A 56128-nucleotide genomic window follows, 5' to 3' on the forward strand; every position below is an offset into this window, starting at 1 on the left:
AAGCCCGCCCAGGCGGTGCCGGAACGGCGGGAGCGGACGGAGCGGCAAAGGCCGGAGCCGGCGAGGAACGCCCCGCCGCGCGCGGCCGCGAAAGCGAGCACCCCGGCTGCCGCCAAGGCGCCCGTCGCAGCCGCGCAGCAATCGAGCAGCGGCGCCGCGCCGACCGTTTCCCCCGCCAGGTGGCAGGCCCGCCTGCTCGCCCATCTGGAGCGGCGGAAGCGCTATCCGGGGGCGGCGCGCGCGCGGGGCTCGGAAGGCACGGCCTCGGTGCGCTTTTCCATCGACGCGAGCGGCAACGTGCTCGGCGCGAGCCTCGCCCGGTCCTCCGGCGTGCCCGAGCTCGACCAGGAGGTCGTGGCCATGGTCCGCCGCGCCTCCCCCGTGCCGGCGCCGCCCCCCGGCGTCTCGAGAACGATCACCGTGCCCGTCCGCTTCAGCCTGCGCTGAGGCGGGCGAGCCGGGCACGCCCGGCGCCGGAGCGGGTGACCGAAGGGTCCGCTCAGCCGGAATTCCGGACCGTCGCGGCAAGCGACGCGAGTTCGCCCGGCCCGAGCCGCTTCTCCCCGCATGCGTCGCGCCCGACCTCGACCCGGATCCGCCGGCCTCCGACGAGGGCCCAGAAGCGGCAGGCGCCCGTCTCCGCCATCGCGACGGCGGCCTCCGCCGACAGCGTCCAGCCGTCGCCTTCCGGGCCGCCTATGGCGGCGATCCGGAGCGCCGGGGGGCGGCCTTCGGCGACCACGCGGGTCACCTCGAAATCGCTGGGAATCGGCCGGGTTCTCTCGAGCATGGCATCCGCCTCGGCGGGTCCGGATGCGGACCCGCGGCAGCGCCCAGTCTAGCGGGAGCCCCGCTTCCGATCGCGGCAGCGCGTGCTCAGCGGAGCGGGGAGCCTGAGCAAAATCGCGCCGCCATCAAGGCCGTTCCCGAAACGGCGTTCGCCCTGCCTTACGGCGCTTCCGCCGGCGGCGAGCCGGACGGATGCGCAGGTTGCAGAGAAGAGCGGCGACGTCCCTCGCCGTGGTGCAGGTGGGTAGCGGGGTGTCATCGGGGCTTTCCGGTAGACGCATGCGCCGTCCGGCGCGCCCGATACATGGCGCTGGAAAGCGTCGGCCAGTTGAGCGATGATCCTTTCATCAGCCTGCCGGCCGTGGCGCGCCGATCGGCCCGGCCACGCCGGAGAGCACGGCGGCCGACGCCGCCAGCTCCGCCACACCGTGGGACAGCATCGACATGACCGACATTCGGGAGATGCTCGGCGAGTTGTGTGAGGCCTTCAATGCGCACGACCTCGACCGGATCATGACTGCCTTTGCCGACGAGTGCGTCCTGGAGATGCCGAAGGGGCCGCATGCCTGGGGTGCCCGCTTTGAAGGAAAGCACGCAGTTCGCCAGGGGCTCGCCTCGAGGTTCGAAGGACTTCCCGACGTCCATTACGCAGACCCAACGCACTTCGTGGATGAGGCGCAACAGACCGGCATTTCGAAATGGACGCTGACGGGCACGACCGGCGACGGAAGACGCCTGGAAGTCCGAGGGTGCGATTTCTACACGTTCCGGAACGGCAAGGTGACGCGAAAGGATTCGTACTGGAAGATTGTCGAGGGCGCTCACGATCGCGATCGGACAGCGCCCTCCTGACCGATCAAGGCGATGAAGGGCTTGCGGCCGGGCGCTCGGCGCGGGCGATTCTCATTCGTGCCTGTGTCTCGGCCCGGCCACGCCGACGGCACGGCGATCGACGGCGCCAGCTGCACCATGCCGTGAGACACGATCGGAGCCGCCCGCAGCCCCGCGGGCGGATGACGGGGGATCAGCGCCCGAACACGCCCTTGAGCACCTGCGCCAGCCTGTTCCTGCGCTGCTTGCGCTCGAGATCCTCGGCGCTGCGGACCCAGGCCACCTGGACGACGCGGCGTTCGCCGGAGAACGGCTTGTGCCCGTGCCAGGACTTGTCGGACCGCAGGAACGCGAAGACCGTTCCCATGGTCGGCGGAACCTCGATCACGTAATCGTCGAAGGATTTCGAATCGCGCAGCACCCGAAGCCTGCCGCTTTCGTCGGCCGACCACGCGTCGTTCATGTAGACGAGCATCGTCATCACCTTCGAGGGGCCGTCGGTGTGGATCGCTCCGTAGCGCGGCTGCGAGCGGCGCATGATCGTCGTGATCCGCGGAAAGGGATGCAGGTCGAGGTCGAACCGGCGCGACAGTTCCTCGGTGAGCTCGGGCCCCTCGAGCTCGTCGATGAAGCGCCTGAAGAGGCCCCCGACGTCCGCTTCGCCGACCGTGAGATAGCCCGGCTTGGTCAGGTTCGGAAAATCCTCGCGGAGCTCGGCGATCGCCTCCCGGCGGAGAAAGTCCGACCCGAGGAGGAAGTCGTACGGCTCGTGAGACAGGTCCGCCTCGCGAATGGCCGAGAGATCAACGGTCTGCATGCCCACCCCGCAGGATGCCGCTCGCGGCCGGCTGGGAACGTCGCCAACCGGCATCGGCATCCGCTTTTAGCCTCAACCCTTCACCTTGACGAGCCGAATTGCGACCGACGGCGATCGTGCCGCAAGCTCGCCCGAAGCCAGGAAAGTCGCCAGCCTGCTCGGCAAACGGGCGCGGAATCGGCAGCGATTTTCCGCGCTTCCGAACGTAGTGACCGACCGGCATGAACGACCCGGATGTGGACCATTTGCGTGGACCGCTCGGGCGCCCCTCCAGGAGGATCGCGAAGCTGTTGGGGCGGCAGGAGCCCAGTGCCCGCAGCGACAGGAGGAGCAGGCTGACGAATCCGCTCGTCAGTTTGCTCATCTCAGGGAAGAGCGGCGAGGACGAGCGCATGCTGCCGCGGCGCTCGCGATGGAGCGGAGCGTCCGCGGCGATCGAGCCGCCGCATCAGCCGCGCGGAACGCTCGCGATGAAGACGGCGTGGGCCTCGGCACCCGCCCCTATCGAGGCGCCCTCGATCTCCACCCTCCCGTCTACCCGGGCGATGCGCGTCCGGATGGTGGCCCGGTCGTTCGCGAGGATCGGCTTCAGGAAGGTCGCGGTGATCTCGCCGCCCGAGAGGAAGGCGGGGCCGGCCCATCGGGTCAGCAGTTCGGACAGCCAGCACACGTTCATCAGCCCCTGCACGATGACGCGCGGATAACCCATCTCGGCGGCGATGCGCGGGTTGGTGTGGATGTTCTCGAACTCGTCGGCGATGCCGGAGAAGACGGCTGCCTGCGCCCGGTCCGCCGACACCTCGAGATCGGCGAGCCCGGTGCCCTTCGCGGCGTCGGCGAAGGCGACGCCCTCGCGCCGTGCCTCGAACGGACCGTCGACCCGGCGTGGGGCCGCCGGCCCGTCGCTCTCGGCGATGCCGGCGGGCGGCGACATCTCGATCAGCTCCGTGTTGATCTGGCTGACGTAGAGCGTGCCGTCGGGCCCGCGGGCCTCGCTCTCGTGAATCAGGTAGCCGCGCCCGCGCTTCACGTACTTGGCGGTGTTCGTCCCCGTGACGACGAGCGGAATGCCGAACGGCACCGGCCGGTGGTAGCGGGCGACCTCGCGCTGATGGAATCCGCGCACGAGGCTGCGGTCATAGCGCGTCTGGTAGAACCACATCAGTTCCTTCAGCACCATCGCGCTCGGCACGATGCGCTCGCCGAACCGGTCGGTGGCGCCGAAGTACCAGGGATCCTGGCAGTCAATCGCGTAGCAGTACGCCTTGATCGCGGCATCCGTCGGATCATAGCGCGCCGGGTCGAACCTCTCCGGGATGGGGTAGGCCGAGAAGTCCGGCGGACGGATGTGGTCGCCGACCTTGAGGGCGGCGAGTTCGGGCAGGGCCGCGATATCCATCACGCCGTCCCCTCCCGGAGGGCGCCGGCCGGCGCGCCTTCGCCTGTCTTCAGCCACTCCCCCTCCTCCGGCGTGATGGTGACGTTCACGACGCCGAGCGAGTCGCGCAGCTCCGCGAGGCTGGCGGGGCCGATGATCGGGAACACCGGGAACGGCAGGGTGAAGAGGTAGGCCAGCGCAATGTGGGCCGGCGACACGCCCCGCGCGGCCGCGAGCGCGCGGACGCGGTCGCGCCGCTCGAAGTTGGTGTCGCTGTACCAGCTCGCGACCAGCGTGGGCTCGCCGAGCTTGTCGCGGCCGGCGCGGTCGGTGAAGAAGCCGCGGGCCTGGCTCGACCAGGCGAAGATCGGCGTCTGCGTGCGCTTCAGCCACGCCGTATCGTCCGGGCCGGAGGAGGAGATGCAGCCCGGCCACATCGGGGCCACCATCTCCGCCAGGCTGTAGTTGTTGGACAGGAGCTCGAAGCCGTGCTTGCCGGTGCGCTGCGCATAGGCGTTCGCCTCGTCGATGCGCGCCGTCGTCCAGTTCGAGCCGCCGAACTTGCCGATGCGGCCGGCGCGGCGCAGCGCGTCGAGCACGTCGACGAACTCGCCGACCGGCACGTCCGGATTGTCGCGGTGCATGAAGTAGAGGTCGAGGTGGTCCGTGCGCAGACGCTCCAGCGTTTCCTCGAGCTGCGGCGCGATGAACTCGGGCCGGCACAGCGGAGAATGGGCGCCCTTGCCGATGACCACGGCCTGGTCGCGCACCCCGCGGCTTTGGAGCCACTCGCCGAGGAGCTTGTCCATCAGCCCCTGACCGTAGATCCAGGCGCTGTCGAAAGTGGTGCCGCCAGCCTCGAAGAAGGAGTCGTAGACGATTGCGGCGTCGGGGAAGGTCTTGAGGAGCATGCCGCCGATGGCAAGGCGCGAGGCGGCCTTGCCGGGGGCGACGGTCTCGTCCGTCGGCATCGGCGCGCCCTCACGCCGCCGCAGCGGGTGGCCCGCGACGGTGACGCGGCGGGCGGAGGATTCGGCCGGATAGGCAAGGCCGATCTCGCGCCGCCAGGCATCCAGCGTTCGCATGTTGCCGAGCGTGTCGGCGTGGCTCGGCGCCGGCCACTCGATCTCGCCGGCAGCGACGCTGCGGGCGAAGAGGTCGGCCTCCAGCGCGTAGAGCCAATCCTCCGTCTCGATCGGCACCACGCGGCGCTGGTCCGGCCGCACGGCGACGACGATCTCGCTCCTGCCGCCCTGCCGGCCGGAGCAGAACCAGGGGCTCGTCACCTCGATGGCGCCCCTGGTGCCGTGGATGCGGGCGGCGGCGTCCTGCACCGTGGTGATGCTCGCCGCGCCGTGGGCGAGGATGCCGCCGGGGAAGCGCATCGCGATCGCCGCGCGCTCGTCCGCACCGGCGGTCCCGAGATGGCCGGTGCCCTTCACCTCAATCGGGTCGGCGAAGGGCTCGCCCCGCGCCACGCCCGCGACGAGGCGGCACATGGAGGTGACGTAGCAGCCGATGTCGAGGATCGCGCCGCCGCCGAGCTCGGGATCGAAGTGGCGCTTCCTGGCGTCGAAGGCGGTATTGTAGCCGAACACGGCGTCGATCATCGTGACCTCGCCGATCTCGCCGCTCCTGATGATGTCCACGATCGCCCGCGTCTGCGGATGGCCGCGGTACATGAACGCTTCCATCAGCAGGCCGGGCGAGCGGGCGGCGACGTCGAGGACGGCGCTCGCCTCCGCCGCGTTCATCGCGAGCGGCTTCTCGCACAGGACGTGCTTGCCGGCTTCCAGCGCCGCGATCGCCTGCTCGGCGTGGGCTGGATGAGGCGAGGCGATGTAGACGGCGTCCACCTCCCCGTCCGCGAACAGCGCGGCGTGGCCCTTGTGGATACGCGCGCCACCGAACGGGTTGTCGGTCAACGCGCTGGGGTCGCGCGTCGCGACGGCAACGAGGGTGCCGTGTCGCGCCCGCTCCAGTGCGGCGGCGAACTGCCGCGCAATGGCGCCGGTGCCGACGATGCCCCAACGCAAGGACGGTGCGGTGCCCGTTCTGGCCGCGGTGTCGCGGGCCTCGGTCTGCAGCATGGACGTTCTCTCCCGCGCCGGTCGTGGCCGGCGTCTCATCTGTGCGGCCCCGGCCCGCGCCGGGACCGGCGGTTCAGTGCTCCGGCGCGCGGCCGAGGAGGAGGCCGCGCGGGTCGACCACGCGGCGCAAGAGGTCGAGCTCTTCGGCCGTCGGCTCCGGCGTCGCCGGCGCGTCCTCGAGGTCCGGCAGCGCGAAGCCGGTGACGCCGGCGAGCTCGCCGCGCCGCTCCTCGCGGTGGATGGATCTGAGGCGGATGCGGCCGGCTTCCTTGTCGAAGTCGAAAATGCACTCGGGCGTCACCACCCACTCCGGGCCGCCCTCGGGAATTCCGAGCGCCGCGCGTCCCGCAAGGCCGCCGGGGTAGCCGACGCCCGAGACGTAGTCGACCTTCTCCACGAGGACGCGGGCGGTGTGATGCGGCAGCATCACGTATTCGCGGCGGAAGATCGTCATGTGCTCGGGCTGCAGGATCGGGCCGACGAGGCGCACCTTCGGCCGCGCGTGGTCGCCGATCACCACGGAATTCAGCGACCCCGTCACATCGAGCTGCACGCCGGAGGAGAAGCCGAAGTCGACGTGGCCGCGCTTGAAGGAGAACTGGCCCGGGTAGCGGACCGTCTGCGCCTCGCAGGGAAGGTCGAGGAGCGTCGAATCGAACTCCTGGTCGGGCAGCGCCGCCAGCGAGGCGAGGTCCGGATTGTGCGACCAGCCGGCGAGCAGGATCGTGAGGTTCGGCGCGTGCGTGAGCTTGGCGAACATCATCGCCGCGAGCGGGATCGAGGTGCCGTAGAGCATGGCCGCCGCACCGGTGACGAGGCCGGTGAAGCCCACCTCGTGATCGGCGAAGCTCTTGGCGAGCGCGATGGTGATGATCTCGGGGATGGTCGCGGCGCTCATATCGTGGCGATCTCCTGCAGGCGCATGACATGAGCCGCGCCGAGCTTTTCGAGATACGCCGCGTGATCGGCCGTCCCGCGCACCCATTCGTCGAGGTAGGCATCGAAGGCTTCGTCGCTGGCTGAGGCGGCGACGTAGGCCTGCATGTGCGCGTCGTCGATGACGAAGCGGCCGAGCGTCGGCGTTGGGTGCGCGCCGCAGGGAGCCTCGACGATGGCGGCGGTGCGGTAGGCGGGCAGCATGTTGAGCGTCGGGTTGCGGCGGACGAACTGGTTGGAGACGATCTTCTCCACCGTCACGATCACCATCTCCGCGCTCTGCGCCGTGTCGAGGTCGAGCTCCTGCGGCATCAGCCGGCGGCTCGGCCACAGCACGTTGCCGGCCTCGTCGGCGGCGCCGGCGTGGATCACCACCACCTCCGGGTCCGCCGGCGGCACGGCGTAGAGCTTGCGGCCGGTCAGCGGGCAGTCGAACGCCTTGATGTCCGGGTTGTGGGTGAGGATGTCCGTGCCGCCGAGATAGGCGGAGGGCCAGAAGGTCAAGTTCTCGCGGCTCGCCCGGAACCGATCGAACGACAGGACCTCGGGGTAGTCGACGATCTCGACCGTCCCCGCCTCGTTGCGCCGGCGAATGTTGCGGGCGAGGCCGTACTTCTCGAGGCCGACATATGAGGTCTCGACCTTCTTCAGCGCGCCGGCGCCGGCGAGCATGTCGACCTCGATGCCGCTGACCGTGCCGACGACGGTGAGGTCGCGCCGCCGCTGGCGCACGAGCTCGCGCACGAAGGCCATCGGCCGCTGGTAATTGGCGAAGCCGCCGATGGCGACCCGTGCGCCGTCCGGCACGAGGCTCGCCGCCTCGGCCATGGTGACGACCTTGCGGTCCGGGAACGGGATCGTCCGGCGCGGAGGGAGGAAGGAGGCGCTGGCCATCGGCGTCAGACCCTCAGGAGCTTCTTGTCGGGGTCGATGACGGTGCGCACCAGCTCCACCGTCTCGGCGGCCGGCGGCGGCGTCTCGGCCAGATCCGGCGCGACGGCGGGGGCGAAGCCCATCGCGGCGGTCACCTCGTCCAGGGTGACGCCGGGGTGCAGCGAGCGCACGCGCATCACGTTGTCCTCGCCGGCGAAGTCGAACACCGCCTTGTCGGTGACAACGCGCTGCGGCCCCGGCCCCGGCAGCGCGTACTGCTCGCGGCGGGTGCCGCCCCGGCGGTAGCCGAAGCTCGTCACGTAGTCGACGTCCGGCACAAAGCGGCGCGGGTCGAGGTCCATGACGATGATGGGCTTCCTCACGAAGGCGAGGTGCTCGGGCTGCGCGAGGCAGCCGACGAGGCGCGTCTTGAGCGAGCCGTCCGGCCTGTCGAGGCGGGTGATGTTGAGGTTGCCGTAGCGGTCCACCTGCGCGGCGGATTCGAACGAGATGTCGAACCGCGCCTTCCCCAGCATGTCGATCTTCTGCGAGGTCTCCTGCAGTTGCGCGGCGCAGGGCCAGGTCGTGAAGGCGTCCTGCAGCCACGCCTCCGGCATGCGCGACAGGTCCGGAGTGAGGAGGTTGCCCCAGTAGATGGAGGCGTCCGGCGCATGGCTCGCCTGCGCGATGCGGCTCGCGACGACGGGCAGGCCCACCGCCAGCGTGAAGGCGCGGCCCGCGGTGCCGACGCCGACGAAGATGAGGTCGCCGTCCTCGATCTCGCGCGCGATGGCAGCGGCCATCAGTTCGTTGGTGGTGTAGGCGCTCATCGGCCGACTCCGAGGCGGGCCTTCAGCGCCGCGAGGCCGCCGAAGGCGTCGAGGTAGGCCTCGTGCGAGCCGACGTGGACGTACTTGTCGAGGTAGTCCGCCGCTCCCGCGGCCGTCCTGCCGGCGGCGGCATAGGCGCGGATCGCCTCCTCATCCTCGTCGTGGACCGTGTCGCAGGCGAGCGGGTGGGCGCCGAAGGGCACCTCCACCACCGCTTCGACCCACTGGCTCGGGATGTAGGTGAGGTGCGGGTTCGCCTTCACCTCCTCATGCGGCACGATCCGCTCCACCGTGACGATGAGGCGGTTGGAGCCGCGGGCGATGATCTGGTCGACATCGTCCGCATCGCGCGCGAGCGGCCACTGGACATTGCCGTAGGCGTCGGCGGTGTAGCCGTGGATGACGGTGAAGTCCGGCTCGATGGCACGCATCGCGGTATAGCTCCTGCCGGTGAAGGGGCAGGTCATCTCCACCGTGATCTCGGGGTCCTGCTTCGCCATGTCGGTGCCGAGGAGCGCGCGGATCGGCATGAAGGAGTTGCCGTTGCAGGCGGCCTGGAAGCGGGCGACCTGCGCCGATTCGGAATAGTCGCGCACCTCGATCGCGCCCGCCTCGACGCCGCGGCGGAAGCTCGGCGCGAGGCCGTGCCAGAAGAGGCCCGCATAGACGCCCTCGTAACGCTTCAGAAGGCCGGCGGCAGCGAGCATATCGACAGCGAAGCCGCCGGCGAAGGAGTAGATGGTGAGGTCGCCGATCCGCTGCCGGATCAACTCGCGCGCGAAGGCGTTCACCTGGCGCCGCATGATGTTGCCGCCGAACGCGACCCTGGCGCCGGGCGGAATGCGGGCGGCGGCGTCCCGAAGCGAGACGACCTTTTCACGACTGGGCAAGGGCGTTCCTCTAGAGCTGCCGAGGTCCGGCCGCAGCGGACCAGCACCGATCTTGATTGCTGCATCCGACGATAAAAACGATTTTAGAGGCGGTCAAGCCGTCTGGGTGGTCGTTTGGCGGTATGGACTAGCGATTGCATACACGCGAAATTTCGCTCCCAGGAGCGACAGTTGGAGGGGCGATCTTGCCGAGGGCCAGCCGAGTGACCATCCGGGACGTCGCCTTCGAGGCCGGCCTTGCGGTTTCGACCGTGTCGAACGCGCTCGCGGGCAAGGACTGCGTGCGCGAGGAGACGCGGCGCAAGGTCGTCGACATCGCCGTCCGCCTCGGCTACCGCCCGTCTGCCCTCGCCCGCTCGCTGCGCAGCGGGCGCAGCCTCACCATGGGCGTGCTGGTGTCGGACGTGAGCAACCCCGCGCTCGTCGACTATGTCCGCGGCGTCGACGACGTCGCGGTGCGTGAGGGCTTCACGATCCTCCTCGGCAACACGGACGAGCGCATCGAGAAGCAGGTCGCCCAGATGAAGACGCTGATCGACCACGAGGTCGACGGCATGGTCCTGATCTCGCAGCATACCGAGGGCAAGGAGGTCCGCGAGCTCTTGAAGATCGTCCCTTACGTCTTCATCCAGCGCCGCAGCCCGCACTTCGTCGACGATTATGTCGGCGGCGACAACGCCGCCTCGACGCGGAAGGCCCTCACCTACCTCCACGAGCTCGGACATCGCCGCATCGGCATCATCACCGGTCCGACCGCGTCGAGCACGGCGATGGAGCGTCTCGCGGCGTACAGGGCCTGCGTCGACGATCTCGGGTTCGACCGCGACGAAGACCTCGTCGTCTACGGCGACTACGATCTCGACGCCGGGCGGCGGGGGATGCACCGGCTGTGGTCCCTCCCCGAGCCGCCAACGGCCATCCTCGCCAGCAACGACATCTGCGCGCTCGGCGTGCAGGACGCGGCGCTGGAGCTAGGCGTGTCGATCCCGGACCAGCTTTCGCTGTGCGGATGCGACGACATCTCGCTCGCGGGGCTTCGCCAGATCGACCTCACCACCACGCATATGCCGAAGCGACGCATCGGCACCGCCGCGGCGGAGCTGCTTCTCGGGAAGATCGAACAGGGGCCGAACCTGCCGCCGCAGGAGATCATCATCCCGGGCGATCTCGTGATCCGCTCCTCGTGCGCCGCGCCGCGGGCGAAGAGGCGCCGGCGGCGGGCGGCCGCCGCACCGGTCGCCGCCGAATAGGATCAGCGGTCGACGAGCGCCCGCGCGATGCGTGCAAACGCGAGCATGCCGGGGTCGTCCAGACCCACGGTCTTGTCGCCGAACATGCGGGCGCGGCCGATGCGGTTCGGCTTCTCGCGGAATCCGGCGAGGGCGTCCTCGGCAGCACTCGCGACGGCCGCGCCGAGGTCGCCGGGCGCATCCCCCGCGAGGCGGCCTGCGACGCAGTCGAGGCTGTCGACCACCGTCTTGTCGCCGGGCGCGGCGCCGCCACGCTTGACGACGGCATCGCGCGCGAGGACTGCCAGCGCCGCCCACTCGGTCGGATCCACCGCCTCCATCCCCTTCGTCTCGCGCGAGATGGCGAGGAGCGCGGTCGCGAGCAGCGTGCCGAGGCTGGAGCCGGTCGCCGTCGCCGCGGCCTTGGCGAGGCCGGCGAAGGCCGCGCCCATGTCGGCGGCAGCGGCCGTGTCCGCCTTCGCCATGCGGTCGACAACGCGGGCGAGCATGGTGCCCGTGTCGCCGTCACCGATGCGGGCATCGGCGGCATTCAGCTCCTTCTCGAGCGTCGCCATCGCCGCCTTCGCCCTGGCGACGAGGTCGGCAAGGTCGGTGGCGCGAAGGCTCATGCGGCGCCCCGCCAGAACGGGCAGGATGTCGGCGCGGCGAGGAGCTCCATGAAGGCGCCGTCGACGACGCAGAGCGAGACCGACACGCCCGCCATCTCCATCGACGTCGCGTAATGGCCGACGAGGGGCATCACGACCTCGAGCCCGTCCGCCGCGAGGCGCTGCGCGATGCGGCGGTAGAGGATGTAGAGCTCCTCCAGCGGCGTCGCACCGAGGCTGTTGACGAGGACGGAGACCTGGCGGGCGCCGGAGAGCGGCGCGTCGGCGGTGAGGCGGTCGAGCATCTCGTCCGCCACCTCGTCGGCCGGCCTCAGCGGCGCGCGCCAGATGCCGGGCTCGCCGTGGATGCCCATCCCCATCTCGATCTCGTTCTCGCCGAGCGTGAAGGACGGCGCGCCGGAGCCGGGGATAAGGCAGGGCGACAGCGCGACGCCGATCGTGCGGGTGCGGGCGACGGCATCGGCCGCCGTCGCCGTCACCTCGGCCAGCGAGGCGCCGCGGTCGGCCATCGCGCCCGCCGCCTTGTAGGCGTAGAGGATGCCGGCGACGCCGCGGCGCTTCGCCCCCTCCTCCGGCGCGGCGCTCGCCACGTCGTCGATGCCGAGCACGGTGGTGGACTCGATGCCGTCGGCCTCGGCGATCTCGCCGGCCATGTCGAAGTTCATGCGGTCGCCGCCGTAATTGCCGTAGAGGCGCAGCACGCCTGCCCCGCCGTCGGCCGCCTGGATCGCCTCCACGCAGGATCCGACCGTCGGCCCCTCGAACACGTTGCCGATGGCGCAGGCGTCGAGCATCCCCTCCGCGACGTAGCCCGTGAACAGCGGCAGATGGCCGGAACCGCCGCCCGACACGATGCCGACTTTCCCCCGCCGCGGTGCCGAAGCACGCCGGATGACGCGGCCCTCCTCGCCGGCGCGCGCGAGGTACGGGTGCGCCGCGACCAGGCCGTCCAGCATCTCGTCGACGTAGTTGCCGGGGGCGTTGATGAGCTTCTTCATGGCGCTGGTCCGTCAGTAGGAGAGCGAGACGTCGTCGGCGAACGCGGTGATTGGCGGATAAGCGTGCTCGTCCGTCACGATGTCGACGACCGTCGTGATGTTCGCGGCGAGCGCCTTGCGGAAGACGTCGGCAAGGTCTTCCGCGCGCTCCACGCGGACTCCCTCGCAGCCGACGGCGCGGGCGATGGCGGCGTGGTCGACGGCGGTGAAGTCGCAGGCCTCGTCGTTGTAGTCGCCGAACGTCACCTTCTCGGCGTGCTTCTGGTAGCCGAGGATCTGGTTGTTGAGGATCGCGACCACGACCGGCAGCCCCATGCGCCGCGCGGTCTCAAGCTCGGACCAGGTGTGGGCGAAGCCGCCGTCGCCGCACAGCGCGAACACCGGCGCCTCCGGCCGCGCCGCCTTGGCGCCGAGCGCGAACGGCAGTCCCCAGCCGAGCCCGGCGAGGCCGCGCGGGGTGATGAAGCGCTGCCCGGCCTTACGCGAGGTGAGGAAGTTGCCGACCCAGATCGAGGAATAGCTCGCGTCGGTGACGACGATGGTGTCGGGCGTCATCACCTCGTCCAGCGCGCGCATGATCCGTTCGGGCCGGATCGGCGTGGCGTTCGAGGACGCCTCGGCCTCCATGTCCTCGCGGCCCTTCTTCAGCCCCGCCGCGATCTTCGCCTCGAGCTGCGGCCGGGCCGCCATGCGCTTGCCGAGGTCGCGCGCCTTCAGCGCCTCCGTCAGCGCGGCGAGGCCCAGCTTCGCGTCGCCGACGAGGCGCATCGCCTCGTAGTTGCGGCCGATCTCCTGGCCGTCGACGTCCAGGTGGATGTAGCGCGCGTCCTTCGGGTAGAGCGACCAGGAGTCGGTGCCGTTCTGGTTCGTGCGGTTGCCGACGAGGAGGATGACGTCCGCCTCCGTCACGAGGTCGCGCAGGTGGCGGGTGCGGCTGCGCTTGCCCATGAAGTAGCCGACGACGCCGACGGAGAGCGGATGCGTCTCGTCGACCGTGCCCTTGCCCATCAGCGTGGTCGCGATGGGCAGCCCCGCCGCCTCCTGTAACGCCGCAAGCTCCGCGGCCGCCTGCGACAGGTGCACGCCTCCGCCGGCGATGACGAGCGGCCGCTCCGCCGAGGCGAGCAGGTCCGCCGCCTCCGCGACGCGCGCCGGATGCGGCCCGCAGCGGTCGAGCGGGAACGCGCCCAGGGAGGCGCCGCGCAGCACCGCCGGACGGTCCGGCGCCTCGGTGAAGATGTCCATCGGCGCCATCAGCACCGCCGGGCCGGGGCGGCCGGAGGCGGCGGCGGCGAAGGCCATGTCGACGAAGTCGTCGATGCGGCCGGCGTCGGGGATGCGCTTGATCCACTTCGCGACGCCCTTGAAGAGCTCCAGGTGGTCGAGCTCCTGGAAGGCGTTCTTCTCCACGTAGGCCCGCGCCACGTCCTGCACCACCGCGACCACGGGAACGGACGCCTTGTAGGCCTCCGCGAGGCCCGGCACGAGGAGCGTCGCGGCGGGGCCGTTCTGCGCCGTCACCACAGCGACCTTGTTCGAGACGCGAGCGTAAGCGTCGGCCATCGCGGCGCCGGCGTTCTCGGTGCGGTAGCCGACCTGGCGGATGCCGTGATGCGGCGCGGCGAGGAACAGCGCCGTCGGGATCGACTGGCCGAACACCGTGTCGACCCCGTGGCGAGCGAGCGCCGCGGCGAACACGTGTGCGCCCGAGATGTTGCCGCGGTCGGGATGGTCTTCTGCGATCGCCTTCGATGTCATCGTTTTCTAGCCTTTCGGGTGGGTGCGGCGGAGCGGTCGTCAGATGACGGCTTCGGCCCGCAGTCCCTCGATCTCCTCGGCCGACATGCCGAGCCAGGTCATCAGCACCTCGTCGGTGTCGTGGCCGAGCGGCGGCGCCGGCCGGTGCACCGCCGTCGGCGTTCTCGACAGCCGCTGCGCCGGCGCCGGCGAGGGCACCACGCCCGCCACAGGGTGCTCGATGTCGACGATGTGGCCGGCGTCCCGCGCATAGGGGTCGCGCAGCGCCTCGCCGACGGTGCGGACCTTCGCGGATGGCAGCTCGGCCTTGGAGACCGCCGCCATCACCTCGTCCACCGTGTGCGCCTTCGCCCATTGCGCGACGACGCCCTCCACGGCGTCGACGTTCTGCAGCCGCGCCTCGAGCCGGGCGAAGCGCGGGTCCTGCAGCAGCTCGGGCTGGCCGATCATCCGGGCGAGCCGAGGGAAGTGCGCGTCGCTGCCCCCGATGATGTGCACCCAGTGGCCGTCCTTCGTCTCGAAGGTGTTGGCGGGCGCCACGTAGCGGTCGCGGTTTCCCATGCGGCTCATCTCGCGGCCGAACACGAGGTATTCGGGGATAGCCGTCATCAGCATGGCGGAGGCGCTGCCCATCAGGCTGACGTCGACCATCTGCCCTTCGCCGGACTGCATCCGGTGCATCAGGGCGCCGAGGACGCCGCAGGCGGCGTTCATGCCGGTCGCGTAGTCGACCAGGAAGGTGCCGGCCAGCATCGGCCGCCCGTCCACCTCTCCGGTGAGGTCCATGATGCCGGAGAGCGCCTGCGCGATGGCGTCGAAGCACGGCTCACAGGTGAGGCGGTTGCCGAGGCCGAAGCCCGACAGGCTCGCCATCACGAGGCGCGGGTTCAGCTCGTGCAGCGTCTCCCAGCCGCAGCCCATCTTGTCCATGGTGCCGGGGCGGAAGTTCTCGATGAGGACGTCCGCCTCGGTGGCCAGACGGCGGATGAGCTCCTGCGCCTTGTTGTGGCGGAAGTCGACCGTCAGGCTCCGCTTGTTGCGGTTGAACATCATGAAGTAGACGCTCTCGCCCTGGATGAACGGGGCGAGGAGACGGGAATCCTCGCCCGTCATCGTCTTCTCGACCTTGACGACGTCGGCGCCGAGATCGCCGAGGATCATCGCGCAGTGGGGACCGGCGATGAAGCGGGAGAGGTCGAGGACCTTCAGCCCGGAGAGTGGACCTGCCATGGTTAGCCTATTCGCGCAGCAGAATGTTGTTGGGGTCGATACGGAGGCGGATCGCGTCGAGGTCATCGGCGCGCGGCGGATCGGTGACGGCGATGCTGTCCGGCACCGCAGGGCGGAAGCCCATGCGGTCGGTGACGTCGCCCAGCGCCACGCCCGGGTGGAGCGAGACGAGCCTCATCTCGCGGGTCTCGGGGGTGAAATCGAAGACCGCGAGGTCGGTGACAACGCGGTGCGGGCCGCCCGGCGCGAGGCCGGCCGCCTCGCGTGAGGTGCCGCCATCGAGGTGGCCGACGCTGGTGACGAAATCGACGCGCTCCACGAAGCTGCGGCGGTCGAGGTCCATCACGATGTACGGCCGGCGCACGAAGGCGGCGTGGTCCGGCTGGGCGAGCGCCCCGACGAGCCGGACCTTCGGCCGGTCGCGATCGCCGATCGCCGTGATGTTCATGTTGCCGTGCCGGTCGATCTGCGCGGCGCTGTTGAAGCAGACGTCGAAGCGGCCGCGCGAGAGCATGTCGCACTTGATGCCGGTGTCTGTCGGCGCCGCGGCGCCCGGCCAGCGGGTGAACGCGTCCTGGTTCAGCCGCTCGGGGAAGGCGGAAAGGTCCGGCTCCAGGAGGTTGCCCCAGTAGACCGCGGCGCCCGGCGCGTGGCGCATCTGCGCGAGGCGGACGGCAGCGAGCGGGATGCCGACGGCCAGCGTGAAGGCGCGCCCGTTGGTGCCGACGCCGACGAAGCAGAGATCGCCGTCCTCGATCTCGCGGGCGAGGTAGGCGACGATCAGCTCGTTCATGGAGAACGCGGCCATCGCTCAGCCCTTCGCCACGTCGAACGCGCGGAGCGCCTCGATCCCGCCGACCGCGGCGAGGTAGGAGGCGTGGTCGCGGTGGCGCACGTACCGGTCGAGATATTCAGCCGCCCCATCGCCGCTGCGGCACGCCAGCGCGAAGGCTTCGAGATGCGCCTCGTCTGCGTCGTAGAAGGCGTCGCAGGCGGCGGGGTGGGAGCCGTATGGCACCTCCACGACGCTCTCCACCCACTGGCCGGGGATGTAGGTGAGCGTCGGCTGCGCCTTCACCAGCTCGTGCGGCACGATGCGCTCGACGGTGACGATGAGGCGCGTAGCGGCGGCGGCGAACACCGGATCGACGTCGTCGGTGTCGCGCACGACCGGCCAGACGATGTTGCCGTACTCGTCGCCCATGTAGCCGTGGATGAGGGTGAAGTCCGTCGCGGCGGGCGGAACCGCCTGAAGGAGGTCGCCGGTGAAGGGGCAGGTGACGGTCCTGATCTGGTCGGGGTTCCGCACGGCGATGTCGGAGCCGAACAGGCCGCGGATTGGCAGGAACGGGACGCCCTGCGCCGCGGCGCGCAGCCGGGCGACCCACGCCGTCTCGGAAAACTCCCGGGCGACGATGCGCCCCTCCTCCACGCCGCGGCGGAAGTTCGGCGCGAGGCCGTGGTTGAAGAGGCCGACATATATGCCTTCCCAGCGCCTGATCGCGCCGGCGGCGGCGAGGAAGTCGACCGCCGTCGTCGCGGCCCAAGAGAGCACGGTGAGATCGGAGACGCCGCGGGCGACGAGGTTGCGCACCGCCGCGTTGGGCTGGCGCCGCAACAGCGACCCTCCGATCGCGACGCTCGCCCCCGACGAGATCGGGGCGAGCGCCTCCTCCAACGACTTCCGCTTGACGCGCAACAGGATGTTCTCCGGAACTCAGGCGTGCCGGCGGGCGCGGGGCGCGCAGGGACGACCTGCGCGACCCTCGGGGCTCAGTGCCCGCCGATCATCGTGGTGGGTTGGGCTCAGCCGCCCGGCTGGAAGCGCGAGCTGGCGACCTTGGCCTTGCCCGTGTCGGGATCGTAGTAGTCGAGCACGTTCGCCTTGCTGATGAAGGGCGACGGGAACTTGTAGTCCTTCTTGACGGCCTCGCCGCGCAGCACCGCAGCGGCGGCGTCGACGCCTTCCGTGCCGAACGGAGCGTAGTACCAGACGCCCTCGATCTCGCCTTCCATGATGTCTTGCAGGATCTCCGGGCTGACGCCGTCATAGCCGGTAATGAACATCTCATCGAGCCGCCCGGCCTCCTTCACGGCCTGGAGCGCGCCCATCGCCATGTCCTCGGAGTGGGTGTAGACGGCGTCGATGTGGCCGTGCGCCTGGAGCATGTCCTCCATGCCGCGGAGCGCCTTGGCGCGGTCATAGTCGGCCTGCACCTGGCCAATGACCTCGATCTCCGGCACCTTGTCGATGACCGAGTGCCAGCCCTCGCCGCGGTGCTGGTTCACCGTGGAGCCCGGTGAGCCGAGGATCTGGATGACCTTGCCCTTCCCGTTCAGCTTCTTGACGTAGTAGTCGCCGGCGTCCTTCGCCGTTGCGAGCGTGTCGGTACCAAGGTGCACGGTATAGTCGACGCCCGGCTGCAGCGCAGAGGACAGCACGATGAGCGGGATGCCGGCCTCGTTGACGTGCCGGACCGCCGGGGAGATCGCCTCGGAATAGTAGGTTGACAGGATGATCGCGTCGACGCGGCGGGTCACCAGATCTTCGAGGTCGGTGATCTGCTTGGTCGGCTGGTGGTTGGCGTCGGTGACGATGGTCTCGAGGCCGTACTTCTTGGCCGTCTGGATCACGCCCTCGCGCTGCGCCTTGATCCAGTTCGTGGTGACATACGACTGTGAGAAGCCGATCGTCTTGCCCGCGAGCCCGCCCTGGGCGGAGGCGAACTTCGAAATAAAGGGGGTGGCGAGCACGCCGCCGGCGGCGGCGGCACCGAGCTTTAGAAGCTTACGGCGATCGACGTGTGAGTTGATAGGCACTTCTTGTCCTCCCGTTTTGTATGGTGGATCAGACGCGGCGCTTGCGAAGCTCGCTGACGACGACAGCGAGGACGATGATGACCCCCTTGAGAAGCATCTGCATGTAAGGGGACACCCCGACGAGGTTCAGAATATTGGCGAGGAAGGCGAGGATCATGATGCCGATGACCGTGCCTCCGACGCTTCCGACGCCGCCGTCGAAGGTCGTGCCGCCGATCAGCGTCGCGGCGATCGCATCGAGCTCGAACAGGGTGCCCGCGTTCGGATCGCCGACCGTAAGGCGCGCCGTCAGCAGGATGCCGGCGAGGCCTGCGCACAGGCCGCTGATGACGTAGACCGAAATCTGGTTGCGCTGGACGTGGATGCCGGACAGGCGCGCCGCCTCCTCGTTGGCGCCCACGGCGTAGACCTCCCGGCCGAAGATGGTGCTCTTGAGAACGACGGCGCCGATCAGCGCGACGAGCGCGAAGACGATCACCGGCATCGGCACGGGACCGAGATAGCCGGAGCCGAGGAAGCGCATCGCCGAGGGGGCGTCCGAGACGACGATCGGGCTGCCGTCGGAATAGACGTAGACCAGGCCGCGGGCGAAGATCATCATGCCGAGCGTGGCGATGAAGGGCTGCAGCTTCAGCTGCGTGATGAGGAGGCCGTTGCCGAGGCCGAGCAGGCCGGCGAACAGCACCGGCGCGATGACCCAGCCGAGGACGCCGTATTCGGCGAGCCCCGCCGACAGGATCGCCGCGACGCCGACGATCGAGCCGACCGACAGGTCGATGCCCCGGTTCAGGATGACGTAGGTCATCCCGATCGCGACGATGCCGACCATGCTCGTGCCGCGCATCACGTTGAAGATGTTCGTTACGTCGAGGAAGTACGGCGACAGCGACGCGCCGACGGCGAGCAGGATGGCGAGCGCGAGAATGTTGCTGCCCGTCACCGCGTAGTGGACGAGCATGCGGCGGGACGACGTGAGCCAGGCGCTCCCGCCGGCGATCATTTCGCCGCTGGAACCGTCAGCCATGCATTCTTTCCTTCTTGGTTTGCGGTACGGCGAGCTCCATGATCGCGGGCTCGGTGGCCTGCGCACGCGACAGCTCGCCGCTGATGCGACCACCTTCCATCACCAGGATCCGGTCGCCCATGCCGAGAACTTCGGGGAGCTCGGAGGAAATCATCAGGATGGCCCGCCCTTCGGCGGCGAGCGCGTGGATCAGCTGGTAGATCTCGCGCTTGGTGCCGATGTCGATGCCCCGGGTGGGCTCGTCGAAGATGAGGACTTCGCTGTCGCGCAGGAGCCAGCGGGCGATGACGCATTTCTGCTGGTTTCCGCCGGAGAGCTGGCCGGCGAGCTGGTCGATCCCGGTCGCGCGGACCTTGAGGCGTTGGGCGTAATCGGCGGCGACGGCGCGCTCCTTGGCGCTGCGCATGATGCCGTAATGCGCGAGGTCGTTGCGCGCCGCGAGCGTGATGTTGTGCATGACCGAGAGCGGCCGCAGCACGCTGTCGCGGCGGTCCTCGGCGAGATAGGCGATCCCCGCCGCCGTTCCGTCCGACGCGGAGCCGAACTTCACCGGCTTGCCGTCCCGCACCAGGCGGCCGCCGGTGATGCGTTCGGCGCCGCACAAGGCTCTCGCGAGCTCGGTGCGGCCGGCGCCGATCAGCCCGGCGAGGCCGACGATCTCGCCGCGGCGCAGCTCCAGCGAAACGTTCCGGAAGCCGCGGCCCGAAATGCCTTCCGCCCGAAGCGCGACCTCCCCCGCCGCGCGCTCGCCGTGGTCGGGGAAGTGCGCGGCGAGATCGCGGCCGACCATGTAGCGGATCAGCTCGGCCTTGTCGGTTTCGCCGACGTCGAGCGTCGTGACGAGAGAGCCGTCCTTCAATACGCTGACGCGGTCGGCGATCTCGAAGATCTCGTCGAGATGGTGGGATATGTAGATGAACGCGGTGCCCCGCTCCTTGAGGCGCCGCATCAAGGCGAACAGCTGGGCCGTATCGACCGGGGTGAGGCTCGCCGTCGGCTCGTCAAGGATGATGAGCCGCGCGTCGAGCGTGACCGCCTTCGCGAACTGGACGAACTGCCGGGCGGCGATCGGCAGCTGGCCGACGACGTCGTTCGCCTTCAGCGGCAGTCCGAGATCGGACAGCACCTGGTCGGTGTTGCGGCGCAGCGCTCCGGCATCGACCACGCCGCCCGCCTTGCGCGGCAGGCGCCCCATGTAGACGTTCTCGGCGACCGTCAGCGGTGCGGCGAGCTTCGGCTCCTGGTGGACCATTGCGATGCCGCTCGCGAGGGCGTCCGAGGGGCCGGAGAAGTGGAGAACCTTGCCGTCGACGGCGATGGTCCCCTCGTCGGGCTGCAGCGCGCCGTTGATGATGTTCATCAGCGTCGACTTGCCGGCGCCGTTCTCGCCGACGATGGCGTGAACCTCGCCCCGGGCGACGTCGATGCTGACGTCGTTGAGCGCGGTGTTGCTCCCGAATCGCTTCACGATGGCGGAGACGCTGACGAGGCGTCGATCGTCGACCAAAGGCTTTCCTCCGTTTCGCGCTTCAGCTCACGCAGGGCGTCGTGGCGCGATTAACGGTATAAAAAACGATTTTATGGCGGTGTGCAAGGCCGACCGTACCCCCGCGCGCAAGGTGTGTATCCGGATCCGGCAGGGGCGATATCAGACCGTGGGGGTCACGGGCTCGGCTGGCCGGCGGCAGCGGATACCGCGCGGCGGCTGCCCTCGGTGGCGCGACGAAGCGTCAGCGTGGGAGCGACCGGTTGCCCCGGCAGGCGTCGCGACAGGCGAACACGATGCGCGGAGCCGACCGCGAACCAGCCTCCAAATTCCGTTCGCGGCTGTCGCGGGCTGCGGGACCGACATTGATCTCGAAGCGTGCTCGGACGAAGGGTCTGGAGCGGTTCGAGGGTATCAGGCAATCGCTCGGCCGGCATCTCGCGACCGGCGACAGGGTCCTGAAAGACTTGTATCGAACTATATATACGTCAGAGGCCGCAAGAAAATACTGCGGGAAGACCGATGAAGGTTCTACTGATCGGCGGCACGCGCTTTATTGGCGCACATGTGGCGCGGCGTCTTCACGATGCCGGCGCAGAGATTGCTGCCTTTCACCGCGGCTCCAGCGCCAACCGCATCCTTCCCGACATCGAGCATGTGCTGGACCCGAAAGCGGAATATCCGGTGACGGATTTTCCTGAACGGCTGCGTCGTGATTGGGATGTCGTGGTCCACATGGTGGCGATGGGCAAAGCCGACGCCGAGGCCGCTGTTCGCGCGTTCCGGGGCCGAACCGGGCGATTGGTCCTCATCTCGAGCTGCGATGTGTATCGCGCCTATGGACGGCTGACGAAAGCGGAGCCTGGGCCGCCAGATCCGCTTCCTTTGACGGAAGATGATCCGCTCCGTTCGGCTCTCTATCCCTATCGCGGGATGGAGGCGCAGCTCGGCGCATTCGCGCACGATTATGAAAAGATACTGGCCGAACAGACCGTGCAGGGCGCGGCGGGTCTCGACTGGACGGTCCTTCGTCTCCCCAAGGTTTACGGAGCGGAGGACAATGGCGACCTTTCGACCGTTTACGGCTTCGCGGCGGCCCCTGAGTGGCGATGGACCCATGGCCATGTCGAGAACGTCGCCGCCGCGATCGTCACGGCGGCGACGCACCTGGCCGCGCGCAACGAGATCTTCAATGTCGGAGAAGAGTCCACGCCGACGATGCGCGAAAGACTCTCCTGGCTGCCCGCGCGAGACAGCGAGCTGCCGGACCCTCCGCCGTTCGACTTCAGGCAGTCCCTCGTCATCGACACCAGCAAGATCCGCAGTCGGCTCGGTTATACCGACGTCATCGACGAAAAAGCAGCCATGCTGGCATTGGCAACCAGCCGGCTCCGCCCAAGGCGTTGAAAAGCCTGGGGAGGAGGGACTTGAACCCCCGACACGCGGAATATGATAAAGGGCGCATATCCCGAGCAGCGCGTTCTAAGCTGTTTCAGGCTGCCAGGCTAACTGATTGAGCATGCTCGGGAATGGGTGCTCAAGCCCACCCGAACCGACCCACCCCGCTTCATTCGAGCCAGTCGTTCTTGAACCCCAGTGAAACCCAGAGGCGCTACACCTTGGACCCGAATAGTGTAGAGAAATGGGCCTGACTCTTCATTTGGCCGAGTATCTCGAATGGGACGTGCACCGAAGGTCGATCATGTTCGCGATGCGTTCATTGGAGAAGTGGATGCAGCAATAGCTCTAGTTGCCGCTATCCAAGCTCTGCCATCCAGGGTCCGGCCATCAAACAAGCCCGGACTACATCCAAAGTATTCTGGCCAAGTCGTTGGCCTGGCCTTCATGGGACTTGTGGCATCGTGGGAGGAGTTCATCGAACGCACGCTTGTTCGCTACTTGGCTGGCGCGCAGACCAAGAGCGGTTACCTGCCCAAACCCAAGGTGGGTACTGCCGATGACATTTCTCACGCTTACGAGTTGCTCTCTCTGGACCCCGACTACAACCCGTCGAGAGACTACCTGAGGGTCACAAACACAAGGTGGGTCACCCGCACCGCTGACTTTTACTTTGTCACCCATCCATACGGATGCCTGACAAACCAGTCAGACCTTCTCAAGCACGCATCGAGCATACGAAATCGGGTGGCGCACGACTCGGACAAGTGCAAGGCCGCATTCAAGGCAACTGCGATTGCCTTTCTCCAGCCGCCCAACGATCACCTTAGCCAGGGATATGGGCCCGGAGCCCTGTTGACAGCCAAGGTGCAGCGGCACTTTGGACAACAGGCGATCCAAACGCAGAAGTCGCATTTTAACGCGTACGCAGACCCATACAGGGGTCTGGCAAGGAAGATCGTACCGTAGATTAGGAGCGCAGATGGCCCGGTCTGACAACGGTCGCGACTACGACCTGACCTGCTGGTATTTGAACCTACGACGGGTGGCTGAGCTCGTCGGAATGGAAGGGAGTGAACTCCGTGACATCGCTGCAATAGGCGACATGAACGACAATCTGCGAGTTCTCGCTACGCTCAGCTACTTCAAGGATCGCCTAGGCGCTTGGCTACGGTCTGCCACTCCCCCAACGCTCGGCGAGTTGGTCTTGAACGACACCCTGCGCGAGGGTGCCATCTTCACACACTTCTCCAACTACTACTTCAAGGGGCTGCCTAAGGTGCATCAAGCGATAAAGCGCGGTGCCTCTCAGCCGCCGATGGCGGAGGGCTACGCTAAGCTTGATGCACTCAAGTCCGGGTTGGTCGCTAGGTTCAGTTTCAGCCACGAGCATCTCACTTCGAACTCGGCCTGGACGGAGCTTTCGGGGCAGAAGCAAATGCTTCTCCTCGGGGTGGTTTCCAGCATCACGGATAACGACATTCATGTTGTCCCGTACGTCCTGGCATATCCCTTCATCCACTTGTTGGACGGTGGTGCCAGCGTGGTCGGTGGACGATGGCGCTGGTATTTGGAAACACATGTTGATCTGATCGATACCTTCAGCCGCGTCCACGCATTTGAAAGACCACGCTCACGAACCGAACTTCGCGTCCTTCAGGCGGTATCCGAGGCGAGCGTCAAAGCGGCCTTCGCAGAGATCATCGGCGAGCCAACCATTCCAAATGACTGGGGTGGGGAACGATCCGACCTCTTCAGTTCTCGCGTGGAAATCAACGGTCGGCGTGTACCGGCAGCATTTGCGTTCAAGGGACCCGCAAAGTTTCACCCCATGACGCTGGCTGATCTTGGAAAGAATGGTGATCAGATCGATCGGCTTTTCTCGGAACCGGCGGACTTAGTGGTCCTGCAACACTGTCATGAAATCACGCCCCCCGTGCGCAGTATGATGCGTGCTTATGCGCAGAGGATGGGGCAACCAAGGACCTTTTGCGTTATCGACGGGTACGACACCCTCAGGATATTAGCGGCGTACGACAAATGCGGGCTTGGTGAGGCGCTAAAGCAACTGCCAGCATCGTCGCCGCGGGCCTGATGACGGGAAACAACAGCCCCTGCAATCGGGAGATTCATGTCGACGGCCCTCCGCACGGAAACACGTCCGCACGGACCATCACCCAACCGATTGAAATTTCATTGAAAAGCTTGGTAGCGGAGGAGGGACTTGAACCCCCGACACGCGGATTATGATTCCGCTGCTCTAACCAACTGAGCTACTCCGCCGCCGGTGCCGCGCATATAAGGGTCGCTGCCTGCCGAGGTCAAGCGCGGCGGGCCGCCGTTTCGGCGCCGGACCGGCCGCCCGCTCCCGCGCCGGACCGGCCGCCGCTTCGGCACCGGGGCGGGCCCCGCCGGGAGGACAGGGCGCACGGCCGGAAGCCGTCTTGATTTCCCGCAAGGCGGGGGCTCTTGTCTCCCGGCACGGTCAGCCAGAGACCCGAACGGGCGAGAGGAGAACGACATGGACGCCGCGGCGCTTCGCACGATTGCAGTTCACATCCCGACGGAGGAGCTCACCGAGCGCCTGCTCGACGTCGCCGGCCCGCTCGCAAGCGCCTGCCATGCGCGGATCGTCGGCGTCCACGCGCTCCCCTCGGTGGTGGTCTATGCCGACGTGACCGTGCCGGTCTCGGCCGAATTCATCATGGCGCAGCAGGAATCCTTCCAGAAGACCGCGAAGGCGATCGGCGAGCGCTTTCGCGCCCGCGCCAGCTTCCTCGGGCTCGAAAGCGAGTGGCGGGCGCCGGAATCGGATGCCGGCGCGCCCATGCCGATGGCGATCGACGCCTGCCGGACGGCCGATCTCGTCGTGGCGAGCCAGTGGGACGACAGCATTCCCGCCTCGAGCGGCTACAGCCCGGCGGACCTGGTGATGGCCGTCGGACGCCCCGTCCTCCTGGTCCCGACCGCCGGCCGGTTCGGCGAGGTCGGGCGGAACGTCGTGGTCACCTGGAACGGATCGCGCGAATCCGCCCGCGCGGCGTTCGACGCCCTCCCTCTCCTCCAGGACAATGCGCAGGTGCATTTGCTATCGGTCGGGGACGACGGGGCGGAGAGCGCGCAGGCGATGGCCGACGCGCTCGCCCGGCACGGGCTCTCGGTCGAGGTCGCGACGGCGCATGGCAGCGAGATCCCGCCCGCCGACGAGATCCTGTCGCGGAGCGCCGATCTCGGCGCCGACCTGATCGTGATGGGCTGCTACGGCCATTCGCGCATGCGCGAGACCGTGTTCGGCGGCGTCACCAGCAGCATGCTCCGCCAGATGACCGCACCGGTGCTGATGTCGCACTGAGGCCGGCCGCGGGCGACAGGGACCGTCGGGAGCCGACCGGTCCCTGCGGACGCCGCCGGGCCGGTCAGATCCGCCCCATCAGCAGCAGGATGATGAGGATGATCAGCAGGACGCCGACGATCCCCGAAGGCCCGTAGCCCCAGCCGCGGCTGTAGGGCCAGGCGGGGACCGCGCCGATCACCAGCAGGATCAGGATGATGAGAAGGATCGTTCCGACGGACATCGTGTTTCCTCGTCTTGCCGCATCCGGGCCGCAGGCCGCCGCCTCCCGGGCGGAACAAGCGAGCCGGCTCAGGGAGAACGGCCGAGGAAAGTCCAAGTTCCTCAACCCGCTCGGGGCGCAGTGAACGGCAACGGGCCCCGTGACGTTCGGCTTCGCCGGCACCGATGTCGAGCGGGTCGATCACGAGGACGACCACCGAGGAGTGCACCATGATGAAGAACCCGGGCCATCCCGGCGCGATCCTTCGCGAACTGGTCGTCGCCGAGCTGAACCTCACGGTGAAGGAGATCGCGCGACGCCTCAGCGTGAGCCGCGCGGCGCTCTCGCGCGTCCTGAACGAGAAGGCGGGCATCAGCGCGGATCTGGCGATCAGGCTCGAGAAGGCGGGCATCAGCAGCGCGGCGTTCTGGATGAACCTGCAGTCGAACTGGGAGCTGGCCCAGGCGCTCAAGCGCGAGCGGCCGCCGATCGAGCCGCTGACGGCTGTGTAACGACCGAGGCAGCAGCGCAGCCAGAAGAGGCGCGGGAAAAGGCAGGCTGGGCGCATGTGCAATCTCTACAGCGTCACCAAGGGCCAGGCGGCGATTCGGCAGTTCACGGGCGCGATGCAGGACCGGACCGGCAATCTGCCGCCTCTGCCGGGGATTTTTCCCGACTACCTCGCCCCGGTCGTTCGGGCTCTCGAAGATGGCGAGCGCGCGCTCGTGATGATGCGCTGGGGCATGCCGTGCCCGCCGCAATATGGCGGCCAGCCGGTGACGAACATCCGGAACACCCAGTCCTCGCACTGGCGCCGCTGGCTCGGGCCGGAGCACCGCTGCCTCGTGCCGGCGACCTCGTTCTGCGAATATCAGGACGCCAAGCCGCGCAAGATCCCGATCTGGTTTGCGCTCTCGCCGGAGCGCCCGCTCTTCGTCTTCGCGGGACTCTGGACGCGCTGGCACGGCGCGCGCGGGCCGAAATCAGCGCCGGTCGAGGGCGAGCATCTGCTCTTCGGCTTTCTGACCACCGAGGCCAACGCCGAGGTCGCGCCGATCCACCCCAAGGCGATGCCGGTGGTCCTCACCACGGCCGAGGAGATGAACGTCTGGTTGCGGGCGCCCTGGGCGGAGGCGCGCGCCCTGCAGCGGCCGCTGCCGGACGGCACGCTCGCGATCGTCGCGCGGGGCGAGCGCAAGGACGAGGGTCCGCTCGCCGCGTGAGCACTCCTTCCGGGCCGCGCTTGACAGTTGGCTCGGGGGAATTGACCCTCCGCTACGGGATCAAATCTGCACCACGAAGTGCACCGCGCAATGAACCACGCCTACCCGGCGTCAATGTAGCTTCCGTGCTTGACCCGCGCGATTCCGGCGTTCTCGGCAGCCAACTCGAATCCTCTGCTGCCCGTTGCAGGCCCGGAGATACAGCGCAGCGGCCGCAGGAATGGGCCGCCCGATCGGTGAATTGCCGCAAGCCTCGACCGACCGCGCGGTCGCGACGGAGTGCTACAATCTTTCCTGCGGGCGGGATTTCGAGCGCGGCTCCGGAGCGCCGTCAGGGCCCTTCATCCGCCGCTTCACGGCGTGGGTCATCCAGACGACGAGCACGACGGTCGCGGCGAAGCCAATCCCGAGAAAGGCCCAGTTCGCCGCGCTCGCCTCCCCGCCCGCCGCGGTTCGTCCGAGCACGCCGACCCACACATTCAGGATCGTGCCGGGCACGATGCCGACGAAGGTCGCCGCGAGATAGCCGGGCAGCGTGACGCCGGTGACGCCGAACGCATAGTTCTCCATCGCGAAGGGCGTGACGGGCGTGAGCCGCGCAAGCAGGATCGTCTTGAAGCTCTCGTCATGGGCGACGCCATCGATCGCCTTCAGCTTCGGATGCCGCGCGATCACGCGCTCGATCGGCCGGCGGGCGATCGTGCGGCCGATCAGGAAGGCGAGAAGCGCCGCCGTCATGCCGCCGCCGAGCGCGATCGGGATCGCCCACCAGCCATAGGCGACGGCGACGAGAAGGGTGAGCGGCCAGCCGGGGACGCAGGCGAGCGTGCCGAGCACGTAGGCGGCGCAGACGATCGCGACGCCTGCCGCGCCCCAGCCCCGCGCCCAGGCGCCGAAGGCGCTCATCCAGTCGGCGAGCGGAAGCAGGTACCACGCCGCCATCAGGGCGCAGGCGGCGAGCGCCGCAAGCCCGATCCAGACACAGCGGCGGCCGGGCGCGGCATGCGGCGGCCCGGAGGGCGAGGCGGAGGGCGAGGCCGCGGAGCGGACCTGCGAGGGGGAAGCGGATCGAGCTTGCATCGCGGTCATGCGCAGATGAACGCTGCTGCCCGCCCGGCGTTCCGGCTTCGTTCGGCGCGGCGGCGTCGGGACCCGCCGTCCCGACGGACTGCCCGCTTCCGCGCCTTCACCCTATATTGTCGGCGGACCACCCGGGAGATGGAGATGACGCAAGCGCACGACGCCATGGAGAGAAGGGTTTCGGCCACCGGCTACGATCTCGGACCGCTTTCCGCGGCGGAGACAGACCGGCTCGCCGAGAAGCTCACCCCGGAGGAACGGCGCATCCTGCTCGACCATGGCACCGAGCGGCCGTTCTGCGGCGCTCTCCTCGACAGCAAGGAGAGGGGCGTCTACGCCTGCCGGCTCTGCGGGCTCCCGCTCTTCCGCTCCGGAGACAAGTTCAATTCCGGCACCGGCTGGCCGAGTTTCTTCCAGCCGTTCGATCCGGCCCATGTCCGGGAGATCGAGGACCGCTCATACGGAATGGTCCGCACCGAGACGCGCTGCGTGCGCTGCGACAGCCATCTCGGCCACGTCTTCCCCGACGGCCCGCCGCCGACCGGGCTCCGGTACTGCATGAACTCCGCCGCGCTCGAATTCTATCCCGACGGCACGGAGCCGAAGCCCGACGCCTGACGTCACCGGCGAAACCGGTTCCGCAGCCAGCCTGCGGCGAAGCCGGCACCGTCCAGGATCAGGTCGCCGGCGCCTCGGCGGCCGGCATCCGGGGCGGCCAGGCGCTCGACCACCAGTTCCGGCGGACACGGGAGCCGCGTCTTCGGGTCGACATAGCGCGGATAGAGGATGAGGGCGGCGGCGACGAGCATGTCGAGGCTGAGCCGCCGTCCGCGCCTCGGGGCCTCGAGCCGGTCGTCGGTGAGGCCCCAGCCGGCATAGAACGGCAGGCCATGGGTGCCGACCGGCTTGCCGCGCATCAGCGCCTCGAATCCGGCGAGCGACGTCATCGTCTCGACCCGGTCGCACCACGCGAAGAGCGGCCCGATCGCCGCGCCGAACACGATGTCGTCGGCGTGGCGGAGCGCTTCCGCGCGGCCGATACGCCCCCGCCGCATCGCGGCCTCGACGTCTGGATGCGGCTTGTAGAGCACGAAGGCGCCGGGAAAGCGCGACCGCACGGCCTCGAGCAGCGCCAGGTTGCTCTTCAGGGCCGGGGATCCGAAGCGGATCGAAGCGTCATCCTCCACCTGGCCCGGAACCAGGATCCGGAGCCGGCCCTCCTCGCGCGGAAGCCCCTGACGGATCTCGCCGACATTATACTTGGTGATTCCGGTCGCGACGATCTGCTCCCGCAGACGGGCGGCACGGGCGAGGATCGCCTCGTCGAACGCCGTGCTCCCGGCGATCTCCTCGAAGCGGCTCGGATGGCGGGCGTCGAAATAGAGCCCGACCGGATCGAGGATCAGGGAGGCGGGAAGCGTCAGCGCCGCCCCGAGGCCGCGCGAGCGGAGAAAGCCGTCCTCGAGCCGGAGGAGCGCAGGCGCGCCAACGCCGCGCTCCGCGCCCGCGCTCCAGACGGCCACCCTCCCCCCGATCCGCGCCGCTTCCGCCGCCGCGGCAGCCAGGTCGCGGCGGTGCAGGGGGGGACCTTCGGGGCCGTCGAGGAACGGCGCCACCGCCCGCCGCCGCCAGGGCGAGAAGCCGGCAGTCACCGTGCGGGGACTGTTCTCGTGGAAGCGATCGCGCAGGAATGCGAGATGCTCGGCCGCCTGCTCGAACGCGACCTCACGCCGGTTGTAGGGGTCGAGGTAGCGCGCATAGCGGAAATATGCGGCGGCGAACACCTGTTCGAGGCTGCGCACGCCCCCACCATGCGCGACCGCGGCGCGATCGTCCGTCAGCCCCCAGCCGGCATAGAAGGGCGCGCCGAAGCAGACGACCGGCACGCCCGCCATCAGCGCTTCGAAGCCGAGGAGGCTCGACACGACATAGGCCGCACGGCACCGCTCGAGCAGCAGCCACGGATTGACGGACTCCGCCGTGATCGTGGCCCCGTAGCGCTCCGCCGAGCCCGCGAGATGGCCGCCGGATCCGGCGCGGGCATTGTCCGGATGCGTCTTGACGAGGATCGTGCGGCCCGGATGCTCGCGGGCAGCCGCCGCCAATGCGGCCTCGAAGGCGTCCGGGCCGGCGCCCGCGCCGGCAATCGACGCGTCGCCGAGGGACTGGTCGACGACGAGGACGAAGTCTCGCGCCTCCCGAAGCGATTCGGGCAGGCGCAGCCGCCCGTCATTATATTTCGACAGCCGCCTGGAGCGCAGCAGTTCGATCCCGGCGCGCGCGCGGGCGGCCTCGCCCGGATCGTCCGGCGCGGCAGCGATCAGGCCCCGCAGGTCGTTCGGGCGGGCGGAAGCGTAGTAGATCCCGGTCCGGTCGACGACATAGGAGAGGGACCGCTCGCCGCGGCCCGGCCGGACGCTCCGTAGAAAGCCGTCCTCGATCGAGACCAACGGGATTCCGGCACGCGCCGCGACGGCCGTGGCCCGCCGCCCGGGCGCCTTCTCGCCCCAGCGCGCCACAGCGTCGACGGCCGGCATGCCGCTCCCCAAGAGGAAGACGGGGGCGAGCCCCGTCAGCCGTCCGACGTCGTCGCGCAGACGCCAGAGGCCGGGATTGCAGATGCCGATCCGGCGGGACTTCATGAAGGCGCGGCCGCCATGGCGTTCCGGTCCAGGGGCCACCGGGTGGGGCCCCTTCGGAGTTCTCCGCAACCGGCGCGGTCTACCGCCGCCGACGTGCTAGAAGCGCTTGATGTCGCGGGCGAAGCCGACGCCTTCGCGGAGACCGCCCACGATGGTCATGAACTTCAGGAACTCCACGCCCGAGGCGTTCGCGACATAGATCACGTCCTTGTCGCGGACGGGGAAGGCCTGCGCCACGATGTACGACGCCGGATCCTTGAGGTTGAGCCGGTAGACGACCGGCACCTGCTCCGTGGACCACTTCTCGCCCTTGGTCGCCACCGCCGTCGGGCGATGCAGGATCTGATCGACGAGCGCGCGATCCTCGTAGCGGAAGACGAAGATGCCCGTCGCGTCGGCACGCTCGTCGGCCAGGCCGCCCGTGAGGCCGACCGCCTCGATCAGGCTGATGCGCTCCTCGGCGAACTTGATCTGGCCCGGAACCTTTACCGCGCCGAGCGCCGTGAAGGTCTGCGGATCGTGAATGACGAAGATGCGGTCTCCCGGCCGCACGAAGACGTTCTCGCTCGGCCGGTCGACGAGCGTCTGCATGAGCACGCGCGCCTCGACATTGCCGCGCGACAGCGACACATAGCTTTCATAGGCCGGATTCTGCGGCCCGCCGGCCAAAGCGATGACGTCGAGGACGCGGTTCCCGGAGGTCGCGATCGGGACCCGCTGGGGCGCACCGACGGCACCGTTCACGTAGACGACCCGGGAATTGTTCTCGGTGATCTGGACCGTCGCGTCCGGCTCAAGCGCGCGCTCCAGAAGCGCGGTATTGATGGTCGCACGCACCTCCGCAGTCGTACGACCCGCCGCCTGGACGCTCCCCACATAGGGGACGACGATCCGGCCGGACGAATCAACGGACACCTGCAGCGGCGTCTGCTTGCGCTCCACGGTGGAGAAAAGACCGTCCGGGCCGGCCTCGTAGATCGTGATCGTCAGGATGTCGCCGACGCCGATCTCCTCGCGGGCGGCACCGGCGCTCGACCCGAAGCGCTCCTCGAATACCGAGGTGCCGTACCAGGCCAGGAGATTGGCAACCTCCGAATCGACGTCCACCACCGTGTAGGCGAACTGGGCATTGTCGGAGGCCAATTCGATGGTGCTCGCGAGAGGCCCTTCGCTCGGAACCGAACCGCAGGCGGCGAGAGACAGCAGGACCGGGAGCGCAGCCCCGGCAGCCAACGTCCTTCTTATCCGCACCGCGCGCTCACCCTTGCAGATCCTGCTCACGAACGGGTGAGTACGGGAGTGACGGACGGGTGACAAGCAGAAGGAAACCGCCGGGGCACGTTCCTGCGGCGGTGTGGCTCCGGCGGCACAGTTCCCTTCGGCGCTGCAACACGTTAATATCCGCCCTACTCAAGGCCTCATTCGGTGTCAGGATGCTAGACCGCCCGGAGCGGAAGCCGCAGCAACCGGCCAACGTCACTCCGCTCGCGAAGGGGCCCGCCCCTGAGCCGAAGCGGCGGAGCGCGTTCTCGTCGACGATCGTCAAGCGCAGGCTGGTGCCGAAGCGGCTCCTGCGGCTCTCGGTCCTGGTCTGCATCGTGCTGCCGACGCTGCTGACGGCGTTCTACTACCTGTTCATCGCGAGCGACCAATACGGCGTGCGCACGCAATTCGCCGTCCGTGGTGTCACTTCCGGGCTCGATCAGCTCGGGTTCAGCCAGTTCCTCGGCTCAAGCTCGTCGGTGACGTCCGATTCCTATATCGTGGTCGACTACATTCTCTCCGCCGAGGTCATCGAGGACATTCTGCGGGATCAGGGACTCGATCTCAGGAAGGTGTTCGCCAGCGACCAGGCCGACTGGTTCGTCCGCGCCGATCCCGACGACCCGATCAACCTCTTCGTCGATTATTGGGACGACCGGATCGACGTGGGCTTCAATTCGACGACCGGCATCATCACGTTCGACGTCCGGGCGTTTTCGGCGGAGGACGCCGCGAAGGTCGCGCAGGCGGTGCTGACCGCCAGCGAGCGCCTCGTCAACCTGCTTTCGGAGAAGGCGCGCCAGGAGCTCGTCCGGGTGGCGCGCGCGGAGGTCGACCGTACCGAGGTCAGGCTGCGCGAAGCCCGGCAGCGCATGCAGCAGTTCCGCGAGAAGGAGCAGACGATCGATCCGTCGCAGATCGCCACCAGCCAGCTGAAGCTGATCGGCGACCTCGAATCGCAGCTCGCCGAGCTCCGCGCGCGCCGCGACGCCCTCCTGCAGTCGGTCGACCCCAACTCGCCGTCGGTTCGCGTGCTCGACAGGCAGGTCGCCGCAATGAACCGGCAGATCGAGGAGCAGCGCGCCCGGCTCGGAACCGGAACGAACAATTTCGCCTCGGCCGATTCCTCGGACCTAAGCCAGCGGACGCTCAGCAGCGTATTCGGCGACTACACCGAACTGGCGGTCGAACAGGAATTCGCCGAGAAGGCCTACACGAGCGCGCTCGCCGCGCTTGAGGCCGCCGTCACGGAAGGCCGCAAGCAGCAGCGCTATTTCGGGATCTTCGTCGAGCCGCGGGCCCCCGACATCTCGCTCTACCCCGAGCGCCTGCTCAACACGTTCCTGGTGTTCCTGGCCTCGGTCGGGCTCTGGGGCATCAGCATGCTGACGGTGGCAGCCGTTCGGGAGCACACGCTCTAGGGATCAGGAGCCACTCACGTTGCCGGCATTTTCCGCCAGCCCGGGCTGGTCCGCCCCGAAGCCGGGCTCGCTGCGGCTGTTCCTGAGGGTGGTGGCAGCCCTCATCCTGCGCGAGACGCGGACGCGCTACGGCCGCCAGCGCCTGGGCTATGCCTGGGCCCTGCTGGAGCCCGGCGCCTACGTCACGCTGTTCGTCGTCATCCACTCCTACATCTCGCACGTACCGCCCTTCGGCCAGAGCTCGGCGCTGTTCTACACGACCGGGGTGCTTTCGTTCAGGATGATCGCTGCCATCTCCGGCCAGGTGCAGAGTGCGATCAAAGCCAATCAGCAATTGCTCAACTATCCGATCGTGCGGCCGCTCGACCTCGTCGTCGCCCGCGCCCTTTCCGAGTTTTCGATCCGGCTCGTCGTCGCCCTGCTCGCCTGGATGGCGCTCGCCATCTACGAGGGCATTCGCATCGTCCATCACCCGGACACGGTGGTGATCGTCCTGCTCGCCATGCTCTTCCTGGCGGTGGCGGTCGGTTACTTCAATTCCGTCCTCTCCGTGTTCTTCCCGCTGTGGGACCAGATCTGGGGCATCCTGTCCTTCCCGATCTTCATCACGTCCGGCATGTTCTACGTTCCGAGCCAGCTGCCGCCGGCGATCCTGAACATCGTCAAATGGTCTCCCTATCTCCATTGCGTCGAGTGGTTCCGGACCGGGATCTATCTTGACTACACGCCGGTGCTCGACCGCAGCTACGTCCTCTCGATCGCGTCCGTCCTGTTCCTCGCCGCCATGCTGCTGGAGCGGCTCGCGCGCAACAAGCTGAACGAGTCATGATCGTCCTTCGCGACGTGGTGAAGACCTATCCCGTCCGCGGCGGGCGGCGGGTCATCTTCGACCGCTTCTCCACCGAGTTTCCGCCTTATCGGAGCATCGGCATCCTGGGGCACAACGGGGCGGGCAAATCCACCCTCATCCGCCTGATCTCCGGGATCGAGACCCCGGACAGCGGGGAGATCATCCGGCACGGCAGCGTCTCCTGGCCGCTCGGATTCGGCGGCGGGTTCGCGCCGCTGATGACGGGCGCCGAGAACCTGCGCTTCGCCTGCCGGATCTACGATCGCGACATCGAGGAAGTCTCGGAATTCGTGTCGTGGTTCGCCGAGCTCGGGGAATACATGGACCTGCCGGTCCGCAGCTATTCGTCAGGCATGAAGGCCCGGCTCGCCTTCGGCCTCAGCATGGCTTTCGAGTTCGACTACTACCTCATCGACGAGGTGATCGCGGTTGGCGACAAGCGCTTTCGCGAGCGCTCGCTGGAGGTGTTCGCCGAACGGCGGGAGCGGTCCGCGATCATCATGGTCTCGCACAGCGACGACCTTCTGCGCCGCTTCTGCGATGCCGGAGGCGTGGTCCATGGCGGCCGCATCACGTTCTACGATACGCTTGACGAAGCGATCGAAGTGCACAAGGCGAACCAGGGCTGAGGCCGGCCCGTCGATCGCGGCTCAGCGGCGCGGAACCTTCCCGATCGCGTGCGCCAGCTCCGCCGCGAACTGTGCCTTGAACTCCGCCTTGCGCTCGTCCTCCTGACGCTTGAGCTTCATCTGCCGCGGCTTGTGCGGCGCCGGCTCCATCCCGAGGTGGAGGAACACCTGCCGGATCGTCGCGCCGGGCCATCTGAGCAGATGCTCGTAGATGACCACCGCGGGATCGAGCCCGAGCCCGCCGACGATCCGCGCGAGATTGGCGTTGTTCTTCGAAATGCCGCGCATCCGGCTCGCGATCTCGGAGAAGCTGTAGGGGACGTCGGTGCCGTTCCCCTCCTGCTCGCTGGTCCATTGCTGCGTCGCCTGGGCGAGGTAGAGCGAGATCGCCTGGCCGAGGAGGTCCGCGCGCTGGATCCAGATCCACTTCGTCTGCGGAAAGACGCCCGGAATGATGCCGGCCCGTACGAGGAACAGGAGCTGCTGCACGTTCACCTTCAGGCCGAAGGTCGGCGCGCCCTGTCCGTGCGACTGGTGCAGCCGGTGGTAGTATTCGGCCAGGCTGCCGGCCTGCCAGCTGCGCGCATGATTGATGACCGTCTCACAGTTCGTGTACTCGCCGAAGCCGCAGAACGCGCCGGTCGAATTCAGCACGTCCCCCAGAAAGTTCGAGCCGGAGCGATTGGTGAACAGGAGAAAGCAGACGGGAGCCTCCACGACCGGATCGCCGGGCTGGAACTTCGTCCGGCGTCCGAAGAAAGCCGTGATCTCCTTTTCGTGCTGAGAGGCCGTGATGTCGTGAAAGAACGTCTTCGGGGTTTCGCCGCGGAGGGCATCCGACCGCCAAATCAAGTGTACTCCTCTCCCCGCTCGCTCAAGACGCTCTCCCGGACGCGGTTCTCCAGGAACTCCCGGCAGAGGAAGTCGGGATCGTCCCATTTGGAGAGCGGCAACAGAATGCCCCGCTCGTGAGGGCGCAGCCGCTCCGCTATGGCGCCGATATCGAAGGCCATGATGGGCAGTCCCGTCCTCAGCGCGATGGAGAGCGTATACGAATAGGTCTCCGGCCAGACGGACGGCAACCAGATGAAATCGAGGTCCTGCTTCCGGATGAACTCGTCCACGCTGTCGTGGTGGTACATGCCGGTGACCTGGACCCCGTAGCGCGTCAGCTGCCGGTCGTTCATCGTATAGCCGACGACCACGAACTGGATCGGGAGCCGGTGCTGGCGGGCGTGGATGGCGCATTGCCGGATGACATCGAAGCCCTTGATCCGGCTGATCGCACCGATGATCCCGACCCGCAGGACACGCCGCTCGGACAGGCGGGGACGGAACGGCGAGGGATCGGAATCGTCGTGCGGGCGGACCGTGATGGCGAGCCCGGGGAAATAGCGCAGGAGGCGCTTGCTGACGTCCTCGCTCGGCACGATCACCTCGGCCGCTTCCTCGAGAAGCCGGCGGTGCTCGCGCCGCCAGAGGCCGATGCTGGTGACGGCATGTTCGCTGCCGTTCTTCCTGAGGCAGGCATTGCATGCGGTCGGCGGCGGCTCGCCGCAATAGACCTGCTCCCGTCCGATCAGATTGATGCGGGGGCAGATGACGGCGTAATCGTGCACCGTGAACGTGTAGGGGATGGCGATCTCCCTGAACACAGTCCGGAACCGCTCCGCCGCGTCGGGCGTGAAGTCCATCAGGTGATGGATGTGGGCCTCGCTGACCTGCAGATCCGTCAGGATCTGCCGAAGCGCCCCGGAGCGGTCGTGCAGGAAGAACGGGCCGACATTCGGGAAGTTCTGCGCGGCGAGATGCGAGAGCCGGATCTCGCTCCGCGAACCGCCCGCGGCGCGCAGGAAGAAGACCGAGGCGCCCGTCGCGGCGAGCGTGCCCGCCTGCTGCTGAACGTTCTGCTCCGTGCCGCCGCCCCGCGTGTGGCTGAGGATGACCACGTTGCGGTCGCCGCGCAGGCGCCGGAGCCGCGCGGTGTCGACCTGGGCCCGCGCCTGGCGCAGCGGATCCCGGGCGATGAACTCGTGCACGGCCGGGCGGTAGTGCGGATACTTCCTGTCGAGGATCTTCAGGGCGCGTTCGACCCGCTCCTGCCGCTCGCCCCGGAACGAGGTTCCGCCGAGATGGCGCACGAAGACGTCGCAGGCGATGACGTCGCTCCAGCCGAGCCGCTGCGCGCGCAGACAGAAATCGTTCTCCTCGCCATAGCCGCGGCCGAACGTCTCGACGTCGAAGAGGCCCACCTCCTCGAGCGCCTGCCGGCGGATATAGGCGCAGAACCCCACGGCGGTCGGGACGGTGACCGCAACGCCGGCGTTCACGTCGGCGAAGGTGCGGTCGAGAGCGGCGTAGGAGAGCTCGAGCGGGATCGGGTTGTCGCTGCAGAACCGGGGATAGCTCGCGATCGTCCCGTTGTTCGTCATCGGGGTGACGGTCGCGATCCGCTCGCTTGCATAGGCTGCCCGGCGCAGACGATCGATCCAGTCGCCGTAGACCTCGGTATCGGAATTCAGAATGATGACGTCGCGGTCGCGATTGAGGACCAGGCCGCGATTGATGCTGGCACAGAAGCCCTGGCTCTCCTCGTGCCTGTGGAGGTCGAAGAGCCCCTTGGCGGCGAGCCGGCCGAGCGCCTCGGAGAGTTCCTTCTCCGGTGAGCCGTCATCGACCACCACGAGCCGGAAGGCCGTCTCGTTCTCTGCCGTGAGGACATGGTAGAGACACGAGAGCGTCTCCTCGACCCCCCGGTAGACCGGGACGACGACGTCCACGCAGACGGCGGAACCGGCGTCCTGAGGCGGCGGCAGCCGCTCCAGCCGCTCGAGATAGTCTATCTCGACCGACCCCGGCATGACCGGCCTCTGCCAGACGACGTCCAGCAGGTCCGAGTCGAGGCTCGCTCCGGCATGCGAGCGCAGGAAGTGCTCGAGCGCCGAAATGCCGCTGTCCGAGAAGCCGGGCGACTGCTCGAGATATTTTCGCGGATCGAACCACTGGCTGGCCTTCCGGTTCTCCCGCAGACCATGCCGGCAGAAATGGAGGAACGGCTCGATCCCGGCGCGCCTGACGTCCTGGTTGCATTCCAGGTAGACATCCCGGTCGAACCACGGACTCGGGCTGAGACGCCGCCTGGCACCGGCGAGCATGTAATGCACGAGCGGGTTGAGGGCCCGTTCGGTGGGATCGGTCACCTGCTCCCGGTAATGCCGCGTGTTGAAGACAAGGTGCGGCGAGCGCCCCTCCTTGTGCCCGTAGCGGATGAAGTGGACGAGCGGCGACATTCCGGAATCGGCCACGTCCCGATATTCGCGACGGTAGAATTCCGCGCTGAACATCGGCGAACGCGCGAGCCAGATCCGCTGGACCCAATGCCAGGGCCTTCGAAGCGGACGCCGCTCGAGGAGGGGCGAGAGTGCGAGAAGCGTGGAAAGCAGTGCCACCTGAACCGCAGGCTGGGCCAGCAGCGTACGCGGGCCAAGCCTCCTCACATGTTTCACCGTCGTGCGAAGGCCGAGCCGGAATTGCGCGCCGTAGCTCACCGAGCCGCGACGGGCCAGGCCGAAGCGACGGCGCACTTCTTCCTCTTCATCGACGTCGAGCCCACGCGTCCCGAAAGCATCCTCGGCATAATCGCGGGCTCGAACCAATTGCGCATTCCCCCTGCTGAATCGCGGGCCGGCGGGACCAAGGTTGCGGGCCCTCGAACCGAGCCGAGATGCGGACGGCTACCGGAATACCTGATCGAAAGCTTGGCGAGATCAAGCTCAGCCAAGCCGAATCAAGGTCTTACGACCCTCCTCGAGTTCCCCCAGCTTCCGCATTGAAGCGCTCATGCCGGTCTGCCTTCGCGCTCGCAGGAAGTCAACTGCCTCCACAGGCGTTCGCAATCACGGGAAAGAGATCGGAGAGGGAAACCTCGCAGCCGGCCCGCGCCGGCACCCGGCCGCGGGATGGCATCCGAGCCGCCGGGAAAGCCGACCCGGGTACCGGCCCTTGAGCCGAGCCACATCGTCCTGTAATGACGCGGAGTAGCTCATGTTGCGGTGCACGCATGTCCGATCGCCTTTCCCACCTCGAGCGGCTCGAAGCCGAAAGCATGCACATCATCCGGGAGGTCGCCGCGGAGTCGCGCCATCCGGTCATGCTCTACTCGATCGGGAAGGATTCCTCGGTCATGCTCCATCTGGCGATGAAGGCGTTCGCGCCCGCGCCGCCGCCCTTCCCGCTCATGCACATCGACACGACCTGGAAGTTCAGGGAGATGATCGCCTTCCGGGACGAGATGGCGAAGAAGGCCGGCATGCGCCTGATCGTCCACACGAACCAGGAAGGGGTCGCGGCAGGCTACAATCCGTTCGACCACGGCGCCAACTACACCCGGATCATGAAGACGGAGGCGCTGAAGCAGGCGCTCGACATGCACGGGTTCGATGCCGCCTTCGGTGGCGCGAGGCGCGACGAGGAGAAGAGCCGGGCCAAGGAGCGCGTGTTCTCGTTCCGGAGCAGGTCGCACGCCTGGGATCCGAAGAACCAGCGTCCCGAGCTCTGGAGCCTCTACAACACACGCGTGCATGACGGGGAGTCGATGCGCGTATTCCCGCTGTCGAACTGGACCGAGCTCGACATCTGGGCCTACATCATGCGCGAGCAGATCCCGATCGTGCCGCTCTATTTCGCGGCGGAGCGGCCGGTGGTCGAGCGTGCCGACCAGCTGATCATGGTCGACGACCACCGCATGCGCCTGCACGACGGCGAGACGCCGCAGATGCGGATGGTGCGGTTCAGAACCCTCGGCTGCTACCCGCTCACGGGAGCCGTGGAATCGAATGCGATCACCCTCGAGGCGATCGTCGCCGAGATGATGGCGGCACGCACCTCCGAGCGCGGCGGCCGGCTGATCGATCGGGAGTCTTCCGCCTCGATGGAGCGTAAGAAGCGCGAGGGGTATTTCTGATGAATGTCGGTGCGTTCTCACTCGAGGCCGTGTCGGCGGCCGCCTCCGCCGACACGCTCCGCTTCCTGACCTGCGGCAGCGTCGACGACGGCAAATCGACCCTTATTGGACGGCTGCTCTACGACTCCCACCTTCTGATGGAGGACCAGGTCGCCGAGCTTCAGCGCGATTCGGAGAAGCACGGCACGGCTGGCGACGAGATCGACTTCGCATTGCTGGTGGACGGCCTCGAAGCCGAACGCGAGCAGGGCATCACGATCGACGTGGCCTATCGGTTCTTCGCCACGCCCAAGCGCCGCTTCATCGTCGCGGACACCCCCGGCCACGAACAGTACACGCGCAACATGGCGACGGGCGCCTCGACGGCCGACCTCGCCATCCTGCTCGTCGACGCCACCAAGGGCCTCCTCACGCAGACGCGCCGCCATGCCGTGATCGCGTCGCTGCTCGGCATCCGCAATATCGTGCTGGCGGTCAACAAGATGGACCTCGTCGACTTCGATGAGGCCACGTTCCGCGCCATCACGCAGGATTTCGAGGGCTTCGCCGACAGCCTGTCGCTGCCGAACATCGTCGCGATCCCGATTTCCGCCCGCGCCGGCGACAACGTGACGACGCGCAGCGAGCGGACTCCCTGGTACGACGGACCCGCCTTGCTCGATCATCTCGAGGCGGTCGAGATCGCATCGGCGGCCGCGGAGGAGCCGTTCCGCTTCCCGGTGCAGTGGGTCTGCCGTCCCGACCGGACCTTCCGCGGCTTCGCCGGAACGGTCGCGTCCGGCAGGATCGCGGTCGGCGATCCGGTGATGGTGGCGAGCTCCGGCCGCGCGAGCCGGGTCGCGAGCATCGGGCTCGGCGGCACGCCGCTCGAGCATGCCGTGGCGGGCCAGTCCGTCATGATCACGCTCGCCGACGAGATCGACATCAGCCGTGGCGAGCTTCTCGTCACGCCGGAGCATCGTCCGGAGGTCAGCGACCAGTTCGCCGCCCACCTGATCTGGATGGATCCGGAGCAGCTGCTGCCCGGGCGCCAGTACCTCCTGAAGGTCGCGACCCGCGTCGTTCCGGTCCAGATCACGGATCTGAAATACCGGCTGGACGTGAACTCGCTCGAACACATCGCCGCCAAGGTGCTCGAGATGAACGAAGTCGGCTTCGTCAATCTCGCCGCCAGCGATCCCGTCGCCTTCGATCCCTATTCCCAGAACCGGGATACGGGCGCGTTCATCCTGATCGACCGCTTCTCCAACGCGACCGTCGCGGCCGGCATGTTGGCCTTCTCGCTGCGGCGGGCCTCGAACATCCACTGGCAGGCGCTCGAGATCGACAAGACGGCCCGCGGCCGGCTGAAGAACCAGAGGCCGACGGTGCTCTGGTTCACCGGGCTGTCCGGCTCCGGCAAGTCGACGATCGCCAACCTGCTCGACCGCAAGCTCTACGCGCGCGGCCGGCACACCTACATGCTCGACGGCGACAATGTCCGGCACGGCATCAACCGCGACCTGGGCTTCACCGACGTCGACCGCGTGGAGAACATCCGCCGCGTCTCGGAAATCGCCAAGCTGATGGCGGATGCCGGGCTCATTGTCCTCGTGTCGTTCATTTCGCCGTTCCGTTCGGAGCGCGAGATGGCGCGGCGCCTCCTGCCGGAAGGCGAGTTCGTCGAGATCTTCATCGATACGCCGCTCGAGCTCTGCCGGCAGCGCGATCCGAAGGGCCTCTATGCCCGTGCGGACGCCGGCGAGATCAAGAATTTCACCGGAATCGATTCGCCCTACGAGGAGCCCGAGGCACCCGAGCTGCATCTGCGGACGGCGGAAGGCGCACCGGAGACCATGGCCGACGCGATCATCGCGTATCTCGAGGCTCACGGCCGGCTCGCCGGGGCGCAATGACCCCGGTGGGGATCGCCGTCCGGCACGAGTTCGCTCCCGCCAGCGGGGCCTGATGGGCTCGTCTCGCATGCCGGCCTCGTTCCAGGGCGTAGGCAAGCGGTTCGTCGGACTGGTCCGGTCGGCCGGTGCCGGGTGGACCAGCGTGGTCCCGCTGTTCCGGTGCCCGGGCCAGGTCACGTGGCCGCTCGAACTCGGCATCACCGCCGGTGCGTCGGGCCGACTGACGCTCGCTTTCGGCAGGAGCGGCGCGCCGGCCGCTCCCATCTCCCTCGCCGTCCGCCGGGCGGGGGAGACGGGCAGGCTGAGCCCCGATCCGACCATCGGCCCGGACGGTCGCGTCACGATCGACATTCCCGCCTTCGAAGCGGATTGGGGGTTGCTGATCGAGCCGGCGGACAAGACCTCCGCCTCCGATCCCGCCGCGTTCACGGTGGCGGCTTTCGCGTTCGTGGCCGATGCGCGGCACCGTCCCCGCCGAACCGGGACAGCCGCGCTCATCCGCGCGAGCGGCCTCTTCGATCCGAGCTGGTACGCCCGGCACGGGCGGTCGTTCGGCAGCGCCGACGAGGCGTTCGGCCATTTCTATTTCATCGGCCGCCCCGAGGGACTGTCTCCGTCCTTCTATTTCGACCCGGCCTGGTACCTCGCGATCAATCCGGACGTCTCCGGAGCGGGCCAGGATCCGCTCGTCCACTTCCTGAACCACGGCGAGCGCGAGGGCAGGCGCCCGATCCCGCTCTTCGATCCCGCGTGGTACCGGGAAACCTATCGGCTCGACGGGAGCGACGTCTCGGCGCTGCGCGACTATCTCGACCGCCTCGGCAGCGATCCGCGGAACCCCTGCCCCGAGTTCGACGTGGCGTTCTACCGCGCGACCTATCCGGAGGTGTCGCAGTCCGGGCTCGACCCGCTCCAGCATTACGCGCTGATCGGCTACCGGGCTAACTACGATCCTTCCGCCGGATTCGACACGTCGAGCTATGTCGCCCGGTATCTCGACGGAAGCTACGAGGCGAATCCGCTCGTTCACTACGTGCTCGAGGGACGCAGGCAGGGCTTTCTTCCGCTCAGCGCCGATCGCGGCATGGCCGGCGAGATCGCAGCTTTCGTGCAGGAGGGCGACGGCTTCGAGGAATTCCGCCCCGCCGCGATCGCCGGCGAAGCGCCGGCAAAGGTGATCGCGCTCTACCTGCCTCAGTTCCACGCCATTCCCGAGAACGACGCGTGGTGGGGACCGGGCTTCACCGAATGGCGCAACCTCGCGCGCGGCGCTCCTCGCTTCCGCGGCCATTATCAGCCGCGGATTCCGCGCGATCTCGGCTTCTACGATCTTTCCGATCCGGCCATCATCAGGCGCCAGACGGCTCTCGCCGCGGCCGCCGGCATCCACGGCTTCTGCTTCTATTACTACTGGTTCAACGGAAGGCGGCTGCTCGAGCGCCCGCTCGACCTCTTCGCAGGCGACGGCGCGATCGATTTTCCGTTCTGCCTGATGTGGGCGAACGAGAACTGGACCAGGCGCTGGGACGGGGCGGAGGACGAGCTCCTCATCCGCCAGGACTACCGCGAGGAGGACGACGACGCCTTCGTCGATTGCCTGGCCGGATATTTCAATCACCCCCGCTACATCCGGATCGGCGGGCGGCCGCTCCTCTCGATCTACCGGGCCGATCACGTCCCGGATGCCGCCGCAAGGATCGAGCGCTGGAGGAAATTGTGGCGGGAGCGCCACGGCCTGAACCCGCTCTTCCTGATGGCACAGTCCTTCAGGAACCTGGACCCGCGTCCGTTCGGGCTCGACGGCGCGCTCGAATTCCCGCCCCACAAATTCGTCGGGCGGGTACGCGGAATCCCGCACGACAAGCTCGACATCCTCGATCCGGGCTTCGCCTCGGCGGTGTTTCCCTACGAGCGGATCGTCGCGGACGCGCTGGCGGAAGAAGCCCCTCCCTACCCGCTCGTGAAGACGGTCTCGCCATCCTGGGACAACGACGCGCGGCGGCAGGGGCGCGGCACGATGCTGCACGGCTCCACCCCCGAGCTGTTCGAGACCTGGCTCACCGGCGCGGTCGAGTTCGCGCGGCGCAACCCGCTCTCCGGCGAGCCGCTCGTGTTCGTGAACGCATGGAACGAGTGGGCGGAGGGTGCCTATCTCGAGCCCGACGTGCATTTCGGCTCAGCCTATCTGAACGTCGTCGCGCGGACATTGTCGGACCGCCACCCGGAACGGTCCGGCGCGCCGGGGCCGGCGGCCGGTCTGGACAATCGTCGGGCGCCCCCGCACATTGTCGAGCAAGGAGTTGGGCGATGGCGGGCGACGAGGTGAAGGCGGCGGCACTCAAGGCTGCCACCGCCATTCTGGCCAAGGCAGACCTGCGATCCCCGCAAGCATCCGCACGCGAAATCGCCAGGATCGCAGCAGCCATCCTGCGGGAGTTCGAGCGCGAGCTCGCCAGGGATGCCGTGCGGAGCAGAGAGCCCGAATGAAGAAGCCGGCCGGAATTTCACAATCGCTCCAGGGCCTGGTGCGCGGACTGGGCGGCGCTCCGGAAGCCGAGGGACGCAGCCAGGGCGAGACCGGCGCTCCGAACGGCGCGCCGGCCGCAAGGCGCCCCCTCCCCCGCCCCGCCGCGGGCCCGGCCGCGGACCTGCCGAGGCAGATCATCGTCTTCGACGAGCAATTCTATCTCGAGCGCAACGGCGATGTCCGCGCCAGCGTGGAGAGCGGGACGCGGACGGCGCTCGATCATTTCCTCGCCTACGGCCATTCGGAGGGGCGCGCGCCCAATCCGCACTTCCTGCGCGAGTACCGCGGCGAGATCGAGCGCGTCCTCGTGTTCCAGGACACGGTCTTCGTTTCGGGGTGGCTCGAGGTCCCGCTGCGGGAGGCCCGCTCCGCCACGCTGAGGTTCGGCCCGCATTCCATCAATATCGGCGAGAGCGCATTCCAGTACCGGCGGCCCGACGTCTGCGCGGCGATCGGCGCGCCCGAGCACGCGAAGCTCGGCTTCGCCGTGCTGACGCGGATCGAGCTCGATCCGCCGGTCTCGACCGAGTTCACGCTGCGGGCCGACGGGTTCGGCCGGATCCTGCGGCCGCAATACATCCAGAAGGCCGGCGATTTTCTCGACGACATCCTGAAATACCTGTCCTATTTCTCGACGGTGGAGGGCGGGCTGAGCGGCCTCTACCGGATTCCGCCCTCCTTCGTGGCGGTGCTGCAATCGCTCTTCCGCACCTTTGTCGCCGAGAGCGCCAACCCGGGGAAGTCAATCACCTCCTCGCCGGCTCCGAAGGGCCGCGATTGCGCCGTCATCTTCGTCCAGTGCGGGCCGCTGCCGCTCCTGCCGGCGATCTTCCACTATCTCCGCTCGGCGCGGCACCGGATGGAGGTGATCGTCGCGAACAACAGCCGCGACTATCGCGCGGCCGCGCTCGGCGTGCTCAACGAACTGGAAACGCTCTACGAAATCCCGTGGCGCTACATCGAGTTCGACAGGAACCTGGGCTTCAGCCATGCATGCAACGTGGCCGCGCTTGCAACCGACGCCGAACACCTGGTGTTCCACAACAACGACGTCTTCACCGACGAGCCCGCCGACTACGACAAGGTGGTCGACGCGCTTATCGCCCAGCCGACCGGGGTGGTGGGCGTCCGCCAGCGCTTCCCGAGCGGCGGCATCATGCATGACGGCCTCAGGGTCGGCCGGCTCGACCCGGTCGTGACCGGCGGCCTCGACGGGGTGCTCTCCGGCATCTCGGACGGGCGCGGCGCGCCGCCCGGCGAGGTGGCCGGCCCGGTCTTCACCTCCGGCTCGTTCCTGGCGCTCCGCCGCGACCTCTTCCAGTCGGCCGGCGGCTTCTCGGGCGATTATCTGTTCGGCCATTTCGAGGATCTCGACCTCTGCCTGAGGCTCGCCGAGCAGGGCTCGGCCACGACCATCCTGAAGGACGTCGCCTTCATCCATTGCGAGGGCAGCGGATCGGCCGTGCCCGAGCACATCACGCGGACGGTGCCGGTGATCAACCGCATGATCTTCACGCGCCGCTGGCAGGAGCGGACCGCCCCCTGGTTCGCGGGAGACGACGCGCATGGCTAGGCTCGCCATCCTGACGCTCTTCCATTCGCTGCTCTACCGCGGCGGTGCGCAGCAATGCGCCTATTCGCTCTTCAGCGCGCTGCGCGAGAGCGGCGAGGACTGCCTCTTCGTCGCCGCCGACCCGGACTGGTTCGCGCACAACCGCAAGGCCGACAGCTTCGTCCGCCCGTCCGGGATGGGCGCCAACGAATATCTCTTCTCGCTGCCGGAATACGACTATTTCTGGCATCGGACGAACAGCGCCTACGCCAAGCGCACCCTCCTCGACTTCCTGTCGGCGGAGGGCGTGACGCATGTCTTCCTGTCCCATTTCATGCATTTCGGCATCGACCTCGTGCCGCTCCTCGCCGAGCGCGGCATGAAGGTGTTCGTCGGCTTCCACGAGATGCAGGCCTCCTGCTACGCCAACGGCCAGATGATCACGCGGAACACCCGCGAGCTCTGCTCGGTGTCGACGCCGGAGCGCTGCGCCCAGTGCTTCCCGGACATTTCCCCGGACCTCTTCTTCCTGCGCAACCGGCACTTCAAGAAGTGCCTCGACCATGCCGCCGGGTTCATCTCGCCTTCCCTCTTCCTGCGCGACCGGATGGTCGGCTGGGGGCTCGACCGCTCCAAGTTCACCGTGATCTGGCACGGCATCGACGAGGCGAGCTTCCAGGTCGGCGCCGGCGTCGGGCGCGCCCGGAAGCGGAACTCCCCCTTCGCGAGCGATCCGCGGCAGCGCCTCGTCCGGTTCGGCTATTTCGGCCAGCTCGTCGACAACAAGGGCGTCCAGACGCTGCTCGAGGCGGCGAAGCTCCTGGAGGAGCGCGATATCGGCCCGTTCCAGCTCGCCATCAACGGCGCCAACCTCGAAGCCGGCAGCGAGGCGTTCCGGACCGCCTTCGAGCGCACCATCGCCGACAGCGCCGACTGGATGAATGGCAGGATCCAGGTGCGCGGCCCCTATCTCCACGACACGCTGCCCTTCCGCATGGCGGAGGTCGACGTCGTCGTGGTGCCGTCGCTCTGGTGGGAGATCTACTGCATGGTGGTGGACGAGGCGAAGTTCTTCGGGAAGCCGCTGATCGCCTCCGCCATCGGCGGCATTCCCGAGCGCTTCGACCCGGCGTCCGACGGCTTCCTCGTCGCGCCCGGCGACGCCGTCGGCATCGCCGACGCGATGGAGCGGTTCATGAGCGAGGAGCTCGCCTTCGCGCCCCGGATCGAGCCGGAGCAGAGCTGGCCGGCGATCGCGCGCCGCTATCTCGCGCTCTTCTACGACGCGCCGGCCGCCGGCGCGCTGCCACGCGCCGCGGAGGCCGTGGCTTGACGGAGGCGGCGCCCACGGCGGATATCGCCGCTGCCGCAGGTGCGGAGATTCCCTTGCGCTCCGGCGCCCAGAACAAGAATGCGTCCAGGCCGGACGAGGCGGATGAAGGAACGATGAACGAGAACACATCTGGGGAGATGTCGGAGTCCGAGCGCTACATCCGCGACCTCTATACCCATCTCCTTGCACGCGATCCCGGCGAACGGGAACTCCGGGACTGGGTGCAGGCGGCCGAGCACGGCGCGAGCCCGCGCGACCTGTTCTACCACTTCCTCTCGTCCGCCGAATATAAGAGCCGTGCGGGCGTGCGACCGGGACATCCGGTCGGCCACTATTACTCCCCTGTCGTCAACCCGGCCGAACTGGTCGGTCCGCGCCGGCCGAGACGCGACATCGAACCCGACGCGATCGCCGGCATCGACCTCTCCGTCACACGGATGCGCAATTTCTGGATGCAGAACGCGGACGCCATCCGGGCGACGCCATTCCCCGACTCCCTCGATCCGGCGCGCCGGTACTACGCCGTGAACGACATCTTCGCCATCGGCGACGCGACGATCCTGCGCGCGATGATCCTCGCCAACCGGCCGAGACGCATTATCGAGATCGGCTCCGGCTTCTCCTCGGCGGTGATGCTCGACACGATCGACGAGGCGCATCTCGATACCACGCTGCTTCTCATCGAGCCCTATACGGAGCGGCTGCGATCACGGTTGAAAGCCGAGGACGATGCGCGGGTCGAGATCCTCGAAAGCCCGGTTCAGGACGTCCCTCCGGAGACCTTCTCGGTTCTCGAGGCGAACGACATCCTCTTCATCGATTCAACACATGTGCTGAAGACGGGGAGCGATGTCCACTACGAGCTGTTCTCGATCCTTCCCGTCCTGAAGCCAGGCGTGGTCATTCACTTTCACGACATCCCGTTCCCGTTCGAGTATGCCGACGAGTGGATTTTCGAGCGGAGATATTCCTGGAACGAAGCCTATGCGGTTCGAGCGTTCCTCATGCACAATTATGCCTACCGGGTCGAATTCATGAACAGCCTGTTCCATTCGAAGGCTCAGGATGCAATCCAAGCGATCTTCCCTCGCTTCAATGTGAATCCGGGAGCAAGCCTGTGGATCAGGAAGTGCGCCCAATGATGAACACGCCCGACAGAGCCAAGTCTCCAAACTCAGACATAACGTGAACTTCCTTATTGCGAGCTAGGTTTTTACTTTTTTGCAGAGCTCATATGCGGTCGGCTTCCGTTGCGGCTGCGCTGGTGAAAGGTTTGCTGAGGACGCCATGAATTTCACGCTGCTTTTGACCTACGGGCGGACAGGCTCAACGGCGTTCATGCGCGCTCTTTCTGCTCATCCCGCATTCGTTGTGAGCGAACCTTTCCCTTACGAAGTGCGATTGGTGCAGTATATCCTTGCTACTCAGTCGTGCCCTGTGCCTGCCGGGTTCGCACCGGTGACTGTAGGCAACGCCGAATATCGCGCCGTTCTTCCAGGCAATCAAACCCTCCTGGACGCAGCAAAAACCGCATTCGCGGAGAGCGGTGATTATAGTCAGAAGGCGCAGGCCGGGTACGGAGTGATAGCCGCGGCTCAACAGAAATCTCGACCTGAGATCATTCTCGAAAAGGGCTTCGGCCTGAATCTGGCTCCCACGATCCTACAAACATGGCCCGGATCCAGGTCGGTCATCCTCCTTCGCGACCCGCGCTCTGCCTTTTTTTCGATCAAGTCATTCAACAAAAAGCGCGGTTACCTGAGCTTCGGGGAAGCGAACGGTGATGAATTTTTATTCAACAGCATTGTTCAGTACTATATGTCGGCGAGAAAGTTGCTCGCGCAATTTTTGGATGAAGGGCGGATACTTGAGGTCAGGTACGAAGAAATGATGGCCAATCCTGACGAATTTTTCAGCAGAATCGTTTCATTTCACGGAATTCCTGTCGATCCAGACGAGATCATCGGAATGGAGGCCGCTGTCACGCTCGCCGACCATCACACCGAAGGTCATCAAACATCGAATCAAAGCAGAAGCATAGCTCGTTGGGAGGATGATGCCGAAGACGATCATCGCTCCATATTCAGTTCACGGGCGAGGGAGCTCGCGCTCCTTGGGTACCAATAGGGGCTCAGGCCGAATGACAGACGCTACGGGCCCCATTTTCATCGTTGGATCGGGTCGGTCCGGCACCTCCGTATTGTACAACCTGGTTGTGCGAGGGACAGGACTGCCGGGGTTTCCGGAAGGCCATTTCCTGTCTCTGGCAGACCACATTGAGACCGCCTTCGAGCAATTCTTCAGGGCTCGAGCCGAAGCGCTCAAGCGAGAGAAGCGCCTGATCGCCAATGTTGATCGCGACCGGCTGAAGCTTTCGCTGCTCGCCGCCATTCGCGATGAAGCGGAGCGGGTTCACGGAGGACGACAGTTCGTCGACAAGACCCCGATGGTGGAAATGATCTCGGCGGCGCCCACCCTGGTGCGGATGTGACCCGACGCCCGGTTCATTTTCGCCAAGCGGCGAGGGATAGAGAACGTCCTTTCCCGCCTTCGCAAGTTTCCCGCCGTGCCGCTCGAGCGCCATGCATTCCTTTGGAGCGAATGCATGGCGGAGTGGGCCAGAGTGCGAACCGCGCTAACGGCCCCCTATATCGAGATAGATCAACTCGATCTTCTGCGCAGGCCGGAGGAGACAGTTCAGTCGCTTGCGCAGTTTCTTTCGATCGATGACGACGGGATCAAGCGGATGGAGGCGATCTTGTCCGGGCCGCGCCCGCAGGGCACGCAAGAGGGGCACTATGACGTAGTCTCGCTGGCCGGAACCAACTGGAGCCCGGCGGAGCAGGAGAGCTTCGTCCGGATCGCGGGACCGGAGATGCGACGTTATAATTACAGTCTTGACGACCAATATTACGCTCTCTCGCCGCTCGCAGCGGAGACCGCCTCGTGATGCGGCAACTCGCACGCCCAGTCTGATTTCCACAAGTGACGGCAGTCCACTCCTTCCTTGGCCGCCCTTTGTCGCCTGCGATCGAGTCAGTCTCGCGCGCCTATTTGACTCCGTTCAGGTTCGATTCCGACACCCGCACCTATTCCGGGGCTGCCTACGACTCGCGCGGCGTCCTTGTCCTCAGTTCATTGCGGCCGGCATATCCCAGCGAGAATTCCGCTCCGGCCGATCCTGTCTGCATTCGGGTTGCGCAATTTTCCGAGTGCGAGGAAGTGGGAGAAGCCATCTTCGGAGGCCACTTCTTTCCGACCTGGGGTCATATAATCTATGAGTCCATGACCACTGCCTATGCGGGCAGCGGGCTACCCGATTGCCCGGTGTTGTTCCTGCCCTTCGCGGCTTCCCCGAACGTCAATTGGCTGAAGGCACCTCTGAAGCGCATGGAGCCCTTGCTGTCTGCGGCTGGTTGGGGGCACCGCCCCATCCGGCTTCAACTCGGGCCACTCCGGGTGCGAACCCTGCATGTTCCGGAGCGGATCGCGGTATTTGGGACGCCTATCGGACAGACTGGCGTGCATCCGATTGCGTGCGAGGTCTATTCAAACATTCGCGCTGCTTATGCCTGCTCCGGTGCTCGCCACCCGATCGTCGCCAGACGTCCTGCCGGTCATATGCGTGCGCACCCCGCCGAGGAGGCCTTATACGACCATTGGAGACGATCGGGCTTCGAGGTCATCGACGGCGCCACCCTTAGCCCGGAAGAGCAGGCGCGCGCATTTGGCTCCGCATCCGCATTGATCGGATTCTCGGGAAGCAATCTGCATAATTCCATCTTCTGCGCGATGGGAACTCCGGTTATCGAAATTGGCGACCGGCGCGCAGCATCCCGCGTTGAACCGCGCAACGCTACGCAGTGGCAGATTTCGACCGTGCTCGGACAACCGTACCGCTTCGTAAGTGGTTTTCATGCGGACGGACATACGGCTCGCACGCCCGGCGACCTGCTCGATTCGCTCGCGGCACTTGATCTGGCTGAGATAAACTCAGTGTGACGGCCCCTTCCAGCGGACCCGTACGCGCAATCGACAAAGTTGCAGAAGCATGTCCAAATGCGCCCGCTCCGGCTTGCGAACCGGGCAGTCCAGGTTCCCTCTCCGGTCGCATTGCCGCGGCGGCTTCCCGCCCTCTGCGCCAGGGCGCTTGACCAAAGCGGCACCTCCCCTCTACCAATGCCTCAAGACAGGCAGGAAACGTGCCACGCATGCTGGACATTAGCCCGCTCGGAGGGCTCCCGGAAGTCAAGGTCATCAGGCCGCAGCGCTTCATGGACGAGAGGGGGTTCTTTTCCGAGACCTGGAACGAGGAGGCGATGCGCGAGGCGGGGCTCGACCTGCATTTCGTCCAGGACAACCATTCGCTTTCGCGCACCAAGGGAACGCTCCGCGGCCTCCACTTCCAGAGCCCGCCCTTCGAGCAGGCGAAGCTCGTGCGCGTGGTGCGCGGTTCCGTGCTCGACGCGGTGGTGGACATCCGCCACGGCTCGCCGACCTTCGGGCACCACGTCTCCACCGTGATCAGCGTGGATGCGTGGAACCAGATCCTGGTTCCGGTCGGCTTCGTGCACGGATTCGTGACGCTCGAACCGGACACCGAAGTCGTATACAAGGTCACCAACCTCTATTCGCGGGAGCATGACAAGGGGGTGCGCTGGAACGATCCCGAGCTCGGGATCGACTGGGGCGTCTCCGAGGCCGAGGCCGTGCTTTCCGAGAAGGACAGGAACCAGCCGCTGCTCAAGCAGCTCGACGTCGACTTCGTCTACACCGGGTAAGGCGCCGCCGATCCCGCCGGAGGTATCGCATGAAGGTCTTGGTCACCGGCGGGGCGGGTTTCATCGGATCGGCCGTCTGCCGGCATCTCGTGGGCGATCTCGGCGTCTCGGTGATCAACGTCGACAAGCTGACCTACGCTGCGAACCTCGCCTCGCTCGCCCCGATCGCCGACAGCCCGCTCTACGGCTTCGCCAGGCTCGACATCTGCGACGGCCACGGGCTCGACGCGCTGCTTGCGAAGGAACGGCCGGACGCGATCATGCATCTCGCCGCCGAATCCCATGTCGACCGCTCGATCACCGGGGCGGCGGAATTCATCCAGAGCAACATCGTCGGCACCTATACGCTGCTCGAGGCGGCGCGGCGCTACTGGAACTCGCTCGCGGGCGAGAAGCGCGACGGCTTCCGCTTCCTGCACGTCTCCACCGACGAGGTCTACGGCACGCTCGGCGAGGACGGCCTCTTCAGCGAGACGACGCCCTACAGCCCCAACTCGCCCTATTCGGCGAGCAAGGCCGCCTCCGACCACCTCGCCAATGCCTGGTACCACACCTACGGCCTGCCGGTCGTCATCTCCAACTGCTCGAACAATTACGGGCCGTATCACTTCCCCGAGAAGCTGATCCCGCTCGTCATCCTGAACGCGCTCGAGGGCAAGCCGCTGCCGGTCTACGGCCGCGGCGACAACATCCGCGACTGGCTCTATGTCGAGGACCATGCGCGCGCGCTCTTCCTGGTGCTGACCCAGGGGCGGCTCGGGGAGAAGTACAATATCGGCGGGCGCAACGAGCGCACCAATCTCGCCGTCGTCGAGGCGATCTGCGACCGGCTCGACGAACTCCGCCCGAACGGCAGCCCGCGGCGCTCGCTCATCACCTTTGTCACCGACCGGCCGGGCCACGACCAGCGCTACGCGATCGACGCGACGAAGCTGGAGACCGAGCTCGGCTGGCGGGCACGCGAGAACTTCGAGACCGGGCTCGCGCGGACCATCGCCTGGTACCTCGCCAACGAGGCCTGGTGGCGGCCGCTGCGCGAGGGCGTCTATTCCGGCGAGCGGCTCGGGCTCATCGCGGGTCGAAAACGCGCTTCCTGACGTGGCGGTTTCCGGAGGTCCTTCACGCACCCTGCTGGTCGCCGGCCGATCCGGACAACTGGCGCATGCGCTCGCGGGAAGCGCGGCGCCGCCCGGCTGGCGCATCGTCTGCCGCGGGCGGGAGGACGGCTTCGAGCTCACCGACCCGGCCAGCATGCGGGCGCAGATCGGAGCGCTCGCCCCCGCCGCGATCGTGAACACCGCCGCCTATACCGCGGTCGACCGGGCGGAGACCGACGCTGACGCGGCCTATGCGGTCAACCGCGACGGCCCGGCCGCGCTCGCCGAGCTCGCCGCCGCGGCCGGCGTGCCCCTCCTCCACATCTCGACCGACTATGTGTTCGACGGGCGGAAGGCCGAAGCCTATGTCGAGACCGATCCGGTCTGCCCGGTCGGCGTCTACGGCGCTTCCAAGGCGGATGGCGAGGAGGCCGTGCGGCAGCGCCTGCCGGCACACCTGATCCTCAGGACGAGCTGGGTCTACAGCCCCTTCGCCGGCAATTTCGTGAAGACGATGCTGAAGCTCGCCGAGACGCGCGAGGAGGTCGCCGTGGTGGCGGACCAGCGCGGATGCCCGACCGCGGCCTGCGACCTCGCCGCGGCGATCCTTGCGGTCGTCGACCGGATCGGCACCGGCGCACCGATGCCCTACGGGACGTACCACGTCGCGGGCTCGGGCGAGACGACCTGGTACGATTTCGCCCGCTTCGTCTTCGCATGCGCCGCCCACCGGCGGAAGGTGCCGAAGGTGCGGCCGGTCACGACGGCCGACTATCCCACGCCGGCAGTGCGTCCGGCGAATTCCCGCCTCGACTGCGCGAAGTTCGAACGGGCGTTCGGGCTCCGCCTGCCCGCCTGGCAGGCGAGCGTGCGGCAATGCGTGGACGTCTTGACGCACGAGCCCTGCACGAGCGGGTGAGCGGGGGTACCGCTCAGCCGGAACGGGCGCCTGGACGGCCGCCGGACCCGCCGCCGAGCGCGCGCAGCGCGTTCAGGATGACGGCGAGATCGATCGCCTCCTGGATCAGCGCGCCCTGGATCGGCGGGATGTGGCCGAGCGCCGCGGCGATCATGCCGAGGGTCGAAAGGCCGATGCCGGCGAACACGCTCTGCCGCGCGATCCGCAGGCTGTCGCGTGCGATCGAGACACCGGCGGCGAGGCGCGCGAGATCGTCGGCGAGGAGCACGACATCGGCCGCCTCCGCGCTCGCGGCCGCCCCGTGCCCGCCCATGGCGACGCCCACGTCGGCGGCGGCGAGCGCGGGGGCGTCGTTGACGCCGTCGCCGACCATCATGACGCGGCCGCCGGCGCGCTCGGCCGTCACGATCGCGACCTTCGCCTCCGGTGCGAGCTCGGCATGGACGGCATCGAAGCCGAGCTCGCGCGCGATCGGCTCCGCGACGGCGCGGCGGTCGCCTGTCGCGAGCACGGCACGCATGAAGCCGAGCCGCCGCAGCGCGCCGAGCGCATCCCGCGCCTCCGGCCGGACCCGGTCGGCGAGATAGAAGATCTCGGCGAGATCGCCGTCGATCCCGACCGCGACGGAGAGATGGTCCTCCGCTCTCCGCGCGGCGCCTCCACCGCGGCTGACGACGCGCTCGGCGACGAAGGCGGGACGCCCGACCACCACCGCATGGCCCCCGACATTGCCGGCGATCCCCAGCCCGGGCTCTTCCCGGACGTCGGACGGCGGCACGAGCGGCAGGCCCCGCGCGCGGGCGGCGCGCACGATCGCCTCCGCGACCGGATTGCGGGAGGCGAGTTCCAGGGAAGCCGCAAGCCCGAGTGCGGCGTCCGGATCCGGCGCGAGGTCCGCGCGGCCGACCAGCTCGGCGCGGCCGGTCGTCAGCGTGCCGGTCTTGTCGACCACGAGCACGCCGACCGCCGCGAGCGCCTCGAGCACCGCCGCCCCCTTGACCAGGATCCCGCGCCGGGCCGCACGCGAGACCCCGGCAATGAGCGCGATCGGAACCGCGAGGATGAGCGGACAGGGCGTGGCGATCACCAGGACGGCGAGCGCGCGGCGCGGATCGCCGGAAGCGAGCCAGGCCGCCGCCGTGAGCCCGACCGTGAGCGCCAGGAAGACGAGCGCGTAGCGATCCGCAAGCCGCACCATCGGCGCCTTCGAGGCTTCCGCCGCGGCGACCAGCCGGACGATGCCGGCCATCGTGCTCTCCGCCGCGGGCCGGGCGACGCGGAGGTCGAAGGCGCCATCGGCGTTGATCGCGCCGCTCAGCACGTCCTCGCCCTCCCCGCGGCGCACCGGCATCGATTCGCCGGTGAGCGCGGACTGATCGAGGAGGGCCGCGCCGCTCGCCAGGACGCCGTCGGCGGGAACGACGTCCCCCTGCCGCACGAGCACGCGGTCGCCCGGGCCGATCGCCTCGAGCGGCACCTCGACGAGAGCGCCGTCCCGGTAGAGGGCCGCCGTGTGCGGGACGCGGGCGAGAAGGGCGGCCAGCTCGCGCCGGGCCCGCCGGCCGGCATAGGTCTCCAGGAACTGGCCGCCGGAATACATGAGCGCCACCACCAGCCCGGCGAGCGGCTCGCCGAGCAGGAGCGCGGCGGCCATCGCGAGGGCGGCAATCAGGTCGAGGCCGACCTCGCCGCGGCGGAGCGAGGTCAGAATCTCGACCAGGAGCCCGGTGAGCACCGGGATGACGGCCAGCCCCCACGCCCAGCGCGCGATCGCCGCCTCGCCGAGCATGGCGGCGAAGGTGCCGGCGAGAAGTCCGGCCAAGGCGATGGCCACCAGGGCGACATCCACGCGGGTCCGCAGGCTGCTCAGCCCTGTCGCCCGGCGGAGCGGCGGCGTTGGCGGTGGAATTCGCGTCATGGTCTGGTCCGGCAGGTTCGGAATCCTTAGAACAACGAGAGCTCGCACGGGACATTGATGCGCATCATCGGCTTCGGCGCCCACCCGGACGATGCCGAGATCTATTTCCTCGGCCTGATGCTCGCCGCCCGGGCACGCGGCGACGAGATCGGCTGGACGGTGGCGACCGACGGCGCCCGCGGCGGCGCGGGCGACCGCGACCTGCTTGCAGCCCGACGACGGCACGAGGCGATCGCGGCCGCCGGCCTCGCCGGCGTCGCTCCGCGCTTCCTCGGCCGGGAGGACGGCGGGCTTGCCGCGGACGGCGAACTCGCCGGCCTCCTCGCCGCGGAGATCGGCGCGCTCGCGCCGGACCTCGTCGTCACGCACGCGCTCAACGACTACCACCCCGACCACCGGGCGCTCGCGGCCGCGGTCGTGACCGCCGCGGCCTTCGACGTCCCTGTCCTTCACGCCGACACCATGGCCGGCGCCG

At 67.8% G+C, this 56128-nt stretch carries 53 protein-coding genes and 1 tRNA gene (1 of these 54 cut by a window edge); 28 read left to right on the forward strand and 26 right to left on the reverse strand.

The features are described 5' to 3' along the window. A partial coding sequence (locus tag E4O86_RS04715) for an energy transducer TonB family protein (RefSeq protein WP_161139368.1) occupies positions 1-447 on the forward strand: 447 nt, incomplete at its 5' end. Between the two features lie 52 nt (positions 448-499). Here E4O86_RS04715 and E4O86_RS04720 read toward each other — a convergent pair. After that, on the reverse strand, positions 500-790 hold the full coding sequence (locus E4O86_RS04720; RefSeq protein ID WP_161139369.1) for a hypothetical protein: 291 nt from the start codon (positions 788-790) through the stop codon (positions 500-502). A gap of 443 nt (positions 791-1233) precedes the next feature. Between E4O86_RS04720 and E4O86_RS04725 the strand changes: the two genes are divergently transcribed. Next, positions 1234-1641 (forward strand): nuclear transport factor 2 family protein, encoded by a 408-nt coding sequence (locus E4O86_RS04725; protein ID WP_161139370.1) that lies wholly within the window; start codon positions 1234-1236, stop codon positions 1639-1641. 172 nt (positions 1642-1813) lie between these two features. Here the strand turns inward: E4O86_RS04725 and E4O86_RS04730 are convergent, their stop codons facing one another. From E4O86_RS04730 to E4O86_RS04765, 8 genes are all read right to left on the reverse strand, one after another. Next, the gene (locus tag E4O86_RS04730; RefSeq protein WP_161139371.1) at positions 1814-2437 is read right to left on the reverse strand and encodes a 2OG-Fe(II) oxygenase; all 624 of its coding nucleotides are present in this window, start codon (positions 2435-2437) and stop codon (positions 1814-1816) included. Continuing rightward, positions 2424-2801, reverse strand: a complete 378-nt coding sequence (locus E4O86_RS04735) for a hypothetical protein (RefSeq protein ID WP_161139372.1) — start codon at positions 2799-2801, stop codon at positions 2424-2426. The genes E4O86_RS04730 and E4O86_RS04735 overlap by 14 nt, the downstream gene beginning before the upstream one ends. Positions 2802-2885: 84 nt before the next feature. Continuing rightward, the gene (locus E4O86_RS04740; protein ID WP_161139373.1) at positions 2886-3836 is read right to left on the reverse strand and encodes a MaoC/PaaZ C-terminal domain-containing protein; all 951 of its coding nucleotides are present in this window, start codon (positions 3834-3836) and stop codon (positions 2886-2888) included. Next, on the reverse strand, positions 3836-5905 hold the full coding sequence (locus E4O86_RS04745) for an aldo/keto reductase (RefSeq protein WP_161139374.1): 2070 nt from the start codon (positions 5903-5905) through the stop codon (positions 3836-3838). The genes E4O86_RS04740 and E4O86_RS04745 overlap by 1 nt, the downstream gene beginning before the upstream one ends. A gap of 73 nt (positions 5906-5978) precedes the next feature. Further along, positions 5979-6803: a hypothetical protein gene (locus E4O86_RS04750; protein WP_161139375.1), complete on the reverse strand. Its 825-nt coding sequence runs from the start codon at positions 6801-6803 to the stop codon at positions 5979-5981. Further along, positions 6800-7735: a CoA transferase subunit A gene (locus E4O86_RS04755; protein WP_161139376.1), complete on the reverse strand. Its 936-nt coding sequence runs from the start codon at positions 7733-7735 to the stop codon at positions 6800-6802. Before E4O86_RS04755 ends, E4O86_RS04750 begins: the two co-directional genes overlap by 4 nt. A gap of 5 nt (positions 7736-7740) precedes the next feature. Then, entirely contained in the window at positions 7741-8544 is an 804-nt protein-coding gene (locus E4O86_RS04760; RefSeq protein WP_161139377.1) for a CoA-transferase subunit beta, read from the reverse strand. Further along, the gene (locus E4O86_RS04765) at positions 8541-9434 is read right to left on the reverse strand and encodes a CoA transferase subunit A (protein WP_161139378.1); all 894 of its coding nucleotides are present in this window, start codon (positions 9432-9434) and stop codon (positions 8541-8543) included. The genes E4O86_RS04760 and E4O86_RS04765 overlap by 4 nt, the downstream gene beginning before the upstream one ends. Positions 9435-9637: 203 nt before the next feature. Between E4O86_RS04765 and E4O86_RS04770 the strand changes: the two genes are divergently transcribed. Next, on the forward strand, positions 9638-10684 hold the full coding sequence (locus E4O86_RS04770; RefSeq protein ID WP_161139379.1) for a substrate-binding domain-containing protein: 1047 nt from the start codon (positions 9638-9640) through the stop codon (positions 10682-10684). 2 nt (positions 10685-10686) lie between these two features. Here E4O86_RS04770 and E4O86_RS04775 read toward each other — a convergent pair whose 3' ends face one another. The 9 genes from E4O86_RS04775 to E4O86_RS04815 all read right to left on the reverse strand — a co-directional run bounded on the left by E4O86_RS04775 (position 10687) and on the right by E4O86_RS04815 (position 20629). Next, the gene (locus tag E4O86_RS04775; protein WP_161139380.1) at positions 10687-11292 is read right to left on the reverse strand and encodes a DAK2 domain-containing protein; all 606 of its coding nucleotides are present in this window, start codon (positions 11290-11292) and stop codon (positions 10687-10689) included. After that, entirely contained in the window at positions 11289-12290 is a 1002-nt protein-coding gene (locus E4O86_RS04780; RefSeq protein WP_161139381.1) for a dihydroxyacetone kinase subunit DhaK, read from the reverse strand. Before E4O86_RS04780 ends, E4O86_RS04775 begins: the two co-directional genes overlap by 4 nt. A gap of 12 nt (positions 12291-12302) precedes the next feature. Continuing rightward, positions 12303-14048, reverse strand: a complete 1746-nt coding sequence (locus E4O86_RS04785) for an acetolactate synthase catalytic subunit (protein ID WP_161139382.1) — start codon at positions 14046-14048, stop codon at positions 12303-12305. Positions 14049-14087: 39 nt separating this feature from the next. Continuing rightward, complete coding sequence (locus E4O86_RS04790) at positions 14088-15278, reverse strand: CaiB/BaiF CoA transferase family protein (RefSeq protein ID WP_161139383.1); 1191 nt, start codon at positions 15276-15278, stop codon at positions 14088-14090. Positions 15279-15285: 7 nt separating this feature from the next. Continuing rightward, complete coding sequence (locus tag E4O86_RS04795; RefSeq protein ID WP_161139384.1) at positions 15286-16086, reverse strand: CoA-transferase subunit beta; 801 nt, start codon at positions 16084-16086, stop codon at positions 15286-15288. A gap of 3 nt (positions 16087-16089) precedes the next feature. After that, positions 16090-16977, reverse strand: coding sequence for a CoA transferase subunit A (locus tag E4O86_RS04800; RefSeq protein ID WP_161139385.1), 888 nt, complete (start codon positions 16975-16977; stop codon positions 16090-16092). Between the two features lie 107 nt (positions 16978-17084). Continuing rightward, positions 17085-18098: a substrate-binding domain-containing protein gene (locus E4O86_RS04805; RefSeq protein ID WP_161139386.1), complete on the reverse strand. Its 1014-nt coding sequence runs from the start codon at positions 18096-18098 to the stop codon at positions 17085-17087. Between the two features lie 28 nt (positions 18099-18126). After that, a complete protein-coding gene (locus E4O86_RS04810) occupies positions 18127-19122 on the reverse strand; it encodes an ABC transporter permease (protein WP_161139387.1) in 996 nt (331 codons plus the stop codon). Further along, positions 19115-20629 (reverse strand): sugar ABC transporter ATP-binding protein, encoded by a 1515-nt coding sequence (locus E4O86_RS04815; protein ID WP_161139388.1) that lies wholly within the window; start codon positions 20627-20629, stop codon positions 19115-19117. The genes E4O86_RS04810 and E4O86_RS04815 overlap by 8 nt, the downstream gene beginning before the upstream one ends. 501 nt (positions 20630-21130) lie before the next feature. On the opposite strand from E4O86_RS04815, the gene E4O86_RS04825 reads away from it, so the two are divergent. From E4O86_RS04825 to E4O86_RS04835, 3 genes are all read left to right on the forward strand, one after another. Then, complete coding sequence (locus E4O86_RS04825; protein WP_161139389.1) at positions 21131-22015, forward strand: NAD-dependent epimerase/dehydratase family protein; 885 nt, start codon at positions 21131-21133, stop codon at positions 22013-22015. A 270-nt stretch (positions 22016-22285) separates the two neighbouring features. Beyond that, complete coding sequence (locus E4O86_RS04830) at positions 22286-22975, forward strand: hypothetical protein (protein ID WP_161139390.1); 690 nt, start codon at positions 22286-22288, stop codon at positions 22973-22975. 13 nt (positions 22976-22988) lie between these two features. Continuing rightward, positions 22989-24101 carry a hypothetical protein gene (locus E4O86_RS04835; RefSeq protein ID WP_161139391.1) on the forward strand — a complete coding sequence of 371 codons (1113 nt, stop codon included), beginning with the start codon at positions 22989-22991 and terminating at the stop codon, positions 24099-24101. Between the two features lie 111 nt (positions 24102-24212). On the opposite strand, the gene E4O86_RS04840 is transcribed toward E4O86_RS04835, so the two are convergent. Continuing rightward, positions 24213-24289: transfer RNA gene (locus E4O86_RS04840), tRNA-Met, on the reverse strand. 238 nt (positions 24290-24527) lie between these two features. Here E4O86_RS04840 and E4O86_RS04845 point away from each other — a divergent pair. Next, positions 24528-25358 (forward strand): universal stress protein, encoded by an 831-nt coding sequence (locus E4O86_RS04845; RefSeq protein WP_161139392.1) that lies wholly within the window; start codon positions 24528-24530, stop codon positions 25356-25358. 64 nt (positions 25359-25422) lie between these two features. Here E4O86_RS04845 and E4O86_RS04850 read toward each other — a convergent pair whose 3' ends face one another. Beyond that, positions 25423-25581, reverse strand: coding sequence for a DUF3309 family protein (locus tag E4O86_RS04850; protein WP_161139393.1), 159 nt, complete (start codon positions 25579-25581; stop codon positions 25423-25425). A gap of 209 nt (positions 25582-25790) precedes the next feature. Here E4O86_RS04850 and E4O86_RS04855 point away from each other — a divergent pair, with 209 nt between their 5' ends. Next, complete coding sequence (locus E4O86_RS04855) at positions 25791-26072, forward strand: HigA family addiction module antitoxin (RefSeq protein WP_161139394.1); 282 nt, start codon at positions 25791-25793, stop codon at positions 26070-26072. A gap of 54 nt (positions 26073-26126) precedes the next feature. Continuing rightward, entirely contained in the window at positions 26127-26783 is a 657-nt protein-coding gene (locus E4O86_RS04860) for an SOS response-associated peptidase (protein WP_161139395.1), read from the forward strand. Positions 26784-27065: 282 nt separating this feature from the next. On the opposite strand, the gene E4O86_RS04865 is transcribed toward E4O86_RS04860, so the two are convergent. After that, positions 27066-27863 carry a TVP38/TMEM64 family protein gene (locus tag E4O86_RS04865; protein WP_161139396.1) on the reverse strand — a complete coding sequence of 266 codons (798 nt, stop codon included), beginning with the start codon at positions 27861-27863 and terminating at the stop codon, positions 27066-27068. 144 nt (positions 27864-28007) lie between these two features. Here E4O86_RS04865 and msrB point away from each other — a divergent pair, with 144 nt between their 5' ends. Next, positions 28008-28481 carry a peptide-methionine (R)-S-oxide reductase MsrB gene (gene msrB / locus E4O86_RS04870; RefSeq protein ID WP_246206217.1) on the forward strand — a complete coding sequence of 158 codons (474 nt, stop codon included), beginning with the start codon at positions 28008-28010 and terminating at the stop codon, positions 28479-28481. 2 nt (positions 28482-28483) lie between these two features. On the opposite strand, the gene E4O86_RS04875 is transcribed toward msrB, so the two are convergent. Further along, positions 28484-30544, reverse strand: a complete 2061-nt coding sequence (locus E4O86_RS04875; RefSeq protein WP_161139398.1) for a capsular polysaccharide export protein, LipB/KpsS family — start codon at positions 30542-30544, stop codon at positions 28484-28486. A gap of 57 nt (positions 30545-30601) precedes the next feature. Then, positions 30602-31738, reverse strand: coding sequence for a polysaccharide biosynthesis/export family protein (locus tag E4O86_RS04880; RefSeq protein ID WP_161139399.1), 1137 nt, complete (start codon positions 31736-31738; stop codon positions 30602-30604). Positions 31739-31938: 200 nt separating this feature from the next. Here E4O86_RS04880 and E4O86_RS04885 point away from each other — a divergent pair, with 200 nt between their 5' ends. The 3 genes from E4O86_RS04885 to E4O86_RS04895 are packed head-to-tail and all read left to right on the forward strand — an operon-like array spanning position 31939 to position 34668. Further along, positions 31939-33189: a KpsE/RkpR family capsule polysaccharide export protein gene (locus E4O86_RS04885; protein ID WP_161139400.1), complete on the forward strand. Its 1251-nt coding sequence runs from the start codon at positions 31939-31941 to the stop codon at positions 33187-33189. Between the two features lie 19 nt (positions 33190-33208). Next, positions 33209-34018 (forward strand): ABC transporter permease, encoded by an 810-nt coding sequence (locus E4O86_RS04890; protein ID WP_161139401.1) that lies wholly within the window; start codon positions 33209-33211, stop codon positions 34016-34018. Then, a complete protein-coding gene (locus tag E4O86_RS04895) occupies positions 34015-34668 on the forward strand; it encodes an ABC transporter ATP-binding protein (RefSeq protein WP_161139402.1) in 654 nt (217 codons plus the stop codon). The genes E4O86_RS04890 and E4O86_RS04895 overlap by 4 nt, the downstream gene beginning before the upstream one ends. A gap of 21 nt (positions 34669-34689) precedes the next feature. Here the strand turns inward: E4O86_RS04895 and E4O86_RS04900 are convergent, their stop codons facing one another. Together E4O86_RS04900 and E4O86_RS04905 are read right to left on the reverse strand one after the other, a co-directional pair. Next, complete coding sequence (locus E4O86_RS04900) at positions 34690-35520, reverse strand: Stf0 family sulfotransferase (protein WP_161139403.1); 831 nt, start codon at positions 35518-35520, stop codon at positions 34690-34692. Beyond that, positions 35517-38117 (reverse strand): glycosyltransferase, encoded by a 2601-nt coding sequence (locus E4O86_RS04905; RefSeq protein WP_161139404.1) that lies wholly within the window; start codon positions 38115-38117, stop codon positions 35517-35519. Before E4O86_RS04905 ends, E4O86_RS04900 begins: the two co-directional genes overlap by 4 nt. Before the next feature lie 611 nt (positions 38118-38728). On the opposite strand from E4O86_RS04905, the gene cysD reads away from it, so the two are divergent. From cysD to rfbD, 14 genes are all read left to right on the forward strand, one after another. After that, positions 38729-39631 (forward strand): sulfate adenylyltransferase subunit CysD, encoded by a 903-nt coding sequence (gene cysD, locus E4O86_RS04910; protein WP_161139405.1) that lies wholly within the window; start codon positions 38729-38731, stop codon positions 39629-39631. Continuing rightward, positions 39631-41526: a sulfate adenylyltransferase subunit CysN gene (cysN, locus tag E4O86_RS04915; protein ID WP_161139406.1), complete on the forward strand. Its 1896-nt coding sequence runs from the start codon at positions 39631-39633 to the stop codon at positions 41524-41526. The genes cysD and cysN overlap by 1 nt, the downstream gene beginning before the upstream one ends. Before the next feature lie 52 nt (positions 41527-41578). Continuing rightward, the gene (locus E4O86_RS04920) at positions 41579-43852 is read left to right on the forward strand and encodes a glycosyltransferase WbsX family protein (protein WP_205520708.1); all 2274 of its coding nucleotides are present in this window, start codon (positions 41579-41581) and stop codon (positions 43850-43852) included. Then, positions 43834-44013 (forward strand): hypothetical protein, encoded by a 180-nt coding sequence (locus E4O86_RS04925; protein ID WP_161139408.1) that lies wholly within the window; start codon positions 43834-43836, stop codon positions 44011-44013. The genes E4O86_RS04920 and E4O86_RS04925 overlap by 19 nt, the downstream gene beginning before the upstream one ends. Further along, a complete protein-coding gene (locus tag E4O86_RS04930) occupies positions 44010-45626 on the forward strand; it encodes a glycosyltransferase (protein WP_161139409.1) in 1617 nt (538 codons plus the stop codon). The genes E4O86_RS04925 and E4O86_RS04930 overlap by 4 nt, the downstream gene beginning before the upstream one ends. Then, positions 45619-46938 (forward strand): glycosyltransferase, encoded by a 1320-nt coding sequence (locus E4O86_RS04935; protein ID WP_161139410.1) that lies wholly within the window; start codon positions 45619-45621, stop codon positions 46936-46938. Before E4O86_RS04930 ends, E4O86_RS04935 begins: the two co-directional genes overlap by 8 nt. 113 nt (positions 46939-47051) lie before the next feature. Continuing rightward, positions 47052-48080, forward strand: a complete 1029-nt coding sequence (locus E4O86_RS04940) for a class I SAM-dependent methyltransferase (protein ID WP_161139411.1) — start codon at positions 47052-47054, stop codon at positions 48078-48080. Between the two features lie 145 nt (positions 48081-48225). After that, positions 48226-49065 (forward strand): sulfotransferase family protein, encoded by an 840-nt coding sequence (locus E4O86_RS04945; RefSeq protein ID WP_161139412.1) that lies wholly within the window; start codon positions 48226-48228, stop codon positions 49063-49065. Between the two features lie 13 nt (positions 49066-49078). Next, positions 49079-49429, forward strand: a complete 351-nt coding sequence (locus E4O86_RS04950; protein WP_205520709.1) for a hypothetical protein — start codon at positions 49079-49081, stop codon at positions 49427-49429. Between the two features lie 114 nt (positions 49430-49543). Next, entirely contained in the window at positions 49544-49888 is a 345-nt protein-coding gene (locus E4O86_RS04955; protein ID WP_161139414.1) for a hypothetical protein, read from the forward strand. 335 nt (positions 49889-50223) lie between these two features. Next, positions 50224-50940: a glycosyltransferase 61 family protein gene (locus tag E4O86_RS04960; RefSeq protein ID WP_161139415.1), complete on the forward strand. Its 717-nt coding sequence runs from the start codon at positions 50224-50226 to the stop codon at positions 50938-50940. 209 nt (positions 50941-51149) lie between these two features. Next, positions 51150-51719: a dTDP-4-dehydrorhamnose 3,5-epimerase gene (gene rfbC, locus E4O86_RS04965; protein WP_161139416.1), complete on the forward strand. Its 570-nt coding sequence runs from the start codon at positions 51150-51152 to the stop codon at positions 51717-51719. Positions 51720-51748: 29 nt separating this feature from the next. Then, the gene (gene rfbB / locus E4O86_RS04970) at positions 51749-52816 is read left to right on the forward strand and encodes a dTDP-glucose 4,6-dehydratase (RefSeq protein WP_161139417.1); all 1068 of its coding nucleotides are present in this window, start codon (positions 51749-51751) and stop codon (positions 52814-52816) included. Between the two features lies 1 nt (position 52817). Beyond that, positions 52818-53735: a dTDP-4-dehydrorhamnose reductase gene (gene rfbD, locus E4O86_RS04975; protein ID WP_343039097.1), complete on the forward strand. Its 918-nt coding sequence runs from the start codon at positions 52818-52820 to the stop codon at positions 53733-53735. A 13-nt stretch (positions 53736-53748) separates the two neighbouring features. On the opposite strand, the gene E4O86_RS04980 is transcribed toward rfbD, so the two are convergent. Continuing rightward, positions 53749-55569 (reverse strand): heavy metal translocating P-type ATPase, encoded by a 1821-nt coding sequence (locus E4O86_RS04980; protein WP_343039098.1) that lies wholly within the window; start codon positions 55567-55569, stop codon positions 53749-53751. Between the two features lie 141 nt (positions 55570-55710). Between E4O86_RS04980 and E4O86_RS04985 the strand changes: the two genes are divergently transcribed. Next, on the forward strand, positions 55711-56128 hold the 5' portion of the coding sequence (locus E4O86_RS04985; protein WP_161139419.1) for a PIG-L deacetylase family protein. 275 nt of this gene lie beyond the right edge of the window; 418 of the gene's 693 nt are visible here — the first part of the coding sequence; it begins with the start codon at positions 55711-55713; its stop codon lies beyond the right edge, outside the window.

Source organism: Propylenella binzhouense, from assembly GCF_009866965.1.
Classification (GTDB): Bacteria; Pseudomonadota; Alphaproteobacteria; order Rhizobiales; family Afifellaceae; genus Propylenella; species Propylenella binzhouense.

Excerpts from the sequence above, each read along its gene's own strand:
- E4O86_RS04895 (WP_161139402.1), top strand. The coding sequence starts at position 34,015 with ATGATCGTCCTTCGCGACGTGGTGAAGACCTATCCCGTCCGCGGCGGG.
- E4O86_RS04790 (WP_161139383.1), bottom strand. The coding sequence starts at position 15,278 with ATGGCAGGTCCACTCTCCGGGCTGAAGGTCCTCGACCTCTCCCGCTTC.
- E4O86_RS04945 (WP_161139412.1), top strand. The coding sequence starts at position 48,226 with ATGAATTTCACGCTGCTTTTGACCTACGGGCGGACAGGCTCAACGGCG.
- cysN (WP_161139406.1), top strand. The coding sequence starts at position 39,631 with ATGAATGTCGGTGCGTTCTCACTCGAGGCCGTGTCGGCGGCCGCCTCC.
- E4O86_RS04850 (WP_161139393.1), bottom strand. The coding sequence starts at position 25,581 with ATGTCCGTCGGAACGATCCTTCTCATCATCCTGATCCTGCTGGTGATC.
- E4O86_RS04785 (WP_161139382.1), bottom strand. The coding sequence starts at position 14,048 with ATGACATCGAAGGCGATCGCAGAAGACCATCCCGACCGCGGCAACATC.
- cysD (WP_161139405.1), top strand. The coding sequence starts at position 38,729 with ATGTCCGATCGCCTTTCCCACCTCGAGCGGCTCGAAGCCGAAAGCATG.
- E4O86_RS04795 (WP_161139384.1), bottom strand. The coding sequence starts at position 16,086 with ATGGCCGCGTTCTCCATGAACGAGCTGATCGTCGCCTACCTCGCCCGC.
- E4O86_RS04830 (WP_161139390.1), top strand. The coding sequence starts at position 22,286 with ATGGGACGTGCACCGAAGGTCGATCATGTTCGCGATGCGTTCATTGGA.
- E4O86_RS04955 (WP_161139414.1), top strand. The coding sequence starts at position 49,544 with ATGGCGGAGTGGGCCAGAGTGCGAACCGCGCTAACGGCCCCCTATATC.
- E4O86_RS04750 (WP_161139375.1), bottom strand. The coding sequence starts at position 6,803 with ATGAGCGCCGCGACCATCCCCGAGATCATCACCATCGCGCTCGCCAAG.
- E4O86_RS04825 (WP_161139389.1), top strand. The coding sequence starts at position 21,131 with ATGAAGGTTCTACTGATCGGCGGCACGCGCTTTATTGGCGCACATGTG.
- E4O86_RS04860 (WP_161139395.1), top strand. The coding sequence starts at position 26,127 with ATGTGCAATCTCTACAGCGTCACCAAGGGCCAGGCGGCGATTCGGCAG.
- E4O86_RS04935 (WP_161139410.1), top strand. The coding sequence starts at position 45,619 with ATGGCTAGGCTCGCCATCCTGACGCTCTTCCATTCGCTGCTCTACCGC.
- E4O86_RS04740 (WP_161139373.1), bottom strand. The coding sequence starts at position 3,836 with ATGGATATCGCGGCCCTGCCCGAACTCGCCGCCCTCAAGGTCGGCGAC.
- E4O86_RS04780 (WP_161139381.1), bottom strand. The coding sequence starts at position 12,290 with ATGAAGAAGCTCATCAACGCCCCCGGCAACTACGTCGACGAGATGCTG.
- E4O86_RS04755 (WP_161139376.1), bottom strand. The coding sequence starts at position 7,735 with ATGGCCAGCGCCTCCTTCCTCCCTCCGCGCCGGACGATCCCGTTCCCG.
- E4O86_RS04865 (WP_161139396.1), bottom strand. The coding sequence starts at position 27,863 with ATGCAAGCTCGATCCGCTTCCCCCTCGCAGGTCCGCTCCGCGGCCTCG.
- E4O86_RS04930 (WP_161139409.1), top strand. The coding sequence starts at position 44,010 with ATGAAGAAGCCGGCCGGAATTTCACAATCGCTCCAGGGCCTGGTGCGC.
- E4O86_RS04835 (WP_161139391.1), top strand. The coding sequence starts at position 22,989 with ATGGCCCGGTCTGACAACGGTCGCGACTACGACCTGACCTGCTGGTAT.
- E4O86_RS04745 (WP_161139374.1), bottom strand. The coding sequence starts at position 5,905 with ATGCTGCAGACCGAGGCCCGCGACACCGCGGCCAGAACGGGCACCGCA.
- E4O86_RS04960 (WP_161139415.1), top strand. The coding sequence starts at position 50,224 with ATGACCACTGCCTATGCGGGCAGCGGGCTACCCGATTGCCCGGTGTTG.
- E4O86_RS04735 (WP_161139372.1), bottom strand. The coding sequence starts at position 2,801 with ATGAGCAAACTGACGAGCGGATTCGTCAGCCTGCTCCTCCTGTCGCTG.
- E4O86_RS04855 (WP_161139394.1), top strand. The coding sequence starts at position 25,791 with ATGATGAAGAACCCGGGCCATCCCGGCGCGATCCTTCGCGAACTGGTC.
- E4O86_RS04940 (WP_161139411.1), top strand. The coding sequence starts at position 47,052 with ATGAACGAGAACACATCTGGGGAGATGTCGGAGTCCGAGCGCTACATC.
- E4O86_RS04845 (WP_161139392.1), top strand. The coding sequence starts at position 24,528 with ATGGACGCCGCGGCGCTTCGCACGATTGCAGTTCACATCCCGACGGAG.
- E4O86_RS04920 (WP_205520708.1), top strand. The coding sequence starts at position 41,579 with ATGGGCTCGTCTCGCATGCCGGCCTCGTTCCAGGGCGTAGGCAAGCGG.
- E4O86_RS04810 (WP_161139387.1), bottom strand. The coding sequence starts at position 19,122 with ATGGCTGACGGTTCCAGCGGCGAAATGATCGCCGGCGGGAGCGCCTGG.
- E4O86_RS04720 (WP_161139369.1), bottom strand. The coding sequence starts at position 790 with ATGCTCGAGAGAACCCGGCCGATTCCCAGCGATTTCGAGGTGACCCGC.
- E4O86_RS04925 (WP_161139408.1), top strand. The coding sequence starts at position 43,834 with ATGGCGGGCGACGAGGTGAAGGCGGCGGCACTCAAGGCTGCCACCGCC.
- E4O86_RS04760 (WP_161139377.1), bottom strand. The coding sequence starts at position 8,544 with ATGAGCGCCTACACCACCAACGAACTGATGGCCGCTGCCATCGCGCGC.
- rfbB (WP_161139417.1), top strand. The coding sequence starts at position 51,749 with ATGAAGGTCTTGGTCACCGGCGGGGCGGGTTTCATCGGATCGGCCGTC.
- rfbC (WP_161139416.1), top strand. The coding sequence starts at position 51,150 with ATGCTGGACATTAGCCCGCTCGGAGGGCTCCCGGAAGTCAAGGTCATC.
- E4O86_RS04885 (WP_161139400.1), top strand. The coding sequence starts at position 31,939 with ATGCTAGACCGCCCGGAGCGGAAGCCGCAGCAACCGGCCAACGTCACT.
- E4O86_RS04730 (WP_161139371.1), bottom strand. The coding sequence starts at position 2,437 with ATGCAGACCGTTGATCTCTCGGCCATTCGCGAGGCGGACCTGTCTCAC.
- msrB (WP_246206217.1), top strand. The coding sequence starts at position 28,008 with ATGACGCAAGCGCACGACGCCATGGAGAGAAGGGTTTCGGCCACCGGC.
- E4O86_RS04725 (WP_161139370.1), top strand. The coding sequence starts at position 1,234 with ATGACCGACATTCGGGAGATGCTCGGCGAGTTGTGTGAGGCCTTCAAT.
- E4O86_RS04950 (WP_205520709.1), top strand. The coding sequence starts at position 49,079 with ATGACAGACGCTACGGGCCCCATTTTCATCGTTGGATCGGGTCGGTCC.
- E4O86_RS04775 (WP_161139380.1), bottom strand. The coding sequence starts at position 11,292 with ATGAGCCTTCGCGCCACCGACCTTGCCGACCTCGTCGCCAGGGCGAAG.